The organism is Pseudomonas sp. HLT2-19-2 (assembly GCF_054898005.1).
Genome location: NZ_CM142712.1, coordinates 4,236,794 through 4,294,464, shown reverse-complemented (window position 1 = coordinate 4,294,464; position 57,671 = coordinate 4,236,794). Strand labels below are relative to the sequence as shown.

Sequence of the window (57,671 nt, the reverse complement as noted above, 5' to 3'; positions counted from 1 at the left end):
ACAGCGGCACCCACTTCAGACTCTTCTTGCCGATACACACCGTGCGGCGGGGTACCACGTTGCCGAACACAAACAGATCGTAGTTGGACTGGTGGTTGGCGATGATCACGCAGCTGTCGGGTTTATCCATCAATGGTCCGACTTCGGCCTTCACCCGCAGACGCAAAATGCACATCGCCGGCCATGCATAAAGACGCGCGCACAAACGGCTGTTGTCCGGATTGAACGGTCGGCACAGACCGAGAATCACCCCGAGCACACCGGCCAGAATAAAGTGCAGGCCCATCAATAACATACGAAACACAAAGAGCATTTACAGGCCCCACCGAGACAAAAGGTGGCGCAGTGTACGGATGTGCACTGTTTTCGGCAATTGCCACTACAGAGGTGGGAGATAGGCGATGTTTGAGCGCATGTTTCCGACTTGTGGGTCAGACGCAACCTAGAGCGGTTGTAGGCTTTTCAACAGAATGCGTAAGAAAAAGCCCAACACGACGGTCGGGCTTTTCGATTTTTCAGGTTTGGTTTAAACCAAATGCTCCTGATCCTGGATGATTGCGTTGTCCAGCGTCTCCAGCAACGCTTTGCGCACTTTCAACTTGGTGTTTTTGTGAGCAGTCATGTTGATCTTCTTCAACTGACGAGCCGCCGCCAGCGCCGCGCCCTGCAACTCCTCGGCCGACACCACCAGATCGAGGAAACCGGCATCCACGGCGCTCTGCGGATTAAACATCTCACCGTTGATGACGGAGCGGTGGAACGCCGACTTGCGCAGGCGATCGCGGGCTAGCTCGATACCGGCGTGGTGCATGGTCATGCCGATCTGCACTTCGTTCAGACCAATGCTGAACGGGCCGTCGACACCAATGCGGTAATCCACCGACAACAGCAGGAACGCGCCCTTGGCCACCGCATGCCCAGGGCACGCCACGACCACCGGGAACGGGTGCGACAACAGACGACGAGCCAGCGTCGAACCGGCAGTCACGAGCGCAACGGCCTCTTTAGGGCCTGAGGTCATCACCTTCAAGTCATAACCGCCCGACAGAATCCCGGGCGTACCGGTAATGATCACCACCGCACGATCAGTCACCGCCTGATCCAGCGCAGCGTTAAACGCAACAATCACGTCCGGGGAGATGGCATTGACCTTGCCATTGCTCAAGGTCAGGGTCGCGATACCGTCTTCGAGATGGTAGGAAATCAACTCACTCATGACGCTATTCCTTTGAATAAAGTAGGGCAGACGTTACCCACCGCCGTAGGCCAGGTAAAGCGCCGTGACCGACCACCCAGTCACCCTTTTCCCGCCCGGCGAGCATCGCCCGCCACGCCAGCCGCGCATTCCCCTCTATATAGAAGCGGGGCGTGACGCCGGAGATTGGCCGGTTTGCCATGGCCCGGAACTCACCGGAACGACTAAATCGCTAACCGCATGAAAATTCTGAAAAAAATATTTGCCATCGGAAAAGCTTTCGACTACATTAGCGCGCCTCGACAGACAGAACATGTTTGAAGAGATACGGTGAAGTGTCCGAGTGGCTTAAGGAGCACGCCTGGAAAGTGTGTATACAAGAAATTGTATCGAGAGTTCGAATCTCTCCTTCACCGCCAAATTCGATGTGACCAAAACCCCTGATTTCGAGAGAAGTCAGGGGTTTTGTGGTTTCTGGTGTCTGGATTTCGTGTATGGCAATGTTACGTTTCGGAAGGGGTATTTGGTGCGCCTTTAGGGTACAAAATGAATCAACGGGCAAGGCACATGACGCGGCCCATTATCTGGATGGACGCATGCACGTTATGCAGGAATTCACCATGAAACAGGCCGAACTGGAAAAGGTTCACGTGGAGATCGTCAAGCTGATGGCTGAGCAGCGCAAGCTGAACGCCGAAGCCGGGAAGATGACCCGTGAAACTTTTTGGTATCCGGTGGCTGTGGCGACTGGGTTGATTGGCACGGTGGCCACTGTCACAGCAGTGTTGGTCAAGCTGCTCTAATACTTTGGGCCGTCCACCTGATGGACTGCCCGACCCCCTCGAATGGAATCGACACCATGTCTCATCCTCGCGCCGCTTCCCGCCGCATAGCTATTTCCATCGCTGTCGTGTTGATGAGCACCGTCTCCTTATTCGCCACCGCATCCACGACTAAGACTTTCCCCTGCCCACGATCAACGTTTAACGGGGGCTGGGCGCACCGGTTCCATTGGTATCGGCGCTGCGCAAAGACATCGATGCGATCAGTTTCGTCATGACGGCACGTTCAACGGTCAGCAAATCGTGCCCAAAGCGGTGGTCGACGATATCCGCAGCAGCGGCGGCAAACAGGCATTCGCCCAGGCCGGTTACGATTTGTTGAAGGGTTGGAGCTACCGTTCGATGTGGTGGGTGACGAACAAAGAGTGCGGAGCCTTCATGGCGCGCGGGGTCCATGGACAACGCATTTATGTCGACCCGAAAGCCGAGATGGTGATTGCTCGCTACGCCTCGCATCCTGTTGCCAGTCATTCGGCCAACGATCCGGTCACCTTGCCGGCGTTTGATGCGTTGGGCCAACATCTGTCCAGGTTACCTTGAGTAAATATCCGCTGGCCATGAAGAAGGAAATTTAATGATCACCACCACAACCCACACCATCGAAGGCCGGCAAATCACCGCCTATCTGGACATCGTCAGTGCCGAGTCGGTGCAGGGTGTCAACGTTATGCGCGATATGTTCGCCGGGATGCGGGATTTTTTCGGTGGACGCTCTCAGACATTGGAGCGGGCGTTGAAGGACGCACGAATTCAGGCAACCGACGAGCTCAAGGAGCAGGCACGGGCGCTTCAGGCCGATGCGGTGGTGGGGCTGGATTTTGAGATCAGCATGCCTGCCGGGAAGGGCGGGATGGTGGTGGTGTTTGTGACCGGGACGGCGGTAAAACTGCGGTGAGTGAAGCAAGGCGCCATTCGTCGGGCATGCAACAATCTGAATCACAAGTCCAGTAATGACCGACTAGTCTCAGAATCCTGGGTGGTCGATATTTTTTGGCAAAATAGGCTTGCCGGTGTCGACCCTTTTGAGAGGGGAAAGGTATGACTGATCCGTATATCGAAGAGGAAGGGGCGGAGTTTCCGATCAACAATTGCGTCCAGTGTGGCCAAACGGAGTATGTGGCGAGCTTTGGCGAAGACCCGGTCCAAAACAACAAATTGAAATCAGCGGTGCGCCGAGGGCCCAAGGCGAAGTTTATGCCCAAGGTGGCGCCTACCAGGAAATAACTATCAACCGTACAGCCCCCCGCCATTGAGCGGGGTTTTCATTTTTGGACTACAGACACACAACCAGCGGATGATTTTTTTCACAAACTTTTCACACCTACCTACGTAGGCTCAACACATCCGTTAGAAAGCAGTACCTGGCCCGTTCCCCAGCGGGCTTTTTTTTGCCTGCCATAAAACCTTTTCTATAAACGCTGTCCAACCGTCGCCTACGGCGTTTTTCAAGGTAGTTGTCGCGTCAACCGTCTAACTATGCCGCTCTTTTCTCAACCTGTTGCTCTCGATCCGGGTTCAACAGCACGGTACCGACCGGCTCCCAGTTACGTGTTCGACCCGACCACCGTTCCGGCTTTTTCTCTTTGGCTCGTTCGTACAACTCATGTCGCCGCGCCAGGATCTGGTGGTCCAGCCCTCGATGCCGCTCCGTCGGTGTCACGAAGCGGATCCGGCTATGCCGGTGCTCGTTGTTGTACCAACGCATAAAATCCCTCACCCAAGCGCGTGCGGCGTCCAAGCTGGCAAAACCCTCCTGCGGCCATTGCGGGCAATATTTCAGCGTTCTAAACAGCGACTCCGAGTACGGATTGTCGTTGCTCACTCGCGGTCGGCCACGGGACGGCGTGATGCCCAGGTCGTACATCTTGCTCAACAGCGTCAGCGATTTCATCGGCGCACCATTGTCCGAGTGCAGCACCAGCGGCTCGCGTAAACACTGCTCGCCGATCACGCTGCGTTGCAGCAGCGCAGCGGCTTTTTCGCCGCTTTCTTCTTCGTAAACTTCCCAGCCCACGGCCTTGCGGCTGTAAATATCTTCGATCAAATACAGGTAGTAGTACTTGCCGCGTATCGGCGACGGCAAATACGTGATGTCCCACGACCACACCTGATTGGGCGCTTTGGCGACATGCGTCGTCGGTGCCGCATGCCGTCTGGGTCGCTGGCTACGGCCCCGATGATGTTGCTGACCGGCTGCACGCAGGATGCGATAAAACGTCGCTTCCGACGCCAGATAACGCCCCTCGTCAGCCAGCCTCGGCACGATCTGACTCGGCGGCAAATGGGCATACGCAGGGCTGTTACACAGGGTCACGATCGCTTGTCGTTCGATCTCGCTCAACGCATTACGCGGCGTGGGCCGCACGGTGGTTGTGCGGGCATCGGCTTGAACATCCTCACTCTGAGTCCATCGCTGCAAGGTTCTGAGCGACAGCCCCACCTCCTGGCACGCTCTGATTTTTCGAGCACCGGCCACGATGGCTTCGATCAACCAAGCCACCAACAACTGCCGTTCCGGCAAAGAGGTCAGGTGTCCTCGTTGTCGATCCCCCAGTAATCGTTGAGCTTTTTTCGCAGCACCAACAACGCGGCGGTCTCGGCCAGCGCCTTGTCTTTACGCAGCAGTTCGCGCTCTAGTTGCTGAATACGTTTCTTGTCCTTGCGAGATTGTTCGCGGTCGACCTTTTGTTGGTTCTGAACACTCTGCTGCCCCGTGATACAGGCTTGGCGCCAGGCGCTGACGTGTTCGGGGTACAGACCTTTTCGTCGGCAGTACTCACCCAGTTCGAGCTGCGACAGACCGGCGGTTTCAAGGACGACAGCGAACCGGGCTTCAGCAGACCAGTTCTCGGGGAGTGGCTTGTCTTCAGGCACGGCGCTTCCTTCAGAACTGACCTTCTTGCGCCAGTTGGACAAAGACATTTCGCTAACCCCTTCACGCCGGGAAACCTCGGCCATTGTCAGGTTCAGCGGGGGAAGCAGCATCTTGAGTAATGCGGCTTTGCGTTCAGGTGAATAGTACGGCACGACCAGTCTCTTTCCGCCCCCGATATGCTTTTTCAGGAAAATTCGGAGAGGCGACAACTATCCTGACACCGGGGGCCTATAGCGAGGTTGAACCCGTGCGTGCCTGGATTTTTCTCCTCTAAAGCATTCAGTCTCGCCCCTTTCTGTTACCCCTTTTTTGAGGTTCTTGTCATGCGTTTAACACTGCCTGCTATGGTTTTTGGGCTTTTGGTTGCTCAAGGTGCAATGGCTGCTGGTGACGGCACTGCCGCGATCGGTGGTGGTTTGGGTGGCGCGCTGGGCAATGTGGTCGGCCAGAGAATGGGCGGCAGCACCGGTGCAGCGATTGGTGCGGGTGTCGCGGGTGCGGCCGGCAGCGCTGTTGCCGCACGCAAAGGCAGCCGCACTAAAGCAGCCATTGGTGGTGGTGTCGGCGCGGCTGGCGGCTCGGTGATCGGCAACAGCCTGGGCGGCAAGACCGGTTCCACCATCGGCGCAGGCTTGGGCGGCGCATTGGGCGGCGGCGTTGGCAGCAACCTGGCCAAAGGTCACAAGCGTCACTGATCCTGATCGATAAGTTTAAAACGCCCGGCTTGATGCCGGGCTTTTCGTGTCTGGATGTTTCTTCCTCCTACTCTTCAGGTCTACAGCTGTCCAACGATCAGCGCTGACGTGGGGAAAAAGATAGACTCACGCCATCCGTAACGCGTTCTCTTACCCCCGATACGGAATTTAGAGGTTCATATCATGCGTTTGACATTGTCCACGTTGGTTCTGGGACTTTTGGTCGCTCAAGGTGCAATGGCAGCCGGTGACGGCACCGCTGCAGTTGGCGGTGGTATTGGCGGTGCGCTAGGTAACGTGGTCGGCCAGCAAATGGGCGGCAGCACGGGTGCAGCGATTGGCGCCGGTTTGGGCGGCGCGGCAGGTAGCGCGGTCGGCGCAAACAAAGGCAGTCGCACAGAAGCGGCGATTGGTGGTGGTTTGGGGTCGGCGGGTGGCTCGGTGATCGGCAACAGCCTCGGCGGTTCTACCGGTTCGACCATTGGCGCAGGTTTGGGCGGCGCGGCGGGTGGGGCGGTCGGCAACAACTTGGGTAGCGACAGCGGCAGTTCGCACTCCGGTAGCGGCCACAAGCATAAGCATAAAAACAAGCATAAAAACAAACATCACTGATTCGACATCAGCTACACCAGAAACCCGGCCCAGCGCCGGGTTTTTCTTTTTTGGTAGTAGGACTCTGGAACGTTTGGTCGTAGGTCGCCTCGAACTTCATACACCCCAGAACGTTGTGAGGCATGCCATGACTCCTAAAACCGAAGGCAAGGAAGAAAAAGGCCCTAGCGCGCTTCCGTTTATTAACGATCCCGGTAACGAAGACCCTGGCTCGCTGATGGACGACGCAACGGTACCGCTCAACGATTCCGATGATGCAGGCGATGTCGGAAATATCGAAGACGAGGATGAGGGCGACGATTGACATGCTTTACGACAGACTCGACCGATCGTCTCTCTGATCGAACGCATGTATGGCGCAATCCTCGAAATGTCAGGGCCTGCTTTTCAGGTCCCTCGAGAGGTGCTTTATGAACGCTGATCCGAAAGACGCCGACATCGACGAAACCCCGGAATATCCGTTGCCTTCACCGACCGATTCCCTGAGTCGCGATCAACGTCCACCTGACGACGACACTGCTGTGGAGCAATTGCCGTCTGAGGAAGTGAAGCGAGGGAACGTGGAAGCTGACCCTGAAGATCCGGACATTGCTGGTGATGATGGCTCAAACGAATCGAGCTGAACATCCGAAGCTCTGGGAGTGGGGCTGGAGGCTCCAGTAGTTTCGGGTGGTTAAGTAACCCAATATTTACAATTGAATGCCCAGTAAATTGCTGGGCATTTTTGGCTCACCCTAATCCATTGAAGTTTGAGACTTCGCTAATAGCGATCTGAGCTCAGGTTCAACCTCCTCGTGTGGGGTTGAGTTTATAATTTCAATTATGGCAGTCGCATATTTATTTTCTATTGCGACCTCGGCCCAATCTAGTTCGTAAATTGCAATTGTGCGGGCATCAATATATGAAGACTCCATGAGGACAAGCTTCATTATTTCAATTGCTTCTGGTGAGCGGTTCTCTCCTAAGGAAACGATACAACGCTGCTGCCAGTATTCAGCTTTGCTCAACACTGTTGCTGCAAGTTTCATCCAGTCTTCGCCTGCAAAATCACACAACACCACTTTGGCCACAAGCTCGCTGGAATAGGCAGTCCAGTTGGAGTTTTCTGAATCACCAATCCAGGCCTCAAGTTTCTGAAAAATGTCGTTCTTATCTTCTGGCCTCACGGTTTACCTCCCGTTGGATAGGATGAGGTGATCTGATCGTTTTCTTTGATCACTTGCCATTCAACGCCATCAATGATTTTTGTGTGTTGGGTGATTTTCGTTCCAGCCTCATCGCGAATAATTGCACCTGGTGTACGTGCTACCTCATCCGTAGCTCTTAGGATCTTTTCGTCACTCCAGTTTTCAGGCGCAAACGTATGTCGATTCGGTGATTTCGCGGCTGACCAGCCTACTGTTCCATCTTTACGCTCAAGAATCATCTTGAAGTTTTTTGCGCTGATGGTGCCATCTCTATTCGTCTGAAGTACGTCCACTTGATATTCCGGGGAGTTGAGTACTTTTGCAGAGTGCCCACCAATTGGACTGTTATGCCTAGGGCTACGAACCCCGTACAGAATTTTGTTCTGCATTGCGGCGGTAATGGTCCCTGAGTAGGGAAGGTTTGGCTCTCCCTCATTTACCTTGGCATTGTTAGTCTCATCCGCAGTTAAGCAACTTCCTATTCCCGCCTGTGGGCAACTCCCACTCAACCCCAACGGATCAACCCATCCCGTAGGGTTCTGTGTGTACTGATACCCGTTTAACCCACCCGCCAGCCTACTCGGGTCCGGTGTCAAATACCGTCCAACATCCGGATTGTAGTAGCGATGCCGGTTGTAATGCAGACCCGTTTCCGCATCGAAATACTGTCCCTGAAACCTCAACGGCTGATCATGCACTTGATGAGTGTCGCGGTTGAGGCGGGTCAGGCGGCCATACGCTGTGTATCGGGCGGCCCAGATGATGTCGCCGCTGTAGTCGGTGAGTTCTTGTGGCGTACCGAGGTGGTCGAGTTGGTAGTAAAACGGACAAGCCTGGCGTGGGCCTTTGCCGTCGAGCATGGCGAGCGGGCGGAAGGTGCCGGGTTCGTAGAGGTAGCTGCGGTGGTGTTCCTTGCTGCTTTCAGCGACGAGGTTGTCGCCCTGCCAGAAGAATTCGGTGGTGTTGCCATCGACAGTTTTGGCGATGCGGCGGCCGAAGGCGTCGTAGCGGTAGGTGGCCTGATTGCCGTTAGGGAGGGTGGCGCTGATCAACCGATGTTGGCAGTCGTAACGGTACTCGGTGACCAGTTTTTGTGCAGTGCCGCGGCGCTCGCGGATCAGGTTTCCAAAGGCGTCGTAATCGTAGTGGCGGTCGCCTTGTATCAATAGGCGATTGCCTTTGACGGTGGTCGGGCCTGGACAATCTTGCATCACCAGGTTTCCGGCCGGGTCATGGGCGAAGCTTTCGGGCTGTTGGTCGCGGGAGTGGCGGACGCGGATCAGGCGGTCGAGGGGTTCGTATTGATAACTGCGTTGGCCGTGACGGCTGTCGGCAATGTTGTCGAGATTGCCGTTGGCGCTGTAGGCATAGTCGCGGCGATACAGCGGTTGTTGCTGTTGGCTGACGGCGTGGGCTTTCAGGCGACCCTGATCGTCGTAGGCATATTCGCTGAGCAACAGGCCTTGCTCGCGTTGCTGTTCGCGACCGGAGGCGAAGTGGTGGGTGGTGAGCCGGGCGCCATTGAGGTCGATCGCCGTCAGCGCACCGCCCTTGGCGTGGTAGTCGAGTTTGCTGTTGTCCGGCAGGCGCAGGTGGTTGAGCTTGCCGCAGTCGTTGTAGGCATAACGCAACGTGCCCCAACCCTGATGCTCGGTGATCAGGCGATTCTGTTTGTCGTACTCGAACTCCAGCGGGTGATCGTTGCTGTCATCGACGCTGACCAATCGGCCGAGGCTGTCATAGCGATACTCGACGTTGACGCCATCGGGCAGGTTTTTGACCAGCAGTCGTCCAGCCGAATCCCGTTGGTAATTCGTGAACAGCTCTGAGCCGTTATCGCCGAACTCGATTTTCTCCAACAGGTGGCCATTGAGGTCGTAGGCATACGCCGTGCGTCGGCCATCGAAACCGGTTTCCTGTCGGATCAATCCGTTGGGTGTGTAGTCCAGTCGATAGTGTTCGCCGGATTCATTTTCGATTTCCGTCAGCAGTAGCTGCGCGTTGTCGTAGCGATAACGCAGGTGCGTTCCGTCAGGGTTGATCCGGCGACTGACAAGATGCAGGTCATCGTCGTACTCAAAACGGGTGACGCGCCCCAGTTCATTGCGTTCGGCGGTGATTTTGCCGTAGGCGTTGTAGCTGAAGGCGCGGCTGGCGCCTGTGGGAAGCGTCGTCTGGATCAGTCGGCCGACGGCATCCCATTGGTACTGGGTGACGGCGCCGTGTTCGTCCTGACGGGTAATCTGCCGACCCAAAGCGTCGTAGGAAAACCGCCGCTGACCACCGTCCGGCAACGTTTCTTGGAGCAGTTGCCCTAAGGCGCTCCAGACGAAGACATGCCGGCTGTTGTCCGGGTAACGGATCGACAGCAGCTGGCCTTTTTTGTCGTAGTGATAGTGGCTGACATGGCCGTCGGGATCGGTCGCTTCGGTGATAGCGCCCTGAACATTGCGCTGATAGGTCCAGACCGCTTTACCGCAATACCGCGCGTGCAGGAAACCATTGCGATATTCGTAGGACGTCGGTTCGTCTTCGGGCGGAATCAGCGCAATCAGCCGTCCGATCTCGTCATAGCGGTATTGGGTAATTGCCCCCAGCGGATCCTGTTCGCTCAGCAACCGACCGTTGTCGTCGTAAGCCTTAAGGTGTTCTGCGCCATTGGGGTCGACCCGACGCACCAGTCGCGCCTGTTCGTCGTGCTCGTAAACCTCCTCGCTGCCGTCGGCGTTTTTAACCACCACACTGCCGTTGTCATCCCAGACATACCGCGTGTCCATCTGCGAAAACGACGCCCAATGGCGGACGCATCGGGCAGCCTTGCCGGACCTTTCCCACTCCCAGTAGAAACTTGCTCCACCGGCCAATTGCCGTTGCAGAATCACGTGCTGCTCGTCGTAGTCGTATCGTTCGCTTTCGCCGGCGGCATTGGTCGCTTCGATCAAGCGCTGACACGCGTCGTAGCGGTAGGCAACCAGTGTTTGCTCGGTACGCCAGGCGTTTTCCAGGGTCTCGGCGGGATGAAAGCTTTGGTACTCGACGGCAACTATGTGTCGGCGCTCATAGCGCAACAGCAGGGAACGCCCGGCACCGTTGTCGAGGCGCTTGATCCTGTCAGAAGTGTCCCGCTGCACCGTCAGCCGATTGCCATAGGCATCGCTGATCGCCATCAGTCGCCCTGTACGAAAGTGGTAAAACCGCGCTGTCTCGCCAGCCAGAGCGAGGATCAGTTCTTCGGGCTCATCACCTAGATAAATCGCCGCGCGCGACAGGCTGTTATGAATCGCCGGGCGCTCGACACTCGGAAGAGGAAAAGTCGTACGACGGTTTTCGTGGTCGGTCCAGACAACCTGTGCTTCATCGACGTCCAGCCGATGAGCGAGGGAATGACTCCAGCCGAATCCGAGCCCGCAATCGATCTCCACAGCACTGGTGCGATAGAGCCGGGTGAAGTCGAACGGTAAAATCCCATCCAGCGAACCGTCGGTGAGGGTCAGCAATTCTTCGCCCGTAACCATCGATACCGGACAGCCGTTGGTACAGGTCAACGGTGCGCAATCGGCGCTGTCGCCGTTGGGGTTTTTCGCCTGATCGGGAGCATCGTCGCGGTGTTCCTGACGAACCAGGCGGGTCTTGGCCTCGGACTTGTCGCGAGCGATGGCGACCGGATTCTTTACCAGCACAGCCGGTGCAGCCCCCGCGCTGATCTGCAGTGACACCGCGGGTGCGGGTTTAAGCGGAACATTCCGGGCGCTGACTGCGAGGGGTTTGAGTACGCCAGCGTGGGCGGTCAGGTCGGACTTGGTGGTCAGTTCGGCTAGCCGCAAACTCGCGGCCGCCAGCCAGTTCCGTGCTCGCTCCGACTTGACCTTGTTCAGCACCATGGCGCTTATGCCAAGTTTCAGTCCTGTAGAACCTGTGAAGCGTGCCAACAGCAATCCGATCAATATTCCTGTACGAATTTCCGCCACGACCTCAGCGATATGCTGCGGCGGCAACCTCCTCAGCCAACTGGTGATCGCCGCGAGATGAATGAACATCAACGGTTCGTCGCTCAGCATCAGCAACACATTGGCAATGGTCTCGGCCGAAGCGTCCAGCAGCGCTTTAAGTTCGACCTCGGTCAGGTACTCAAGGAGCTTTTCGCTATTGGCTTGCAGGTCCGCGATCAAGGCGTAAACCTGCTTTACGTCATCCCACAACCCGTTCAGCGAGTTCTCGAAACCGCGCCAGTCAGCCTGTTGCAGCATGCCGTAGCGTTCGGTAAAACCGGCCTCGGAAAACGCTGCCCACAGCGGTTGGAACTCGGTGTTCCATTCGTTGCGCAGCCAGCCTTCCAGTTCGCCGATCACGCCCTTATACGAGTCGAACAGCGCTTTGACATGCGCCGTGGAAACATTCGGAAAGAAGGTGATGCGATAACGCAGGCTGCGTTCGCAATCGGGGATTTCCAGAATGCCGCTGGGACCGATCTCGCGGTAGATCGGTTCGCCAAACATGCCTTCAGAGAGGTAAGGTTCAAGCATCACCGGCGTATTGCCGATCGGCACAAACCGCGCGGCATCGAACATGTGCACCAGGGTCAAAGAACCACTGGCCGAGCACGAAGTGACTGTTGAACTGACTGGCGTGGTGGAATTCTTCGGCACGCTAAGACGGACTTCATTGCCGACCTTGAACACCTGCTCGACATCCAATGCCCTGCCGGTCCAGAAACTTTCAGCCCAGGCGTCGTAGTCATTGATACACAGCCGAAAATCACCGAGCAGCGCTTCGACATTCGGCTGCTCAGGGTCCATGGCGGCGACCACCAGCAGCCCGATGGTGTTATTCAAGGCCAGGACCTTGTCAGGTACGAACATTCACAGTCTCTCGCGCGGATCAATTCAGAACGCGGGACTTTGCGGGGGATCGGCGTGGAAAGAAGTCGGGAAAGTAGGTGTTTGGTGTAGGGGGAATCGCTAAATGACGAAGAGCACTTCGGCGCTGGTTTTGTACCGTTCAGGCATTGGCCGTTGCCCTATGCCAGTCGCGCTCGCTATGCTGCTGAATCCTTTAATCGATCGCGGACCCGGCCGTACCTGAGCCGCCTCTGGGATGTCATTAGAAAACGGATCAGACGCGATGAATGCACCGCTGAATGAATTCGGCCCGATCAAGGCCGTGATTTTTGATATGGACGGCCTGTTGCTGGACACCGAGGGCATTTACACCGAGGTCACGTCCATGATTGCCGCGCGTTACGGTCGGGTCTTCGACTGGAGCGTCAAACAGAACATCATCGGCCGTGGTGCAGGAGATCTGGCGCGCTATGTGGTCGAGGCGCTGGACCTGCCGATCACCGCCGAAGAGTTTCTGGTGATCCGCGAACCGCTGATGCGCGAACGTTTTCCTGCGGCGTTGGCGATGCCTGGCGCACAGGAGTTGGTTCGGCACTTGAAGGCCAACAACATTCCGATCGCGGTGGGCACCAGTTCTTCGCGTCAGTCGTTCGGCCAGAAAACCACCTTGCACCGCGACTGGTTCGCGCTGTTCGATTTCATTGTGACGGCCGATGATCCGGAAGTCGGCGCGGCCAAACCGGCACCGGACATCTTCCTCACGGCGGCGCGGCGCCTGGGTGTCGCGCCCGAGGATTGCCTGGTGTTCGAGGATTCGCCGTTCGGTGTCACAGCGGCGAAAGCGGCGGGGATGACGGCGATTGCGATCCCGGATGCGGCGATGGCTGACGAAAAATACGCACACGCCGATGGCATTCTTCGTACGCTGACAGCGTTCAAACCGAGCGCCTTTGGCCTGCCGGCGCTTGAATGGGCTTAAAGCTGCGTACATAAAAACGTGATTCAGAACATCAGGCGCCGAAACCACCGTCGATGGTCAAGCTGGCACCAGTGATGTAGCCGGCTTCGGGGCTGACAAGGTAGGCGACAAAACTGGCGATTTCTTCCGTTTTTCCGTAGCGACCCACGGCCATCAACGGGATCAGGCTTTCGGCGAAGTCACCACTGGCCGGGTTCATATCTGTGTCGACGGGGCCCGGTTGCACGTTGTTGATGGTGATCCCGCGCGGGCCGAGGTCGCGAGCCAGGCCTTTGGTCAGGCCGACCAGCGCCGATTTGCTCATGGCGTAGGGGCCGCCACCGGCGAAGGGCATGCGGTCGGCGTTGGTGCTGCCGATGTTGATGATGCGACCGCCTTCGGTCATGTGTTTGGCAGCGGCCTGGGTGGCGATGAATACGCTGCGCACGTTGATCGCGAGGGTGTGGTCGAAGTCTTCAAGTTTGAAGTCTTCCAAGGGTGCAACGGCCAGCACGCCTGCGTTGTTGACCAGAATGTCCAGGCGACCAAAGGCTTTAACGGTGGCGGTCACGGCGTTGCGGATGGCCTCGGCGTCGGCGCTGTCAGCCTTGATGGCGAGGGCTTTGCCGCCGTTACCGGTGATGCTGTTTTGCAATTCTTCGGCTTTGGCGGTGGAGCTGACGTAGGTGAAGGCGACTGTCGCGCCTTCAGCAGCCAGGCGTTTGACAATGGCGGCGCCGATACCGCGGGATCCGCCTTGAATCAAAGCCACTTTGCCGCTGAGGTTCTGAGTAGTCATATCGATCTCCAAAGTCCCGAGGCGAAATGTCTCGGTTGATGGAGCCTAGTATCGATGCGGGATTAGAGGCTGTGTAGACGGTAATTGCGATAGTCTGTGTAAACCAAAAGTTTATAGTGGCGCTTATGGAAACCTTCAGCAGTATCGAATGCTTCGTACGCAGTGCCGAGGTCGGCAGCTTCGCCGAAGCCGCGCGCCGCCTGAGTTTGACCCCGGCGGCGGTGGGCAAGAGCGTCGCCAAACTTGAGGCACGACTCGGTGTGCGGCTGTTTCAGCGCAGCACTCGCAGTCTGACGCTCACTGAAGCGGGTCATCTGTTTCTCGGCGAGGTGAGTTCCAGTCTTCACACGATCCAGAATGCCGTGGCCAATCTGGCCAGTGCCGAGGGTCGACCGGCGGGGACACTGAAAGTCAGCATGGGCACGGTGTTCGGGCGTTTGTACATCGTGCCGTTGCTCGGTGAGTTTCTGCGGCGCTTTCCGGCGATCAACCCGGACTGGCATTTCGATAACCGTCAGGTCGACCTGATCGCTCAGGGTTTCGATGCGGCGATTGGCGGGGGATTCGAGCTGCCGCAGGGTGTGGTGGCGCGCAAGCTGACGCCGGCGCATCGGGTGCTGGTGGCATCAGCCGAGTATCTGGCGGGGCGTGAGGCGATCGTCGAGCCGGATGATCTCAAACATCACGATGGCATCCTGATTCGGTCGCCGCAGACCGGTCGTGTGCGCTCCTGGCAATTGACCAGTCGTATTCAGCAACATAGCCCGCTGACGCTCAAGGCACGGATGACCATGAGTGATTCGGAAGCGGCCTGCGCTACGGCTGCCCAAGGGTTGGGCATTGCGCTGGTGAGCCTGCCGTTCGCCGTGGGCTATCTGGAGGCCGGGACCTTGCAGCGAGTATTGCCCGATTGGTACGTCGACGATGGCAACATTTCTATCTATTACGCGGAGCACAAACTGTTGCCGGGCAAGACCCGGGCGTTTGTGGATTTCATCATTGAGCAGTTTGTGGCGCAGGGGTTGGGGCTGCGGTTTAGTGCGCTCTGAGTCAGGCTCAAGAGCGAGGCTCAAGAGCGAGGCGCGGTCTACTTGCCAAACCGCCCCGGCCAACCAATGATGTTTTTCGGCCGCGGCGTCGCATAAGTCCGCACCTTGGAAGTTGACAAGCCCAACCGCACCAACGACTCGGCAATGGTCACCGCCGCCGTCACACCATCCACCACCGGCACGCCAGTGCGCTGACGAATCTGTTCATCCAGCCCGGCCATGCCGCCGCAGCCCAGGCAAATCACCTCGGCCTTGTCTTCAAGCACTGCCAATTCCGCCTGACGAACAATCGCCTCCAGCGTACGCTCGGGATCGAATTCCAGTTCCATTACCGCCAGGCCACTGGCCCGTACCGATGCGCAGCGGTCCCAGAGCCCGGACAGTTTGAGGCGATCCTCGATCAGCGGCACGGTGCGGTCCAGCGTGGTGACCACCGAGTAGGCATGGCCGAGGAACATGGCGGTGCTGGCCGCCGCATCGGTGATGTCCACCACCGGCACGTTGAGCAGCTCCTGCAAACCCTCGCGGCCGTGCTCGCCGTAACCGGCTTGGATCACGGCATCGAAGGGTTGGTCGTAGGACATTACTCGGTCCATCACCGCGATGGCGGCCAGATAACTTTCGAAATTGCCTTCAATGGAGTCAGCACCGAAGTAGGGCGTCAGGCCGATGATTTCCGTGCCCGGCGCGGCCACGGACTGAGCCGCGTGTGCGATGGCCTGGGTGATGGATTCGGTAGTGTTGACGTTGACCACGAGAATTCGCATGTGAGGTCCTTATAGCGGGTGGTTGTGCGGCCCGACGATGCCGGGCCGCCAAGGGGGATAGGGCGCTTCAGGTTTGCGGATCAGAAGTGTGTGTATGTGTTGGTATGATTGTATACAAAACATGTATGCACCTAAGCCAGATCCATGCCAGATCCCGATCTATGAATTTCATCGCTAATTTTCGTTTTGTTATCAGTCGGCGATAAGTGGCTGAAAAAAAGGCGATATAAATTGACCGGTTGAACAGGCATCTATTTTTCGGTGAGGTTTGTACGAAAGATCGACTGAGGAAGTCAGGGTGGGAGTGTGAAACTTTTGGGGCGTAGAAATGAAAAATGCACACACAAATGGCACCGATGGTGACAGTCGTGTGTACACATCTTTGTAGAGGGTTAGGCCTTGGATTTGCTGATGATGTTGCCGGCATGCAAGCCGCATTCTTTCTGTGTCGCTTCCTCCCACCACCAACGACCTTCGCGCTCATGCTGGTTCGGCAACACCGGACGGGTGCACGGTTCGCAGCCGATGCTGATGAAGCCGCGTTCGTGCAGGCTGTTGTACGGCAGCTCCAGCATGCGGATGTAACCCCAGATCTCTTCGCTGGTCATTTGTGCCAGCGGGTTGAATTTGTACAGGGTGCGTTCCGGGGTAGAGAACGCGGTGTCGATTTCCAGCACTGCGACGGCGCTGCGAGTTCCAGGGCTCTGATCCCGGCGCTGTCCGGTGGCCCAGGCCGTCACCCCCGAGAGCTTGCGACGAAGCGGCTCGATCTTGCGGATGCCGCAGCATTCGCCATGGCCGTCCTTGTAGAAACTGAACAGGCCCTTTTCCTTCACAAAAGGTTCGAGCTTGGTGTAGTCCGGCGACACCAGTTCGATGTCGATCTTGTAGTGCTCGCGCACCTGATCGATGAAGCGGTAGGTCTCGGGGTGCAAGCGGCCGGTGTCGAGGCTGAACACGTTGACGTTCTTGTTCAGCTTCCAGGCCATGTCCACCAGCACCACGTCTTCGGCGCCGCTGAAAGATATCCACAAGTCATCGCCGAACTCGGCGAATGCGAGTTTCAGGATGTCCTGAGCGGATTTATTGGCATAAGTCGTGGCGAGTTCCACGACATCGAACGATGGGCTCATCAGGGCGGCTTCCTACAGGTCGGTGGCGCTGGGCGCTCTATATGGCCCTGATGGTAACAAAATCCTGCAGCCGCTGGCGCGCACTCTGCGTTGCGCAGGCCTGCCTGAGTCGCTAGAGTTCGGCAGTCCTTTTGCTCGCTCGACTCAATAATCAATACAAATGGGAGTGTCTTGTGGAAATTGCCTGTCTGGATCTTGAAGGTGTACTGGTCCCGGAAATCTGGATCGCCTTCGCCGAAAAAACCGGGATTGAATCTTTGAGGGCTACCACCCGGGACATCCCCGACTACGACGTGCTGATGAAGCAGCGCCTGCGGATTCTCGACGAGCACGGTCTGAAACTCGCTGATATCCAGGAAGTGATTGCCACGCTCCAGCCGCTGGACGGTGCCATCGAGTTCGTCAACTGGCTGCGAGAACGCTTTCAGGTGGTGATTCTGTCGGACACGTTCTACGAGTTCTCCCAGCCGCTGATGCGTCAACTGGGCTTCCCGACCTTGCTTTGCCATCGTCTGATTACTGATGATTCAGGGCGGGTGACGAGCTATCAATTGCGTCAGAAAGATCCGAAGCGCCAGTCGGTATTAGCCTTCAAGAGCCTTTACTACCGGGTGATCGCGGCGGGGGATTCCTACAACGACACTACGATGCTGGGTGAGGCGGATGCGGGGATTCTGTTCCATGCGCCGGACAATGTGATTCGCGAGTTTCCGCAATTTCCAGCGGTGCACAGCTTTGAAGCGCTGAAGCAGGAATTCATCAAGGCTTCGAATCGTGCGTTGAGCTTGTAGTCGTTTTCGAGGACGCCTTCGCGGGCAAGCCTCGCTCCTACAGAGGATCGTCGAACCCTGTAGGAGCGAGGCTTGCCCGCGAAGCTTTTAAAGGTTTTGCAGGGTATCGAGCAACACCTTCACCTTGGTTATCGATTCCTGATACTCGGCCTGCCATTCCGAATCCGCGACGATTCCGCCACCGCCCCAGCAACACACTTGCCCATCCTTGACCAGCAAACTGCGAATCGCGATGGAGCTGTCCATCTCGCCGCGAACGTCCAGATAGAGCAAAGACCCGCAGTACAACCCACGACGCGTCGGCTCCAGCTCGTCGATGATCTGCATCGCGCGAATTTTCGGCGCACCGGTAATCGAACCGCCGGGGAAGCTGCCGGCGATCAGGTCCAGCGCATCCCGGTCATCCGCCAGTTCCCCGGTCACGCTGCTCACCAAGTGATGCACGTTCGGGTAGCTTTCCAGGCTGAACAACTCCGGCACCCGAACCGAACCGATACGGCAGGTGCGGCCGAGGTCATTGCGCAGCAGGTCGACGATCATCAGGTTTTCTGCGCGGTCCTTGGGGCTGGCCAGCAGTTCGGCCGCGTTTGCCGCATCTTCGGCAGCGGTCAGTCCGCGAGGACGGGTGCCTTTGATCGGGCGGGTTTCCACATAGCGTTCACTGACTTTGACGAAACGCTCCGGCGACAGACTCAGCACCGCGCCGCCGTCGGGCAGGCTCTGAAAACCGGAGAACGGCGTCGGGCATGCGGCCCGCAGCGCGCAATACGCAGCCCATGGATCGCCCTGGCACTGCGCGCGGAAACGCTGGGCAAAGTTGACCTGGTAGCAGTCGCCGGCCTGGATGTAGTACTGAATGCGTTCTAGCGCGTGGCGATACTCATCAGCGCTCAGGTCGGCCTTCATCGGGGCTTTCAACTTGAAAGGCTCGACCGCTTCAGCCAAAGGCTCACTGAATAGCGTAATCAGACGCTGACGTTCGCTGTCGATCAGCGAGGGGTGGAAGACCAACTGACTGGTACTCAGTTGGTGATCGCTGATCAGTGCCCAGTCATACAAGCCGAAACGTGCGTCGGGCAATTGCAGATCGTCCTGCGCCTGACTCGGCAGATTCTCCAGATGCCGACCGAAGTCGTAGCTCAGGTAACCGATCAAGCCACCCGCGAAGGGCAGGTCAGCAGGCACCGTCGCTTCACCGAGTCGTGTCAGATGGTCGCGAAGACGTTGCAGGAAATCGCTGCCACTTTCATCAGGCAACACCGCCAGTTGTTCCAGCGGCCAAGCGCTGAGCAGGTCATAACGCCCACGCTCGGCAGTCGGCCGGCCACTGTCGAGCAGCACGGCACCGGGGCCATGACGAATCGCCGCGAAGTACTCGGCGGGGTTGGCGCGATAGGGGAGCGGGTGTACGGAACAGGTCAACATGGGCGGGGCAGATCAGCCATCGAGGCGGGGGTGGCGATTGTAGTCCCCTCGGGGAATTGCTCCTAGAGGGGATGTCGGGAAGAGATTGATCAGGATCAGCCTTCGACGGCCGGAATATGCCCAAACATTTCCTGAACAAACTCAACCCGCTCCTCAACCGTCTCAACAATCCCGCGAGCCTTCAACGCTTCCAGCCGCGCTTCAACCGCATGGGTGCGCAACGTCAATCCACAATCGTTGGCAATCTGAATGTTCAGCCCAGGCCGGGCATTGAGCTCAAGAATCAGCGGCCCTTTCTCCTGGTCCAGCACCATGTCGACACCGATGTAACCCAGCCCGCACAGCTCATAGCAGCCGGCGGCGAGTTTCATGAAACCGTCCCAGTAGGGCAGTTGCACGCCATCCACCGCGTTGGTGGTGTCCGGGTGTTTGGTGATGATGTTGTTCAGCCAGGTGCCGCGCAAGGTCAGACCGGTGGCGAGGTCGACACCGACGCCGATGGCGCCCTGGTGCAGGTTGGCCTTGCCGCCGGACTGGCGGGTGGGCAGCCGCAGCATGGCCATCACCGGGTAGCCCATCAGCACGATGATCCGAATGTCTGGCACGCCTTCATAGCTGATGCTCTTGAAGATCTGGTCCGGGGTCACGCGGTACTCGATCAGCGCCCGATCCCGGTGACCGCCCAAGGAGTAGAGGCCGGTGAGGATGCTGGAGATATGGTGCTCGATTTCCTCATGACTGATGATCTTGCCGGACACCGTGCGATAGCGGCCCTCAAAACGGTCGGAAATCACAATGATGCCGTCGCCGCCGGCGCCCTGGGCCGGTTTTATCACGAAGTCGTTGCGCCCGCCGATGATCTCGTTGAGGTTGTCGATTTCTTTCTCGGTGGAGATCACGCCATACAGTTCTGGAACATGAATGCCGGCGGCGATGGCGCGCTCCTTGGTGATGATCTTGTCATCGACGATCGGGTACAGGCTGCGCTTGTTGTACTTGAGCACGTAATCCGCGTTACGCCGATTGATCCCCATGATGCCCCGGGCTTCCAGGGCCTTCCAGGTCTTCCAGAAGCCGAACATCAGGCGTCAGCCTTCTTCAGGAAAGCCTTGAAACGCACCAGTTCGGTCAGGCGGTAGCCGCGATAGCGACCCATCGCCAGCATGAAGCCGACCAGGATCAGCAGGATCGCCGGGAAGGTGAACACGAAGTAAACCAGCTCCGGAACGCTCATGATCAGGTGCGCCAGCGACGCGGCGAACAGCGTACCGATCGCCACTTTCATGGCATGGCCGGAACCGCGTTCTTCCCAGGTAATCGACAGGCGTTCGATGGTCATGGTCAGAATTACCATCGGGAACAACGCCACCGACAACCCGCGTTCCAGGCCGAGTTTATGGCTGAGCAGGCTGATCGCCGCGATCAGCACCACCACGAAGGTCAGCACCACCGACAGCCTCGGCAGCATTTGCAGCTTCAAGTGTTCAAGGTAGGAACGCAGCGACAGCCCCAGCGCAGTGATGATGGTAAACAGCACGATGCCGAAGCCGAGCTGGGTTTCCCGGAACGCCAGGGCGATCAGCACGGGAGTAAAGGTGCCGAGGGTTTGAATGCCGATCAGGTTGCGCAGGATCAAAATCACCAGCACACCGATCGGGATCATCACCATGATCATGAACGTCTGCTGGGTTTGCAGCGGCAAACCGTACAGCGAGTATTCGAGAAAGTTGGCGTCGGTGTTTTCGTCGGTCAGCTTGGCCAGGCGGATCGCATTCATCTCGCTGTTGTTCAGGCTGAAGGTCACGTTGGCTTTCTTGCCGCCATCGACAGTGATCAGGTTTTCGTCACCGGTCCACCACAGCAGGCGGTCGGTCGGCAGGCCCTGTTCACCGGTTTCCGGATTGAAATACAGCCAGTCGGTACCGTTGAAACTGCGCAGCCAGAGTTCCGGCATTTGCGGTTGGTCGGCCATCAGACGAATGGTGTGGACCTTTTCCACCGGCACGTGGGCGATGGACAGCACCAGCTCGACGATTTTCGCCTTGTGGCCCGCGGACGCATCGCCGCCCAGCAGCAGTTTAACGTTGTCGTCGTTGAGGTTATTAACCCGCTTGATGGCTTCGCCGATGAAGGTTTCGACGTCGGCCGAGTGTTGGCGAATCGGCGCGAGCAAGGCTTCGGCGGCGACTTTTTCCGCGCCTTCAACCGCAATGCTGTCGCGGAAGGTCGGGCCTTTAATCTTGGATTTTTCGCCGGTGTAACGCTTGGTCAGCACCAAGCGGTAATAAAGCGTCTGATTGCCCTTGGCTCGGCGCGCCGACCAGGTGACCTTGCGGTTGCCGTCGACGCGGTTCACGGCCACGCCGTAGTTATTGGAAATGAAACTCTCATTGAGGCTGACGTAATCGCGGCTCAGCGGCGGCACGAACATCTGGATCTTGACCGGGTCCTTGGCGTTGGCGACGAACTCGACTTTGGCGTCGATGTTCCATAAGTCGTCGGTGGCGTCTTCGGTCACGGGGATGCCGAGTACGAAGATCTGATAGGCCGTGACTGAAATACCCAGCACCACCAGGATGGCGATCAGGAATTTCAGATGGAGGGTAAGAGAGCGCATTGGAATTACTCTGCGGTATGAGCGTCGGTGGCGCAGGCGGGTTTGCCAGCAGCGTATTTAAGACTGGGGTCGACCAGCGCATCGAAGCGTTTCAGTGCTTCGGAGCCGATCAGGAGCGGGTATTGGAAAGCGCTGCGGTCGGTCAGGTTCACTTCGATACTGCGCAAAGCCGAACCCATGCAGATATCCAGCTCGATGACCGGACGGGCGGTGTACTTCTTGCCTTCTTCCGGGTCGAAGTCGCCGGCCCGGCGCTTGATCTTGCTGACCCGGGCCAGTGGCCGTTCGATGGGATGCGAGTGCGCCGCGTCGATCGCCAGATAGAAACGCACCCAGGACTCGCCATTGCGTTTGAAGCGTTTGATGTCGCGGGCACTCAGCGACGCGGTTTTCGCCCCGGTGTCGAGTTTGGCGGCGACTTCCAGGTCGATGCCCCCCAGGGAGGCGTACTCGTTAAGGCCGTACACGGTCTTTTCCCCCGCCGCGGCAACACCTGGCAGGCAAAGAAGGTAAAGGAAGGTGGGGAAGGGCTTGAGTCTCATAAATCCTGGTGCGCAGCGGTCTGTACTTCTATTCAAGGCCCTGGCATCGCTGCGCAAGCTCCTTCGTATGCCTATCAACTGTTTATGACAAGCAGTGCAGATGTCACAAACAAATGCGGCCGGCATTCTAGCACGGTGGTTTCATGGCGCCAGCGCCAGGAGGCGGTCTTAAACAGAGGGGCTGCGTCGTTATGGTGCTGTCGGTTATTAGACGATTGTCGACAATACCTATTTATCCTTTGACTAGAAGGTTTGTATTCGCTAGTTTTTGCGGCATCAGCTTTCAAGGTGTCGACAATATGCTGGATCAACTCGATCCCCCGGTGATTGCCCAGGACGAATCGGAAACACTTTCCGAGAACGTCTTCCGACGCATTCAGGCGGCCATCGTCAAGGGCGAGATCGCCCCGGGCAGCAAGATCTCCGAGCCGGAGCTGGCGCGCACCTATGGCATCAGCCGCGGGCCGCTGCGCGAGGCGATCCACCGTCTGGAAGGCCAGCGCCTGCTGGTTCGCGTGCCGCACGTCGGGGCGCGGGTGGTGTCGCTGAGCCACGCCGAGCTGCTGGAACTCTACGAGATCCGCGAATCCCTCGAAGGCATGGCCTGCCGTCTGGCGGCCGAGCGCATGACCCTCGAAGAAATCGACGAACTGCGCCGAGTCCTCGAAACCCATGAGCGTGATGCGGCGTTTCAGGCCGGTGTCGGCTACTACCAGCAGGAAGGCGATTTCGACTTCCACTATCGAATTATCCAGGGCAGCGGCAACCGCACCTTGACGCAGATGCTCTGCGGCGAGCTTTATCAACTGGTGCGCATGTACCGCATCCAGTTTTCCACCACGCCCAATCGCCCGCGTCAGGCCTTTGCCGAGCACCACCGAATTCTCGATGCCATCGCCGACCGTGACGGTGAACTGGCCGAGTTGTTGATGCGCCGTCACATCGGCGCCTCCAAGCGCAATATTGCCCGTCACTACCAGGACGGCGCTAACCCGACAGCCACTGAACGAGGTGAGTCATGAGTTTGAACAAGAGCACTCCAGGCCAGCGTTTCCGCGATGCGGTCGCCAGTGAACATCCTTTGCAGGTGGTCGGCGCGATTAACGCCAACCACGCACTGCTGGCCAAGCGCGCCGGATTCAAGGCTATTTATCTGTCGGGTGGCGGGGTGGCTGCCGGCTCCCTCGGCGTGCCGGACCTGGGCATCACCGGCCTGGACGACGTGCTGACCGACGTGCGCCGCATCACTGACGTCTGCGACCTGCCGCTGTTGGTGGACGTGGACACTGGCTTCGGTTCCTCGGCGTTCAACGTCGCGCGCACCGTCAAGTCGATGATCAAGTTCGGCGCGGCGGCGATTCACATCGAAGACCAAGTCGGCGCCAAGCGCTGCGGTCACCGTCCTAATAAAGAGATCGTGTCCCTGCAGGAAATGGTTGACCGCATCAAGGCTGCCGTCGATGCGCGCACCGATGACAGCTTCGTGATCATGGCCCGCACCGACGCCCTCGCGGTGGAAGGTCTGGAATCTGCACTGGATCGCGCCGCGGCGTGCATCGAGGCTGGCGCCGACATGATCTTCCCGGAAGCCATCACCGAACTGGACATGTACAAGCTGTTCGCCAGCCGCGTGAAAGCGCCGATCCTGGCCAACATCACCGAATTCGGCGCGACGCCGCTGTACACCACCGAGCAACTCGCCGCTGCCGACGTGTCGCTGGTGCTGTACCCATTGTCCGCGTTCCGCGCGATGAACAAGGCGGCGGAAAACGTCTACACCGCGATCCGCCGCGACGGCACGCAACAGAACGTCATCGACACCATGCAAACGCGCATGGAGCTTTACGATCGCATCGACTACCACACCTTCGAGCAGAAGCTCGATGCGTTGTTTGCCGCGAAGAAGTAACGCGCTGCTCCTGAAAATAGCCTGTCCCTAATAAATTCAAGAAAGGAGAAGACAATGGCCGAAGCAAAAGTACTCAGTGGCGCCGGGCTCCGTGGCCAGGTTGCCGGGCAAACCGCACTGTCCACCGTGGGCCAGTCGGGCGCAGGCCTGACCTATCGCGGCTACGACGTTCGCGAATTGGCGGCTGACGCACAATTCGAAGAAGTGGCGTACCTGCTGCTTTACGGTGAACTGCCGACCAAAACACAACTCGCTGCTTACGTGAGCAAACTGGGCAAGCTGCGTGACCTGCCGCAAGCGTTGAAGGAAGTGCTGGAACGCATTCCCGCCGACGCCCATCCGATGGACGTGATGCGCACCGGTTGCTCGTTCCTGGGCAACATCGAGCCGGAGAAAGACTTCTCTGAACAACACGACATTACCGACCGCCTGCTGGCCGCGTTCCCGGCGATCATGTGCTACTGGTATCGCTTCAGCCACGACGGCAAACGCATCAGCTGCGTGAGCGACGAGCAATCCATCGGCGGTCACTTCCTGCACCTGCTGCACGACAAGAAGCCGAGCGAGTTGCACGTCAAAGTGATGAACGTTTCGCTGATCCTCTACGCGGAACACGAGTTCAACGCATCGACGTTTACCGCACGGGTGTGCGCCTCGACCCTGTCGGATATGTATTCGTGCGTCACGGCAGCCATTGGCTCGCTGCGTGGCCCGCTGCACGGCGGCGCCAACGAAGCGGCGATGGAAATGATCGAGCGCTTTAGCTCGCCGGAAGAGGCGATCAAAGGCACCCTCGGAATGCTTGAGCGCAAGGACAAGATCATGGGCTTCGGCCACGCGATCTATAAGGACAATGATCCGCGCAACGAGGTGATCAAGGGCTGGTCGAAAAAACTCGCTGACGAAGTGGGCGACACGGTGTTGTTCCCGGTCTCCGAAGCCATCGACAAGACCATGTGGGAGCAGAAAAAACTGTTCCCGAACGCCGACTTCTACCATGCGTCGACGTACCACTTCATGGGCATTCCGACCAAGTTGTTCACACCGATTTTCGTCTGCTCGCGCCTGACCGGCTGGGCGGCGCACGTATTCGAACAACGTGCCAACAACCGCATCATCCGCCCGAGCGCCGAGTACGTCGGCGTCGAACAGCGCAAGTTCGTGCCAATCGAACAACGCTGAATGGTGGGGGCGCTGGTGCTGAATGGGCCAAGCCCCCTGTAGGAGCGAAGCTTGCTCGCGAAGACGCACTGACATTCAACATTTATGTCAGCTGACAGACCGCTTTCGCGAGCAAGCTTCGCTCCTACGGGATCGGGTTCATTTCAGCAGTAATGCCAGGCCCCACCTCTTGTAACCCCCGTGACCGAGTCCTGACGATGAACACTGAATTCCGCAAACCGCTGCCCGGCAGCCATCTGGATTACTTCGACGTCCGCGCGGCGGTCGAAGCCATCCAGCCCGGCGCCTACGACACCCTGCCGTACACCTCCCGCGTGCTGGCGGAAAACCTGGTGCGTCGCTGCGACCCGGCCACGCTCACCGAATCCCTGAAGCAATTCATCGAGCGCAAACGCGACCTCGATTTCCCGTGGTTCCCGGCCCGCGTGGTGTGCCACGACATTCTCGGCCAGACCGCGCTGGTGGACCTCGCCGGTCTGCGTGACGCCATCGCTCTGCAAGGTGGCGATCCGGCGCAAGTGAACCCGGTGGTGCCGACGCAATTGATCGTCGATCACTCCCTGGCCGTCGAGCGCGGTGGCTTTGATCCGGAGGCGTTCGAGAAGAACCGCGCTATCGAAGACCGTCGCAACGAAGACCGTTTCCACTTCATCAACTGGACCAAAAAGGCCTTCAAAAACGTCGACGTGATCCCGCCGGGCAACGGAATCATGCACCAGATCAACCTGGAGAAAATGTCTCCGGTGATTCAGGTGCGCGACGGCGTGGCGTTCCCCGACACCTGCGTCGGCACCGACAGCCACACCCCGCACGTCGATGCACTGGGCGTGATCGCCATCGGTGTCGGCGGTCTGGAAGCGGAAAGCGTGATGCTCGGCCGCGCGTCGTGGATGCGTCTGCCGGAAAGCGTCGGCGTCGAGCTGACTGGCAAGCTGCAACCGGGCATCACCGCCACTGACATGGTGCTGGCGCTGACCGAGTTCCTGCGTCAGCAAAAAGTGGTCGGCGCATGGCTGGAGTTCTTCGGCGAAGGCGCCTTGGCGCTGACCCTCGGCGATCGCGCGACCATCTCCAACATGGCCCCGGAATACGGCGCCACGGCGGCAATGTTCTACATCGACCAGCAAACCATCGACTACCTGAAACTCACCGGCCGCGAAGACGAACAGGTGCAGCTTGTGGAGCAATATGCCAAGACCACAGGTCTGTGGGCTGACAGCTTGAAGAATGCGCAATACGAGCGTGGGTTGACCTTCAACCTGTCCTCGGTGGTGCGCAACATGGCCGGCCCGAGTAACCCGCACGCCCGTGTCGCCACCGCGGACCTCGCCGCCCAAGGCATCTCCGGCCAGTGGACCGAAGTGCCCGGCCAGATGCCGGACGGTGCGGTGATCATCGCCGCCATCACCAGTTGCACCAACACCAGCAACCCGCGCAACGTCATCGCCGCCGGCCTGCTGGCGCGCAATGCCAACAAGCTTGGGCTGACCCGTAAACCGTGGGTCAAATCGTCCCTGGCGCCGGGTTCGAAAACCGTCGCGCTGTACCTTGACGAGGCCGGCCTGACCCGCGAGCTGGAGCAACTTGGTTTCGGCATCGTCGCCTTTGCTTGCACCACCTGCAACGGCATGTCCGGCGCCCTGGACCCGGTGATCCAGCAAGAGATCATCGACCGCGACCTGTACGCCACGGCGGTATTGTCCGGCAACCGCAACTTTGACGGCCGGATTCACCCGTACGCCAAGAACGCGTTCCTGGCTTCGCCGCCGTTGGTAGTGGCTTACGCCATCGCCGGGACCATCCGTTTCGACATCGAAAAAGACGTGTTGGGCCTGGATGCAGAAGGAAAGGAAATCCGCCTGAAAGACATCTGGCCGAGCGACGAAGAAATCGACGCAGTGGTCAAGGCTTCGGTCAAACCGGAGCAGTTCCGTCAGGTCTACATCCCGATGTTCGCCATCCATGAAGACACCGGTCCGAAAGTGACGCCGCTGTACGACTGGCGCGAGATGAGCACCTACATTCGTCGCCCGCCGTACTGGGAAGGCGCGTTGGCTGGCGCTCGTCCGCTCAAGGGCATGCGCCCGCTGGCAGTGCTGCCGGACAACATCACCACCGATCACCTGTCGCCATCGAACGCGATCATGCTCGACAGCGCCGCCGGCGAATACCTGGCGAAAATGGGCTTGCCGGAAGAGGACTTCAACTCTTACGCAACTCATAGGGGCGACCATTTGACTGCGCAGCGCGCAACCTTCGCCAACCCGAAACTGTTCAACGAAATGGTTCAGGAAAACGGCAAGGTCAAACAGGGTTCGCTGGCTCGCGTCGAGCCGGAAGGCCAGGTCATGCGCATGTGGGAAGCCATCGAAACCTACATGGAGCGCAAGCAGCCGCTGATCATCATTGCCGGCGCCGACTACGGTCAGGGTTCGTCCCGCGACTGGGCGGCCAAAGGTGTGCGTCTGGCGGGTGTGGAAGCGATTGCGGCCGAAGGCTTCGAGCGCATTCACCGCACCAACCTGGTGGGCATGGGCGTGTTGCCACTGGAGTTCAAACCAGGCACCGACCGCAAGACCTTGGGCATCGATGGCAGCGAAACCTACGACGTGATTGGTTTACGCACCCCGCGTGCCGAGCTGACGCTGGTGATCAACCGCAAGAATGGCGAACGCGTCGAAGTGCCGGTGACCTGCCGCCTCGACACCGCCGAAGAAGTGTCGATCTACGAGGCGGGCGGCGTGCTGCAACGCTTCGCTCAGGACTTCCTCGAATCGGCGGTTGCCGTTTAAATCACGACGTGCGGGCAGGGGATTTTATGTCCCTTGCTCGCCTGCTTTTAAGGTAAGGAGTAGGAGCACCATGGCTCGCGCACCTCAGATCAAAATCCCCGCCACCTACATGCGTGGCGGCACCAGCAAAGGCGTGTTCTTCAGCCTGCAAGACTTGCCCGAAGCGGCACAGATTCCCGGCCCGGCTCGCGATGCTCTATTGCTGCGGGTGATCGGCAGCCCCGACCCGTACGACAAGCAAATCGATGGCATGGGCGGTGCGACCTCCAGCACCAGCAAAACCGTGATCCTGTCGAAAAGCATCAAGGCCGATCACGACGTCGATTACCTGTTCGGTCAGGTCTCCATCGACAAGCCCTTCGTCGACTGGAGCGGTAACTGCGGCAACCTGTCGGCAGCGGTGGGTTCGTTTGCCATCAGCAACGGCCTAGTGGATGCCAGCCGCATCCCGCAGAACGGCGTTGCGGTGGTTCGCGTGTGGCAGGTCAACATCGGCAAGACCATCATCGCCCACGTACCGATCACCAATAGTGAAGTACAGGAAACCGGCGATTTCGAACTCGATGGCGTGACCTTCCCGGCTGCGGAAGTGCAGGTCGAATTCATGGACCCGGCAGCGGAAGAAGAGGGCGGCGGTGGTTCGATGTTCCCTACCGGCAACTTGGTGGATGACCTGGAGGTGCCGGGTGTCGGGACCTTCAAGGCGACCATGATCAATGCCGGTATTCCGACCATCTTCGTCAACGCCGAAGACATCGGCTACACCGGCACTGAACTGCAAGGCGCGATCAATAGCGATCCGAAAGCGTTGGCGATGTTCGAAACTATTCGGGCTTACGGCGCGTTGCGCATGGGCCTGATCAAGGATCTGGACGAAGCGGCCAAGCGTCAGCACACGCCGAAGGTTGCGTTTGTTGCCAAGCCAGCGGACTACGTTGCCTCCAGTGGCAAGGCGATTGCGGCGGGTGATGTCGACCTGCTGGTGCGCGCGTTGTCGATGGGCAAGTTGCATCACGCGATGATGGGCACGGCGGCGGTGGCGATCGGTACGGCGGCGGCGATTTCCGGCACATTGGTGAATCTTGCGGCGGGCGGCATCGAACGCAATGCTGTGCGCTTTGGGCATCCGTCCGGCACCTTGCGCGTGGGTGCTGAAGCCAGTCAGGTGAACGGCGAATGGACCGTGAACAAAGCCATCATGAGCCGCAGTGCGCGGGTGTTGATGGAAGGGTTTATTCGTGTGCCGGGTGATTCTTTCTGACTGACACCTATCCCCTGTAGGAGCACGGCTTGCCGGCGAAGGCGTCCTCAAGATCGCCTTCGCCGGCAAGTCGGATCGCCGCACCGCTGGCTCCTACAGGACCGCATTTCAACAATAAGAATCTTGTAACCGACTGAGATTGTCCCCTGAACCGAGGTCCCATCAACGAACCACTTCAAGAGTGAATCGAACATGAGCGCCAACGTCGACCTGAACAACCGCCCCGACTACGACACGGTCCTGCAGGACATCGCCGATTACGTCCTGACCTTCAAAATTGAATCCCAAGAAGCATTGGACACCGCCCGCAACTGCCTGATGGACACCCTCGGCTGCGGTCTCCTGGCCTTGCGTTTCCCCGAATGCACCAAACACCTTGGCCCGATCGTCGAAGGCACCGTCGTTCCGTTCGGCGCGCGCGTCCCCGGCACCCCTTACCGTCTCGATCCAGTCAAAGCTGCGTGGGACATCGGTTGCATCGTCCGCTGGCTCGACTACAACGACACTTGGCTTGCGGCCGAGTGGGGGCATCCGTCCGATAACCTCGGCGGGATTCTTGCGGTGGCCGATCACCTGTCGCAAAAACGCCTGGCCAATGGCGAGGCGCCGCTGACCGTTCGCGCGGTACTCGATGCCATGATCATGGCCCACGAGATCCAGGGCGTGATAGCGCTGGAAAACTCCTTCAATCGCGTGGGCCTCGATCACGTCATCCTGGTGAAAGTCGCCTCGACCGCCGTCACCGCCAAGCTGATGGGCGCCAATCGCGAGCAATTGTTGTCAGCGTTATCCCACGCTTTTGCCGACGGTCAGGCGCTGCGCACTTACCGTCATGCGCCGAATGCCGGATCGCGTAAATCCTGGGCGGCAGGCGATGCGTCCAGTCGCGGCGTGCGGCTGGCGGACATTGCGATGCGTGGTGAGATGGGCATTCCCGGCGTGCTGACTGCCAGGCAATGGGGTTTCTACGACGTGCTGTTCAGCCACACCAACAACGACTTGGCGCTCAAGCCTGAAGACAAACGCGTGTTCAGCTTCTCCCGGCCCTACGGCAGTTACGTGATGGAAAACGTGCTGTTCAAGATCAGCTTTCCGGCCGAATTCCACGCGCAAACGGCGTGCGAAGCGGCGGTGACCCTGCACCCGCAGGTCAGAAATCGCCTGCACGAAATCGACAAAATCGTCATCACCACCCACGAATCGGCGATCCGCATCATCTCCAAGGTCGGCCCGCTGGCCAACGCCGCGGACCGTGACCATTGTCTTCAGTACATGACTGCCGTGCCGCTGGCGTTCGGTAATCTGGTGGCCGAGCAGTACGAGGACGACTTCCACGCGGCGCATCCGATCATCGACGTGCTGCGCGAAAAAATGGTCATCGTCGAAGACCCGCGCTACACCCGCGAATACCTGGAGGCCGATAAGCGCTCCATCGCCAATGCGATACAGGTGTTCTTCAAGGACGGCTCCAGCACCGAGAACGTGTTGGTGGAGTACCCGATCGGCCATCGCCGTCGCCGCAGCGACGGCATTCCGTTGCTGGAAGACAAGTTCAGGGCCAACCTGGCGACCCGCTTCAACGCTCAGCGCAGCGCTGAGATCTTTGCGTTGTGTAAGGACCAGGCGGCGCTTGAGGCGACACCGGTGAATCGGTTTGTGGATTTGTTTGTGATCTGAGCCTACGGCGCTGGCGTACGTCCGAGGGCGGGCGCCAGCCACTTCTCAACCGGCAGCTTGGTAATGGCAAACCCTGTCAGCAGCACCGCCGAGTAAACCATCAGCTGCGGCGAAAGACTCTGCCCCTCTTACCAGGCACCGATGATCACCGCGAACACCGGAAAAATGATGAACACAAACGACAGAATGATCGGGCTCAGTCGCTTGAGCAGCAGGCGCTAAACAATTACTTGAACCGCCGCTCCACGCCTTTCTCCACCAGGATCTTCGCCGAAATCTCTTCCACCGAAAAATGCGTGGAATTGATGTGCGGAATGTTCTCGCGGCGGAACAGATTTTCCACCTCGCGCACTTCGAACTCGCACTGGGCGTAGCTCGAATAACGGCTGTTGGGCTTGCGCTCGTTGCGGATCGCGGTGAGGCGGTCCGGGTCGATGGTCAGGCCGAACAGTTTGTGCTGGTGAGCACGCAGGGTGCCTGGCAATTGCAGGCGCTCCATGTCGTCTTCGGTCAGCGGATAGTTGGCCGCACGGATGCCAAATTGCATGGCCATGTACAAACACGTCGGCGTCTTACCACAACGCGACACGCCCACTAGGATCAGGTCCGCCTTGTCGTAATAATGCGTGCGCGCACCGTCGTCGTTGTCGAGGGCGAAGTTCACCGCCTCGATCCGCTCCATGTAATTGGAGTTGCTGCCAATCGAGTGGGACTTGCCGACGGTGTAGGAAGAATGCTCGGTCAGTTCCTGTTCAAGAGGCGCCAGAAAGGTCGAGAAAATGTCGATCATGAAACCATTGGACGTTGCGAGGATCTCACGGATGTCCTGATTGACAATGGTGTCGAAGATGATCGGCCGAAAGCCGTCGTTTTCGGCGGCTTTGTTGATTTGTTGTACCATGGCTCGCGCTTTATCCACGTTGTCGATGTAGGGCCGCGTGAATTTGCTGAAGGTAATGTTTTCGAACTGCGCCAGGAGGCTTTGGCCGAGGGTCTCGGCTGTGATGCCAGTGCCGTCGGAAATAAAGAAAGCAGATCGTTTCATTTGCACCTTGGGCCTTAAGCTAGTGACGAATCTTGGATATAGTAGGCTCGGTTTGCCGGCCGCCAGTGGCCCGCATTCTCACTTATTTTCCAGGTCCAGGCCATACAGCCGGCAAACGCTCCCTGTAGCAGCCGGCTTCTGAGCTTTTCCAACACAGTTAGTGGAGAGATCACCTTGGTAGAGTACGTAGTTTCCCTCGATAAGCTCGGCGTCCATGATGTAGAGCACGTGGGGGGCAAGAACGCATCCCTCGGCGAGATGATCAGTAACCTTGCAGGTGCCGGTGTATCGGTGCCTGGTGGCTTCGCCACGACAGCTCAGGCTTATCGTGATTTTCTGGAACTGAGCGGCCTGAACGATCAGATACATGCCGCTCTCGACGCCCTGGACGTCGATGATGTCAATGCCCTGGCCAAGACCGGCGCCCAGATCCGTCAATGGATCATGGAAGCTGAATTCCCCGAGAAGCTCAACGCCGAAATCCGCACCGCGTTCGCCACGCTGTCGGCCGGCAACCCTGACATGGCCGTGGCCGTGCGCTCTTCCGCCACCGCCGAAGACCTGCCGGACGCTTCCTTCGCCGGTCAGCAGGAAACCTTCCTGAACATCCGTGGTGTCGAAAACGTTATTCGCGCCGCCAAAGAGGTGTTCGCTTCCCTGTTTAACGACCGCGCCATTTCCTATCGCGTGCACCAGGGCTTCGACCACAAGCTGGTGGCCCTGTCGGCCGGCGTGCAGCGCATGGTCCGCTCCGAAACCGGCACCGCCGGCGTGATGTTCACCCTCGATACCGAGTCGGGCTTCCGTGACGTGGTGTTCATCACCGGCGCCTACGGCCTGGGTGAAACCGTCGTACAAGGCGCGGTGAACCCCGATGAGTTCTACGTCCACAAAGGCACGCTGGCAGCCGGTCGTCCGGCCATCCTGCGTCGCAACCTGGGCAGCAAAGCCATCAAGATGATCTACGGCGAAATCGCCACGGCCGGTAAATCGGTCAAGACCATCGACGTAGACAAGGCTGATCGCGCACGTTTCTGCCTGAGCGATGCCGAAGTCAGCGAACTGGCCAAGCAAGCGATGATCATCGAGAAGCACTACAAGTGCCCGATGGACATCGAGTGGGCCAAAGACGGCGACGACGGCAAGCTCTACATCGTTCAGGCACGTCCTGAAACCGTGAAGAGCCGTACCTCGGCCAACGTCATGGAACGCTATCTGTTGAAAGAAACCGGCACCGTGCTGGTTGAAGGTCGCGCCATCGGCCAGCGCATTGGCGCGGGCAAGGTGCGGATCATCAAGGACGTGTCCGAGATGGATAAAGTCCAGCCAGGCGACGTTCTGGTCTCCGACATGACCGACCCGGACTGGGAACCGGTCATGAAACGCGCCAGCGCCATCGTCACCAACCGTGGCGGTCGCACCTGCCACGCGGCGATCATCGCTCGCGAGCTGGGCATCCCGGCCGTGGTCGGTTGCGGCAACGCCACCCAGCTGTTGAAAGACGGCCAGGGCGTGACCGTTTCCTGCGCTGAAGGCGACACCGGATACATCTTCGAAGGTGAACTGGGCTTCGACATCAAGAAAAACTCCGTGGACGCCATGCCTGATCTGCCATTCAAGATCATGATGAACGTCGGCAACCCGGACCGCGCCTTCGACTTCGCACAGCTGCCGAACGCCGGTGTGGGCCTGGCCCGTCTGGAGTTCATCATCAATCGCATGATCGGTGTTCACCCCAAAGCGCTGCTGAACTACGCCGGGCTGCCGCAGGAAATCAAAGACAGCGTCGACAAGCGCATTGCCGGCTACGACGATCCGGTCGGTTTCTATGTTGAGAAGCTGGTTGAAGGCATCAGCACCCTGGCCGCTGCGTTCACGCCGAAAAAGGTCATCGTGCGTCTGTCGGACTTCAAGTCCAACGAATACGCGAACCTGATCGGCGGCAAGCTCTACGAGCCGGAAGAAGAAAACCCGATGCTGGGCTTCCGCGGCGCCTCGCGTTACATCAGCGAAGCGTTCCGTGACTGCTTCGAACTCGAATGCCGTGCCCTCAAGCGCGTGCGCAACGAGATGGGCCTGACCAACGTCGAAATCATGGTGCCATTCGTCCGCACCTTGGGCGAAGCCAGCCAGGTCATCGACCTGCTAGCGGAGAACGGTCTGAAGCGCGGCGAAAACGGCCTGCGCATCATCATGATGTGCGAACTGCCGTCCAACGCGATCCTTGCGGAAGAATTCCTCGAGTTCTTCGACGGTTTCTCCATCGGCTCCAACGACCTGACTCAACTGACACTGGGCCTGGACCGTGACTCCGGGATCATCGCTCACCTGTTCGACGAGCGTAATCCAGCGGTTAAGAAACTGTTGGCCAACGCGATTCAGGCGTGCAACAAGGCTGGCAAGTACATCGGCATTTGCGGTCAGGGCCCTTCGGACCACCCTGATCTGGCCAAATGGCTGATGGAACAGGGCATTGAAAGCGTTTCGTTGAACCCCGATTCCGTACTGGAAACCTGGTTCTTCCTGGCTGAAGGTCAAGCTCCGGCCTGATGTGAATGAAGCCTCGGTCAAGTGGCCGAGGCTTTAAGAATCAAGTAGGGCGGGCTCCGCTGGAAGCCGCCCTTTTTTGTGCAAGAGCATTATGCAAAGCAGCAGCAACCTATTTCCTGTCGCCCTGATCAGCGCCGAGCGGCGCGGCGATCTGAGCGAAGACGTCTATCGTCTGAAACCCGGCAACAGCCCTGATGGCACCGTCGAACTGGCTGTGACACGTCTCGGCATGGCCGACGAGCCAGCGGTGCGTGGCGTGCCGGTGATCCTGTTGCACGGCAGCTTTTCCAATCGCCGGTTCTGGTTTTCGCCAAAAGGCCTGGGTCTGGGCGCCTACCTGACGCGCCTAGGATTCGATGTATGGATTGCGGAAATGCGCGGTCATGGCCTGTCCCAGCGCAACCAGAACTACCGCAAGAACCGCGTCGCCGACTACGCTCGTTACGATCTGCCGGCCATTGGCGCGTTCGTGCGTGAGCAGAGCGGCCAGGTCCCGCACTGGATCGGTCATTCGCTGGGCGGGATTACGCTGGCGGCGGCGCTGGGTGGCAAGTACATCGGCGAGCCGGTCGTAGCTTCCGCGGCGTTTTTTGGTACGCAAGTCAGTCGCACCTACTGGCCGTTGAAGATTCCGCCAGTGGAGTGGAGCGGGCGTTTCATTCTTAAACGCTTTGCCCAGTTGTCCGGTTCACGGCTCAAGCGCGGCCCGGAGGACGAGCCGATTGGCCTGGCCCTGGAAAGCATGCGCTGGTATGGCCTGTTCGGGCGCTTTGGTGATGCCGACAAGGATTGGTGGGACGGGTTGGCCGAGGTTCAGTTGCCGGTATTGGCTGTGAGCGCAGTGGGCGATCATCAGGACCCGACCTGGGCCTGTCGCAAACTGTTCGATCAGCTCGGTTCCGAGCAGAAGCAATTTATCAACCTGGGTCGCGACCAAGGCTTTGGCGAAAATTTCGGTCATGTGGAAATGCTCGTCAGCAAAGCCGCCCAGACTGAAGTCTGGCCGTTGGTGGCGCGCTGGTTGGTAGATCAGCAGACGCCATTGCTGGGTGGAAAACCGGATCTGGCCGCGGCGATTTGAGCCTGATGCTCTAACAAGGGCATTTCGCTCCGTTCGGCTTGCGGCTAAGATATGACGCATTAAGCTTTTCTGGTCACTTTGCGACATCCTCGATTGTCTTCCTCTTTACAGGAGTTTCTCGATGAACCATTACCTCACGCCTGACCTGTGCGACGCCTATCCGGAACTGGTGCAGGTGCTGGAACCGATGTTCAGCAATTTCGGCGGTCGAGATTCCTTCGGCGGCGAAATCGTGACCATCAAGTGCTTCGAAGACAACTCGCGGGTCAAGGAGCAGGTCGAGCTCAAGGGGAATGGCAAGGTGCTGGTGGTCGATGGCGGCGGTTCCCTGCGTCATGCGTTGCTGGGTGACATGCTGGCCGAGAAAGCCGCAAAAAACGGTTGGGAAGGGCTAGTGATCTACGGTTGTATCCGCGACGTCGATATCATCGCGCAGACCGATCTGGGCGTTCAGGCCCTCGCCAGCCACCCGAGGAAATCAGACAGGCGCGGGCTCGGCGATATCAACGTTGCGGTGACCTTTGCTGGCGTGACCTTCCATCCAGGTCACTACATCTATGCGGACAACAACGGCGTGATCATTTCGCCAAGCCCGCTTGCGATGCCTGAATAAAGCACTGCTGGCTTTTTGTTTCAAAAATAGGGGTGAGGATGTTCGAGGAAGAAAACGCGCAGTGGGGCCTGGTGCATGCCCTGGTACTGGACGGTAAAGGCGGTGCGCGTTCGATAGCCCGGACTGAACTCGATGACTTGCAGCTGCAGGCCCATGAAAGCCTGTGGCTGCACTGGGATCGAAGTCACCCGCAAACCCAGACCTGGCTGCGCAAATCCAGCGGTCTGAGTGAATTCAGCTGTGACCTGTTGCTTGAAGAAAACACCCGGCCGCGTCTCGTACAGCTTTCGGTTAGCGAACTGCTGCTATTTTTGCGTGGGATCAATCTAAACCCGGGCGCCGAGCCGGAAGACATGGTCTCGGTACGGATTTTTGCGTCGGCCCAGCGGGTTATTTCTCTGCGTTTGCGTCCGTTGCGCGCCACCGATGAGTTGCTGGTGCAACTCGCCGAAGGTAAAGGACCGAAAACTGCGTCAGAACTCATCCTTTGTATGGCGCAATACCTCACCAACAAGGTGCAGGATCTGGTCAGTTGCCTCTCGGAAGTGGTCGATGAGGAAGAAGAAAAGCTGGATGCCGACGAACGGTATACACCCGAGCACGGAGCCGTTTTGCAGATCCGTCGCAGGGCTGCCGCGTTGAAACGATTTCTTGCGCCGCAGCGGGATATTTTCGGTCAGCTGACACGGATAAAACTGCCTTGGTTCGTCGAAGACGATGGCGATTACTGGAACGAATTGAACAACAGCCTGACCCGGTATCTCGAGGAGCTTGAATTGGCCCGGGAGCGGGTGGGGTTGGTCCTAGAGGCCGAAGATAGACGTTTGAGCGTGCGCATGAGCCGCACGATGTACCGCTTCGGGATCATCACCGGGATCTTTTTGCCGATGAGTTTTCTGGCAGGTCTCTTGGGTATCAACGTCGGCGGGATTCCGTTCTCCGCAAGCCCTTATGGCTTCCCGATTGCCTGCCTGATGATGGTCTCGGTGGCACTGGGGCAGTGGTGGTTATTCCGACGTTTGCGCTGGGTCTGAGGGTGAGTCATGTGACCCGACCAAATTTGATCGCGTCTTTCACAGACATCACGAGAGGTGCGTATGCACGATCCGTTTGAACAGTCTTTGCGTGACATGCTCAAGGCATCACCGTCCACCCGGGACGACGATGCGTGCCTGGGGCGTGTACTGAAAACCGCCAACCGTCAGGTCGGCGCCGGTGATCTGTTCAGTCTGCTGGGCCGTTGGCTGCCCGCGCTGATGATTGCCCTCAACAACGGCTCGGCCCACGTTTCGCCGGTATCCCGCCACCGTAAACCTACCGTTCGCACTGCTGATAAGGCTGATTGAATATGGAACTTGATCTCTGGACTCAGAGCCTCGTCACTGCAATGACTGCGTTATGGACCAAGGTTGCAAATTTCATCCCGAACCTGTTCGGCGCACTGGTTGTGCTGCTGTTGGGTTTCGTCGTGGCGAAACTTTTGGATACTTTGTTGTCCAAGTTGCTCGCCAAGCTGGGACTTGATCGCCTGATGGGCGGCACCGGTCTGACTAAATTGCTGTCCCGGGCCGGCCTTCAAGTGCCGATCTCGACGTTGATCGGCAAGATCGTCTATTGGTTCGTTTTGCTGATTTTTCTGGTTTCTGCCGCAGAATCCCTTGGACTTGAGCGAGTTTCGGCTACGCTTGACATGCTTGCGCTGTATTTGCCGAAAGTGTTCGGCGCCGCGCTGGTGCTGCTGGTGGGTGTATTGCTCGCGCAACTGGCCAATGGGCTGGTGCGTGGGGCGGCAGAGGGCGTAGGGCTGGATTACGCTGCGGGTCTGGGGCGAATTGCCCAGGGCCTGGTGATTATCATCAGTATTTCGGTCGCAATCAGCCAGTTGGAGGTCAAGACTGACCTGCTCAACCATGTGATTGTGATCGTATTGATTACCGTTGGTCTGGCAGTTGCGCTGGCCATGGGGTTGGGAAGCCGGGAAATTGCCGGTCAGATTCTTGCGGGAATCTATGTGCGTGAGTTGTATCAGGTTGGGCAACAAGTGCGTGTTGGCGAGGTCGAAGGTCAGATCGAAGAGATCGGCACGGTTAAAACCACATTGCTGACCGATGAGGGTGAGCTAGTCTCTCTCTCCAATCGGATCCTACTGGAGCAGCATGTGAGTAGCCGCTAATCCGGCAAATCCTGCTAGTGTATGCCGCCGCAAAGTGCCCTGAAAGGGCGCGGCGGACATTGACCTGACTGTCGGCCTGACTTGTTTTGAATAAAGCTCAATCGCTGTCCACGCGCTACGACCCCCGCGAGCTCTCTGATGAGGAGTTGGTCGCGCGCTCGCATACCGAGCTGTTTCACGTAACGCGCGCCTATGAAGAACTGATGCGGCGTTACCAGCGAACATTATTTAACGTCTGTGCGCGATATCTTGGGAACGATCGTGATGCAGACGATGTCTGTCAGGAAGTGATGTTGAAGGTGCTGTATGGCCTGAAGAACTTCGAAGGTAAATCGAAGTTCAAGACGTGGCTATATAGCATCACGTACAACGAATGCATCACGCAGTATCGGAAAGAACGGCGAAAGCGTCGCTTGATGGATGCTTTGAGTCTGGACCCCCTCGAGGAAGCGTCTGAAGAAAAGGCGCCGAAACCTGAGGAAACGGCTGGACTTGATCGCTGGTTGGTGTATGTGAACCCGATTGACCGTGAAATTCTGGTGCTACGATTTGTCGCAGAGCTGGAGTTTCAGGAGATCGCAGATATCATGCACATGGGTTTGAGTGCGACAAAAATGCGATACAAACGTGCTCTAGATAAATTGCGTGAGAAATTTGCAGGCATTGCTGAAACTTAGTTCGGCGCAAATATCTCTTACGTGTAGGCAAGTTCTGATAGACTTGCCGCCGAGTTGTCCCCCGGTTTGCGGGACTGCTTCACAATCACCAGATGGGGATTTAACGGATGAAACTGAAAAACACCTTGGGCTTGGCCATTGGTTCTTTGATTGCCGCCACTTCGTTCGGCGCTCTGGCACAAGGCCAAGGCGCAGTTGAAATCGAAGGCTTCGCAAAGAAAGAACAATTCGACAGCGCTCGTAACTTCAAGAACAACGGCAACCTGTTCGGTGGTTCGGTTGGTTACTTCCTGACCGACGACGTTGAACTGCGTCTGGCTTACGACGAAGTGCACAACGTGCGTTCCGACGACGGTCGTAACATCAAGGGCGCTAACACCGCTCTGGACGCTCTGTACCACTTCAACAACCCGGGCGACATGCTGCGTCCGTACGTATCGGCTGGCTTCTCCGATCAGAGCATCGGTCAGAACGGCTCCAACGGTCGTAACCGTTCCACCTTCGCTAACGTTGGCGGCGGTGCCAAGCTGTACTTCACCGACAACTTCTACGCCCGTGCTGGCGTTGAAGCTCAATACAACATCGACCAGGGCGACACCGAGTGGGCTCCAAGCGTCGGTATCGGTGTGAACTTCGGTGGCGGCTCCAAGCCTGCTGCTGCTCCAGTTCCAGCACCAGCCGAAGTCTGCTCCGACAGCGACAACGATGGCGTGTGCGACAACGTTGACAAGTGCCCGGACACCCCAGCCAACGTAACTGTTGACGCTGATGGCTGCCCAGCAGTTGCTGAAGTTGTTCGTGTTGAGCTCGACGTGAAATTCGACTTCGACAAGTCGGTAGTTAAGACTAACAGCTACGGCGACATCAAAAACCTCGCTGACTTCATGAAGCAGTACCCATCCACCAGCACTACTGTTGAAGGTCACACTGACTCCGTCGGTCCTGACGCTTACAACCAGAAACTGTCCGAGCGTCGTGCAAACGCCGTTAAGCAAGTTCTGACCAACCAGTACGGTGTTGAATCGACCCGCGTTCAGTCTGTTGGCTACGGCGAATCCCGCCCAGTTGCTGACAACAAAACTGATGCTGGTCGCGCTGTAAACCGTCGCGTAGAAGCGCAGGTTGAAGCTAACGCTAAGTAATTAGTCGCAGCTCTGAAAAGCCCGGCTTAGGCCGGGCTTTTCTTTGTCTGCGATTTGGTGAGGGCAGGGTTGAAGCAGGGAGAGTCAGACTGACTGATTGACTGCATTCGCGGGGAAATCAGCTACCGACAGGGATACTTCTGTACAGGCCGCGACCGCGCCGATGACCAGGATTGCCGGACTCTTCAACTCAAAGGCGTAGGCATCTTCTTCCATCGCTGTCAGATCGCTCCTACATTCCCGTTGGTGTGGCAGGGAAGCATTTTCAATCATCGCCACCGGTGTATCCGCCGCCATTCCGCCGGCCAGCAGGCGCTCACGGATCTCGCTCAGTTTTGCGACACCCATATACACCACCAGCGTCGTGCCACCTTGCGCCAGGGCTTGCCAGTTCAAGCTGCTGCCATCCTGAGTGTGGGCGGTGACCAGCGTCACGCCACGCGCGACGCCTCGCAGGGTCAAGGGAATATCGCATTGCGTTGCGCCGGCAAGCCCGGCTGTGATGCCGTTGACCAGCTCAACCTCGACGCCGCGTTCACGCAGCCACTGTGCCTCTTCACCGCCACGGCCGAAAATGCACGGATCACCGCCCTTGAGCCGCACCACGCATTGACCGTGGCGGATATAACGCAGCATCAGGCGATGAATGAACGCCTGAGGCGTAGAGCGACAGCCGCCGCGCTTGCCCACGGGAATGATCCGCGCCTGGGGGCAATGCTCCAGCACTGCGTCGTTGACCAGGTCATCAATCAGCACCACATCCGCCTCTCTCAACGCTCGCACTGCCTTGAGGGTCAACAATTCCGGATCTCCAGGGCCTGCACCCACCAGCCAGACTTTTGCGCTCATAGTATTTTCCTCACGAGATGACGGCGATCGGCTGGGCAGTGGCGGCCAGCAAACGCTTGATTTCCGGGACGCAGGAGCCGCATTGCGTGCCGCAACCCAATTCTTGTTTCAAACCCTGCAGATCCAGGCCGCGACTAATGCCTGCGCAGACCGCGCTCTGGCTGACGTTTTTGCAGTTGCACAGGATGTTGTTACCGACGGCCGGTGTATTGGCGTTGCCCGGTGGTGCGCTCAGCGGTGCCAGCAGCCAGCGCCGCAGTTGTTCATCGGCGCGACCTTCGAGCCACAGACTTTGCAGCCAGTGTTGGGCGAGGGTTTCGCCGGCCAGACGAATCGCGGTGATCCGACCGTTCTCAATCCGCACGCGTTTGCCGATGGAGCGTCGTGGGTCGTCGTAAGCCAAAACCGTGCCGTCGTTGAGCCCCATGCATTGATCGATATCACGCAGCAATTGTGGATCTGGCGCGCTGGCGCTGGCAGCGCGTATCAGCAGTGCGGGGCGTTCACGGCCGGCCAAGCTGAGGCTAACGTAGGAAAACGCCTCACAGAACGGTCGTAGCGTCTCAAAATGCTGTTGAACATTGCCCTCTATCAGGGCGAAAAGGTTCCACGGCAGTTGCACAGGTTCGAGGCGCACGCCGCTGTGCTTGAGTTCGGGTTGTTTCGACATCGGGTCGAAAGCCGGTTGGGTGAGCGCATTTACGCCACCCTTGAGGAAGCGGTCACCCCAATGCATCGGCAGAAAGGCCTGGCCCGGGCGCACGCTGTCGTCGCTGCCGACGGCGACAATCACCGCGCCACGGCGACTTTTCAGGCTAACCAGGTCGCCCGATTGCAGCCGATGCCGACGCAGTTCATCCGGGTGCAAACTCAACACTGCTTCGCTGACGTGTCCGAATAACTGCGCGGCGGTGCCAGTGCGGCTCATGCCGTGCCATTGATCCCGCAGGCGGCCGGTGATCAGGGTCAGCGGGAAGCGCGCGTCGCGTTGTTCCTTGGCGGCGCGATACGGGTCGGCCACGAATTGCGCACGTCCACTGGCAGTCGGAAAAATCCCGTCCAGGTACAGCCGAGCCGTGCCTTCACTGGCGCCCGTGGGGAAGGGCCATTGCTGAGGGCCGAGGCGGTCGATCAGCTCGTGACTGATGCCGGACAAGTCCAGATCACGCCCGCGGGTCAGTTGTTTGTACTCATCGAAGACTTGCGCTGGCGTTTCAAAGGTAAACAGGCTGGTTTGCCCCGGACGCAGATGTTGTTCCAGGCGTTGTGCGAAATCTACGGTGATCGCCCAGTCGGAGCGGGCTTCGCCCGGTGCGACGATGGCTCGACGAACGTGGGAAATGCGCCGCTCGGAGTTCGTCACCGTGCCGTCCTTTTCGCCCCAACTGGCGGCCGGCAACAGTAGATCAGCGAACGCTGCGGTTTCGGTGGTGCGGAAAGCTTCCTGCAACACCACGAACGGGCAGGCTTGCAGTGCCGCGCGCACGGCGGTTTGATCCGGCATTGACTGCGCGGGGTTGGTGCAAGCGATCCACAGCGCCTTGATTTTCCCGCTACGCACCTGCTCGAACAGTTCAATGGCGGTTAATCCGGTGTTCTCGGGAAGTTGTTCAACGCCCCAATAGGCGGCCACTTCCGCGCGATGTTCAGCATTGGCGGCTTCGCGATGGCCAGGCAGCAGGTTCGACAAACTGCCGGTTTCCCGACCCCCCATGGCATTCGGCTGACCGGTCAGCGAGAAAGGCCCTGCACCGGGGCGGCCGATTTGCCCGGTGGCCAGGTGCAGGTTGATCAGTGCACTGTTCTTTGCGCTGCCGGCGGTGGACTGGTTCAGCCCCATGCACCATAGCGATAGAAAACGCTTCGAGGTGCCGACCCATTTGGCGCATTGCTGCAGTTGCTCGACGCTGATCCCACAGAGCTGCGAAACCATCTGCGCCGTGTAATCGCGCACCAGGTTTTTCAGTTCGGCCAAGCCTTCGGTGTGGGCCTTGATGAAGTCGCGGTCGACCCAGTCTTCCCACAACAGCAGGTGCAAAATCCCATGGAACAACGCGACATCGGTACCCGGCAGAATGGCCAGGTGCAGGTCAGCCAAATCGCAGGTGTCGGTACGACGCGGGTCGATGACGATGACTTTCATCTGCGGCCGACGGGATTTCGCTTCCTCCAGCCGACGGAAAAGTATCGGGTGGGCGTAGGCCATGTTACTGCCGACGATCATCACGCAGTCGCTCAGCTCCAGGTCTTCGTAGTTGCACGGCGGTGCGTCGGCACCCAGGCTGCGCTTGTAACCGACCACTGCTGAAGACATGCACAGGCGCGAATTGCTGTCGATGTTGTTGGTGCCCACCAGCGCTCGTGCCAGTTTGTTGAACGCGTAGTAATCCTCGGTCAGCAATTGCCCGGAGATGTAGAACGCCACGCTGTCCGGGCCGTGTTCGGCGATGGTCTCGGCAAAAACGCTGGCGGCGTGATCGAGGGCAGTGTCCCAATCGGTGCGGCTGCGGGCCAAGCCTTTGCCGAGGCGCAGTTCGGGGTATAGCGCCCGGGCCGCGAGATCGCCGGTCAGGTGCAGGGTCGATCCTTTGCTGCACAGTTTGCCGAAGTTGGCCGGGTGGGCCGGATCGCCGCTGACGCCGAGAATGCGCTCGCCGTCATGCTCGATCAGCACGCCGCAGCCGACCCCGCAGTAGCAGCAGGTAGAAGCGGTGATCTGGCGATTCATCAGCTTGCTTCCCGCAGAGCCAGCAGCACCCGGCCATTCTCGACCCGTGCGCAATGGTGGTGAGCGCAACCGATGTCCGGGGCCTGTGCTTCGCCGATCAGGTAATAGTTGAGCGCCGGGCGGCACGTGGCGCAGCCGTTCGGGGTGCGCCAGTTCAGGTAGCTCAGTGTGCCAGCGATGGTCAGCAAGTGCTGCTCGCGGATGGCCTGGCGGATTTGCCCGTGGTTCAGGTCGCTGCAACCGCAGATGGCTTTTTCGCTTTTCGGTTTGACGTCCGCCGCGCCGCCCACGGTGTTGATCAGGATATGTTCTACCAGCCCTGCGCAGGAACCGCAGGAGCTAACCGCCTTAGTGTGTTTCTTGACGTCGTCGACGCTGAACAATCCGTGCTCCTGAATCGCCTTGACGATGGTGCCTTTGCACACGCCGTTGCAGCCGCAGACTTCGGCGGTGTCGGCCATGCTCATGGCGTTGTCCTGGCCTTGATGCCCTACGTCGCCCAGGGCCAGCTCCATGGATGAAGAGCCGCCGAACATCAGGTGATCGCGGATCTGCGCGATGTCGTGATTCTCACGGATCTGCCGGAAATACCAGCCACCGTCTGCCGTATCGCCGTACAGACAGGCCCCGACCAGCACGTCATCCTTGATCACCAGTTTTTTGTAGATCCCGCCGATGGGGTCGGAGAGGGTGATGGTTTCGGTGCCTTCGCCGCCCATGAAGTCGCCGGCGGAGAACAGGTCGATGCCGGTGACTTTTAATTTGGTCGACGTCACCGAGCCCTTGTAGGTGGCGAAGCCCAGTTGGGCGAGGTGGTTGGCGCAGACCTTGGCCTGTTCGAACAGCGGCGCCACCAGGCCGTAGGCGATGCCGCGGTGGCTGGCGCATTCGCCGATGGCATAGATGCGTGGGTCGTAGGTTTGCAGGGTGTCGTTGACCAGAATCCCGCGGTTGCAAGGGATGCCGGATTTTTCCGCGAGTTCGGTGTTGGGGCGAATGCCGGCGGCCATCACCACCAGGTCGGCGGGGATGATGTCGCCATTCTTGAACTCAACCGAACCGACCCGGCCATTGCCGGCATCGTGCAGGGCTTGGGTTTGCTCGAAAAGACGAAAGTGCAGGCCGCGGGCTTCCAGGGCGGTTTGCAGTAACTGGCCGCTGGTTTTGTCCAGTTGCCGTTCCAGCAACCATTCGCCGATGTGCACCACGGTGACGTGCATGCCGCGCAGCATCAGGCCGTTGGCGGCTTCCAGGCCGAGCAGGCCGCCACCGATCACAACGGCGTGCTTGTGGGTTTTCGCGGTGTCGATCATCGCCTGGGTATCGGCGATGTCGCGGTAGCCGATCACGCCGTGCAAGGTGTTGCCGGGGATCGGCAGGATGAACGGGGTCGAGCCGGTGGCGATCAGCAGGCGATCGTATTCGGCCTCGCTGCCGTCTTCAGCGATGACCCGGCGTTTGACCCGATCGATCTCCACCACTTTGCGGTTCAACATCAGCTTGATGTTGTTGTCCAGGTACCAGTCCATATCGTTCAGCACGATGTCTTCAAAGGTCTGTTCACCGGCCAGCACGGGCGACAGCAGGATGCGGTTGTAGTTGGTATGGGGTTCGGCGCCGAAGACCGTGATGTCGTACAGCTCATTGCTCAGCTTGAGCAGCTCTTCCAGGGTACGAACCCCGGCCATGCCGTTGCCGATCATCACCAGTTTTAATTTTTTCATCAGGTTCTCCGGGGAGCTCAGACCCGCCTCATCAGGGCTTTCAGGTCTTGCTCGACACATTTTGCGCAAACAAAAAAAGGCGTCCCGCTAGTTGCCTAGCGAGGACGCCTTTGTCCTGGTCCCGTTCTCTCGGGAAGCGCATCCTTCGTCGTTGAAGGCTGGGCTTTATAGTTGATGAGAGAGGTAATGCAGTGGTTGTGCCAAGTTCCTCAGAGTCCCGGATTTGTTGAGTTTGGTCGCATTGTCAAAGCGAGGGGTGTGATTTATTGCACCGAATCAAAGCGCCTTGCCCGTTAATGGAGCGCCACAACCAGCAGCACCAGATTCACCAGCAATGACGCCAGCGCCAAAGTCCGCCAGACCTTCAATGGCTCGCGCTCAAGCAACGGTCTCGGTCGCACGCTCAAACTGTGTCGCTCACCCTGTTCCAGCAGCAACAACCATTCTTCCGCCGTTTCAAATCGTTGACCCGGATCCACCGTCACGGCGCGCTCCAGACTTTGCGCGATCCATTCCGGCAGGTCGGGTCGATAGCGATTGGCGCTGACAGGAACCCCAAACCGGGGGCGTTGGAAGGCTTCGATTTCGCCGTAGGGATAATGCCCGGTGAGCAGGAAGTACAAGGTCACGCCGACGGCATACAGGTCCTGTTGCGGTGTCGGCGCTTCCCCGCGAAAGGCTTCCGGCGCGATATAGCTGGGCGTTCCGGGCAGGACAGAAGGCTGATCTTCGGACAGGCCGGGGCAGTAGGCGAGGCCGAAGTCCAGTAGGCGTAATTCGCCGTCGTCCCCCCGCAGCAGGTTCTCCGGTTTGATATCGCGATGGAGAATTTGCCGTCGATGCAGCATGCCAACGGCTCGCAACAGGCGTTCGGCCAGATCCTGCCATTGCGGCAGAGGCAGCGGTCCGACATCTGCGTGCAACGCTGCCAACGTAGATCCGGAATATTCCCGCATCACGTAGTACAAATGCTGACGCTGACTGGCGGCATGGACTTCAGGGAAATGCCGGCCGGCCACGCGCTTGAGAAACCATTCTTCCGACAGCAACGCTTGCCCGGCCAAGTGATCGTCGCGCAGCGCACCGGGCAAGGTTTTCAACAGCCAGGGTTGTTGTTGCCCGTCGCGTACCCGATAGAGCAACGACTGCTGGCTCTGAGCGAGTATGCCTTCGACTTGCCAGCCCTCGAATGTTTGACCCGGTTTCAGTGTTGGCGGCAGCGGCCATTGCTGCAAATGAATCAACGCATCGCCGATACTCGTTTCACCGAGGGCATCGACCCGCACCAGCAAGGCGCTGGCGTTATCCTGGCTGCCGGCCAGATGCGCAGCGTTGACCAAGGTCTGCGCAGCGCTGTTCAGATCCGGTTGATCGCGCAGAATCGCGGCAATGGCCGTGTCTCCCAGCACGGCCCAGACGCCGTCGCTGAGCAGCACGAAGCTCTCATTAAGGCGCAGTTCGCCATCGAGAAAATCCAGCACCAAATGCTGATCGAGCCCCAGCGCGCGCTTGAGCACATGCTGCATGCCCGGTTGGTCCCAGACGTGATCCTCGCTGACCCGCTGCAACTGATCGGCGTGCCAGCGATAAACCCGGCAATCGCCGACATGGGCCAGGGTAAAACGCCTACCGCGCATGACCAAAGCACTGACAGTGGTCAGCAGCGGTTGCCCACCGCCATTGGCCTGTAGCCAGCGATTTTGCGCCAGTAGCAGGCGATCCAGCGCTTGAGCGACGCCCCAGGTTTCCGGTGTGGCGTAGTAATCCAGCGCCAGGGCCTGCAACGTCGAGCGGGCGGCGAGGCCACCGTCGGCGCACTGGCTGACGCCATCGGCGATGGCGAACAAATAACCCTTGCTCGCTGCCAGCGCCGGGGCCGGGGTCACCAGGCGCAGGGCGTCCTGATTCTCCTCGCGAGGGCCGATGGCGCTGGCTTCGGCAAAACTCAGTTGCAGGCTCATTGAGGCTTCAGACCCGTGCAGCTGTCACTGCGGCCGAACCCCACGTGGTTCTCCAGCGACGTTTCACACCGTGCAGGCCGAACCAGGCGAGTACGCCGAGGCTGGCGAACAACCACAAGGCCAGTTGATAACTGCCGGTGCTTTGCTTGATCGCGCCCATGCCCGCTGCCAGTGCAAACCCACCGATCCCGCCGGCCATGCCGATCAAACCGGTCATCACTCCGATCTCCCGGCGAAAACGCTGTGGCACCAACTGGAAAACAGCGCCGTTACCTGCACCCAAACCGAGCATTGTGCAGACGAAAAGTGCCAGTGCAGCGTAGGAACTCGGCAGATTAAAACCCACCGCCGCGATGCAGACCGCCGCCACCGTGTACATCCCCAAGAGGGTGCGAATGCCACCGAAACGGTCGGCCAGAGCACCTCCCAACGGACGCATCAAACTGCCACCGAACACGCAAGCGGCGGTGTAATAGCCGGCGGTCACCGGGCTGAGGCCATATTGGTCGTTGAAATAGCCGGGCAGAGCGCTCGCCAGACCTATGAAGCCGCCGAAGGTCACGCTGTAGAAAAACATGAACCACCAGCTGTCGCGGTCGCCCAAGGCCTTGAAGTAGTCGGACATGGACTTGGCTTTTGGCCGCTCAGGCGCGTTTTTGGCCAGCCAGGCAAAGATGATGATGGTCAGAATCAGCGGGATCAGGGCGAAGCCGAACACGTTACTCCACCCAAATGCGGCGGCCAGGACCGGGGCGAGCAGGGCGGCGAACACCGTGCCCGAGTTGCCGGCACCGGCGATGCCCATGGCTTTGCCTTGGTGTTGTGGCGGATACCATTGCGACGCCAGCGGCAGGGCGACGGCGAAGGACGCGCCGGCCATGCCGAGGAACAGGCCCAGCACCAGCGCCTGCTCGTAGCTGTGGATACCGTGTTTCCAGGCGACGAACAGGGCGCAGATGACGATCACCTGGCCAATCAGTCCGGCAGTTTTTGGCGACAGGCGATCAGCCAGCAAGCCCATCACAAAGCGCAGCACGGCCCCGGCCAGAATCGGCGTGGCCACCACCAGCCCGCGCTGTTGGGTGGTCAGGTGCAAGTCGGCGGCGATTTGCACCGCCAGTGGGCCGAGCACGTACCAGACCATGAAGCTCAGGTCGAAATAGAGGAAGGCCGCGAACAATGTCGGGGTATGGCCAGATTTCCAGAAGCTTGAATTCATCGCGCACCTCAGCTGTTAATAGTCTCGAGAAGGAGTCATGAGCTTGCAGGTGGGGCGCCGCATCGGCCGCACCACCGGCCCCGGTCTCTGGGGCCAAAACAAAAAAACGCCGCCACCGGATTCGCCAAAGGGCAAATGAGGTGAGCGACGTCTTTGTCGTAGGTGGGGCAACCGCCGTTGGTTACCTGTGGTGATTACCTAGCGAGATCTGTGCCAGGTTCAGGATCGTTTACCCGAGCAACTCGCTCATGGCGATGATCTGTTCCGCCACCTGAATCAGCTTCTGCTGCCGGCTCATCGCCTGGCGGCGCATCAGGGTGTAGGCCTCTTCCTCGTTGCAGTCCTTCATTTTCATCAACAGCCCTTTGGCCAGCTCGATGCGCTTGCGCTCGGCCAGTTGCTGGTCGCGGGCGTTAAGTTGGGCGCGCAGGGCCTGGTCGCTTTCAAAGCGTGCCATGGCCACATCGAGAATCGGCTGCAAGCGCTGTGCGTGGATGCCTTCGACGATGTAGGCACTGACCCCGGACTTGATCGCCTGACGCATCACATCGGGGTCATGTTCATCGGTAAACATCACAATCGGCCGCGGTTGGTCGCGGCTCACGAGCACCACTTGCTCCATCACATCGCGGCTCGGTGACTCGGTATCGATCAAAATCACATCCGGACGCACCGTTTCGACGCGCGCAGGCAGGTCGATGGTCAGGCCCGACTCGTCGATTACCTCGAACCCGGCTTCGGTCAGCGCCGCCTTCAGGCGACCGACTTTCTTCGCGGTGTCGTTGATCAGCAGGATACGCAACATATTCGCAATCTCCTGTCAGCGGCTGGCGAGAAGGGGCGAGCTGTCGCTCATGGCGTGCAGCTTGAAGCTGCGGGCATAGCCGGCGGGGTCCGAGCCGTCCCAGACCTTGCCGTCGATCAACTGGCTGCTGCGCATTTCCTGACCCGGGGCGGCTACACCCACCGTCGTGGCGGCCTCTCGATACAAGTCTAGTTGCTGGACCTGGCGGGCCACGCCCAGATAGTCCGGGTCATCGCGCAACAAACCCCAGCGGCGGAACTGGGTCATGAACCACATGCCGTCGGACAAGTAAGGCAGGTTGACCTCGCCGTCCGCATGGAACCGCAGGGAATGCGGATCCTGCCAACGATTACCGAGGCCATCGGCGTAGTCACCGAGCAGCCTCGGCGCGATGCAGTCGAGTGGCGCGTCGAGGTATTCGGGCGCACTCAACAGCTTTGCGGTGCTGCAGCGATTTTCCGTGCTTTGTTCGATGAAGCGGCTGGCTTCGAGGATCGCCATCACCAGCGCCCGGGCGGTGTTGGGGTATTGCTCGACAAAAGCGCGGGTGCAACCGAGGACTTTTTCCGGATGATCGGGCCAGATGGTCTGGGTGGTGGCCAGGGTGAACCCCAGGTTCTGCTGCACCGCGCTGGCGGACCATGGCTCACCGACGCAGAAACCATCGATGCGTCCGGCTTGCAGGTGCGCGACCATTTGCGGCGGCGGCACCACCACGCTGTTGACGTCCTGCAGCGGATGGATGCCCTGACTCGCGAGCCAGTAATACAGCCACATGGCGTGAGTGCCCGTAGGAAATGTCTGGGCGAAAGTGAGTTTTGGGCGACTTTGGTGCACGTGCCGGTCGAGTGCTTCAGGACTGGTCACGCCCAAGGCCTGTAAGCCATGGGAGAGATTGATGCTCTGGCCATTCTGATTCAGGCCCATGAGCACCGCCATGTCGGTCGACGCGACACCGCCGATGCCCAAATGCACGGCGTAGATCAAACCGTACAGGCTGTGGGCGGCGTCAAGTTCGCCACTGACCAGTTTGTCCCGCAGGTTGGCCCAGGACGGCTGGCGCTTGAGGTTCAGGGTCAGGCCATAAGGTTGCGCGAAGCCCTGCGTGGCGGCGACCACCACGGAGGCGCAGTCGCTGAGGGCCATGAAGCCGAGGTTGATTTCGGTCTTTTCCGGGGCATCGCTGCCGTTGACCCAGGCCAGAGGGGTGGCTGGAACTTCAATCATCAGTAAACACCTTCCATAAAAAAGCGCCGTACCGGGCTGCTTGCCAGAGCAAGGCCAAGTGACGACACCTTTGTCTTTCGACTCATCCCGCCGTTGGCATGAGTGCTGATGTCAGTGACGGTGCAAGGCATATGCCATCGCTCACTGATTTTGTCGCGCGCCTCGCCTGCAACCTCGATGCCCGGCTATAATCGCCGCCACTTTTCGTAGCCCAGAGTCAAAGCCGCCCATGTACACCCTGGCCCGTCAGCTGTTGTTCAAACTTTCCCCGGAAACCTCCCACGATCTGTCCCTGGACCTGATCGGCGCGGGCGGGCGTTTGGGCCTCAACGGCTTGCTGTGCAAGGCACCGGCGAAAATGCCGGTGACCGTCATGGGCCTGGACTTCCCGAACCCGGTAGGTCTGGCGGCCGGTCTGGACAAGAACGGCGCGGCCATCGACGGGTTTGCCCAACTGGGTTTTGGTTTTGTCGAAATCGGCACCATTACGCCACGTCCGCAACCGGGCAACCCTAAACCACGGATTTTCCGTCTGCCGGAAGCCGAGGCGATCATCAACCGCATGGGGTTCAACAACCTCGGCGTCGATCACCTGCTGGCCCGAGTGGCGGCGGCCAAGTACAAGGGCGTGCTGGGGATCAATATCGGCAAAAACTTCGATACCCCGGTTGAGCGGGCGGTCGACGACTACCTGATCTGTCTGGACAAGGTCTACGCCCACGCCAGCTACGTGACGGTCAACGTCAGCTCGCCGAATACCCCGGGCCTGCGTAGCCTGCAGTTCGGCGATTCGCTGAAGCAATTGTTGGCTGACTTGGCTACGCGCCGTGCAGAACTGGCGCTGCGCCACGGCAAACATGTCCCACTGGCGATCAAGATTGCGCCGGACATGACCGACGAAGAAACCGCTCAGGTCGCGCAAGCGCTGATCGAAACCGGGATGGATGCGGTGATCGCCACCAACACCACCCTGAGCCGCGTCGGCGTTGAAGGCATGGAGCACGGCGACGAGGCGGGCGGTCTGTCCGGCGCACCGGTTCGCGACAAGAGCACCCACACGGTGAAAGTGCTGGCGGCAGAGTTGGCCGGTCGCTTGCCGATCATCGCCGTGGGCGGCATCACCGAAGGCAAGCACGCGGCTGAAAAAATCGCTGCGGGGGCGAGCCTGGTGCAGCTCTATTCCGGTTTCATCTATAAAGGCCCGGCGTTGATTCGTGAATCGGTGGATGCGATCACGGCTATGCGTTAAACGACAGGCATAAAAAAGGGCTCCTCGAAGGAGCCCCTGGGCCGGAGCCCGCCGCCCGGATGGGGCGTGCGTGGTAAGTCGTTACGTAATCAGATTGTCGTGTCGGAGTGTGTGCCCTGTGTTAGCCGACGGCGTGAAGTTCGTTGAGTCTATGGATTCCCGCAGTGCCGGTCATACCGTCCCAATTGTCGCCGCGTCCTTCTCGCCAGCCGTTAATCCAGGCTTGGCGTACCGACGGTAGAGTAAATGGGCAAAGCTCGCGGGATTTGCCACCAACGCCATATTGATATCCGCGCAAAAATGCTTTTTCCAACGGATCACGCTTAAGTCTTCTCATAGGGTGTTGCCCTCACTTGTTGACTGTATTTATCGCGTCGACCTCAATCGAGGTCTGGCAGAAAAACTCCTGCCGTTGGGGCTCGCTGCCGGCGTCACGAGCCAAGGTGTTGACGTCATTGCGGTGTCAACCTGTGTGGAGTTCTAACCAATGCGTCACATCGAGGGAATGATCGTTTTGTCATAAGGACGTAACTATTAAGGTGGTATGGCCATAAGTAACACGATGTTGTCCCGTGTTTATTGGCAAAACCCCGGTATGATCGGCCCTGCGCTGCATGATGAATTGAACCCCTAAGTGAGAATGCCTCCTGTTGTGCGGGGGGACTATTCGACGAAGGGTCGACTTATGACATTTTGTTGCATCACCTTTTTTATCTGCCTTTGCATCTAAGCTCTTTTAACCCGAGCAGCAAGGGTGGAACGGCACACCTTCGTGCCACGCGGGCGCTCTTTTAGAAAAGCGCCTGATTGAAAACCGGGCCGGCAATGCGTTGTCGGTTCACTTAGCCAAAGGCTCTGAAATTCCAATGTCCGATCAATTCGAAATCTTCCTCACTTGCCCAAAAGGCCTTGAAGGCCTGCTCATCGAGGAAGCCGTCGGGCTTGGCCTTGAAGAAGCGCGTGAGCACACCTCTGCCGTGCGCGGCATGGCAACCATGGAAATCGCTTACCGCCTGTGCCTGTGGTCGCGTCTGGCGAACCGGGTGCTGCTGGTGCTCAAGCGTTTCCCGATGAAAGACGCTGAAGACCTCTATCACGGCGTGCTGGATATCGAGTGGCAAGACCACATGCTCAACGACGGCACCCTGGCCGTCGAGTTCAGCGGTCACGGCTCGGGCATCGACAACACCCACTTCGGCGCCTTGAAGGTCAAGGACGCCATCGTCGACAAATTGCGCACCCCGCAGGGCGACCGTCCATCCATCGACAAGCTCAATCCGGACCTGCGCATTCACCTGCGCCTGGATCGCGGCGAAGCGATTCTGTCCCTCGACCTCTCCGGCCACAGCCTGCATCAGCGTGGCTATCGCTTGCAGCAGGGCGCGGCGCCGCTGAAGGAAAACCTCGCGGCCGCGATCCTGATCCGTTCCGGTTGGCCTCGCATTGCGGCCGATGGCGGCGCGCTGGCTGACCCGATGTGCGGTGTCGGTACGTTCCTGGTGGAAGCGGCGATGATCGCCGCCGACATGGCGCCGAACCTGCGCCGCGAGCAGTGGGGCTTCACCGCCTGGCTCGGTCACGTCCCGGCGCTGTGGAAAAAGCTTCACGAAGAAGCCTCCGACCGTGCCGCTGCCGGCCTGGCCAGGCCACCGCTGTGGATTCGCGGTTACGAAGCCGATCCGCGCCTGATTCAACCGGGCCGCAACAACGTCGAACGTGCCGGCCTGAGCGAGTGGATCAAGATCTACCAGGGCGAAGTAGGGACGTTCGAGCCGCGTCCGGACCAGAACCAGAAAGGTCTGGTGATCTGCAACCCGCCGTACGGCGAGCGTCTGGGTGACGAAGCGAGCTTGCTCTATCTCTACCAGAACCTCGGCGAACGTCTGCGTCAGGCCTGCTTGAACTGGGAAGCGGCGGTATTCACCGGCGCCCCGGACCTAGGCAAGCGCATGGGCATCCGCAGCCATAAACAGTATTCGTTCTGGAACGGCGCCTTGCCGTGCAAATTGCTGCTGATCAAAGTCACGCCGGACCAGTTCGTCACCGGCGAACGTCGCACCCCGGAACAGCGTCAGGTCGAGCGTGAACAGGCCGAAGTCGACGTCGCAGACAACGACGTAGCACCTGGCAAGTACGAGAAATACAACAAGAACGGCAACCCGATCAAACCGGCACCGGTAGTGATTGAGCAGCCGCGCTTGAGTGAAGGCGGGCAGATGTTCGCCAACCGCCTGCAAAAGAACCTCAAGGCCCTCGGCAAGTGGGTCAAGCGTGAAGGCATCGACTGCTACCGGGTCTACGATGCCGACATGCCGGAATACTCCATGGCCATCGACCTGTATCAGGATTGGGTGCATGTCCAGGAGTACGCCGCGCCGAAATCCATCGATCCGGAAAAAGCCTCGGCGCGTATGTTCGATGCCCTGGCCGCCATTCCGCAGGCCCTGAACATCGACAAGAGCCGCGTGGTGGTCAAGCGTCGCGAGCGTCAGAGCGGCACCAAGCAGTACGAACGCCAAGCGGCACAGGGCAAGTTTGTCGAGGTCAACGAAGGCGGCGTGAAGCTGCTGGTGAACCTCACGGATTACCTCGACACCGGGCTGTTCCTCGACCACCGGCCGATGCGCATGCGCATCCAGAAAGAGGCCGAAGGTAAGCGCTTCCTCAACCTGTATAGCTACACCGCGACCGCCAGTGTTCACGCAGCCAAGGGCGGCGCACGCAGTACCACCAGCGTCGATTTGTCGAAAACCTATCTGGACTGGGCGCGTCGTAACCTGTCGCTGAACGGTTTCTCTGACAAGAACCGTCTGGAGCAGGGCGATGTGATGGCCTGGCTCGACGCCTGCCGTGACGAGTACGACCTGATCTTCATCGACCCGCCGACGTTTTCCAACTCCAAGCGCATGGAAGGGATCTTCGATGTGCAGCGCGACCAGGTGCAATTGATCGATCTGGCCATGGCGCGATTGGCACCGGGCGGCGTGTTGTACTTCTCCAATAACTTCCGCAAATTCCAGCTCGAGGAAAACCTCACCGAGCGTTACTCAGTCGAGGAAATCACCGCCCAGACCATCGATCCGGATTTCGCCCGTAATGGCAAGATCCACCGTGCTTGGAAAATCACGGCCCGTTGACACTTTCCCGCATTGGATCCACAGAGCCTTGATTTTTAAAGGCTCTTGGCTTCTTTTCGGGGCTGGTCAAATTGATGGCTAATAGCTATAACTCAACGCATGGCCAATGGGCTTTCCCGCACCTGGCGTTTTGAGTTGCGTCTATGTCGTTGCACGCCGTGCGCCCGAAGATCCTGGGTTTTATCAGTGAAGATGTCTCGGCCTGGTTGGTCGCGCTGCTGGTATTAGTCGTCGGCGCAATTCTCACGGGATTGCTGGCGTGGTCGACGCTGAATCTGTTTCACCATCAATTGCGGCAACGTTTCCAACTGCTGGCCAGTGAACGTTACAGCCGTATCGAAGAACGTTTCGAAGATCAGGAGCAGCGTCTCGATGGCCTGCGCCGATTCTTTGCCAATTCCGATTCGGTCTCCCGCGAGGAGTTCGACGGTTACACCCAACCACTGCTGCACCGGACTCAGGCCTATACCTTCGCCAAGCGGGTGACCGGTGCCGATCGAGCGGAATTTGAACGCCAGGTGCGTGCAGAGGGTTTACTCGACTTCACCCTGCGTGAACTCAATGCCGACGGCCAACTGCAACTGGCGGCCGAACGAGATGAGTACGTGGCGGTGCTTTACAGCCAGACCCAAAGCAAGCTTGGCTCGCCGCTGGGCTACGACTTGTTGGCTCAACCCTTGCGCCGTTCAACCCTTGAACGGGCCGATCAGCACGGCGGCATGGCGGTTTCGCAGCCGATGCATCTGGTCAATATCGAGCCGGCCTATGCGCGCGGCGTGCTGCTGGTCGCGCCGGTGCTGCGGCGCAATAAACCGGCAACGACGGGGTTTAAACCGTTCGGTTATGTCATGGCCGTGATCAGCATGCGCCAGTTGCTCGCGGACGGGCTGCCGGAGGCGGGCCGTGACTACCTTTCGGTGCGCATCCTCGACTTGTCCACAGACGATCAGCACGAAGTGCTTTATGAGTCTCCCAACGCACCGGCCCCCAGTGAATTGGCCGCGACCCGGCTGCTGCGGCTTGCCGACCATGACTATCAAGTCGACATCAAGCCCAGCGATGCCTTCCTTAAAGCCAACCACTCTTCGGTGACCAGCCTGGTGGTGCTGGGTGGTTTGCTCAGTCTGTTGCTCAGTGCCTTGCTCTATGTGCTGGTCAGTCAGCGTCAACGGGCGCTGAAAATGGTCGAGCAACGGACCCAGGAACTGCGCGCCCGCGAGCAGGAGTTGCGCGGCACCCATGGCCAGTTGCGCGGCGTGCTGAATGCCGCGACCCAGGTGGCGATCATCGCCACTGACTTGCGCGGGGTCATTAGCACCTTTAATGCCGGTGCAGAGCAAATGCTCGGCTACACCAACGCTGAGGTGGTGGGCCACATGACCCTGGAAAACCTGCACCTGCCCCGGGAGCTCCTCGCCCGCTCAGCGGAGTTGAGTGCGCGCTATGGCAAGCCGATTCCGACCTGCCAGGCGATGTTGGTCGAGGGCGGCGAGGAGGGCGGTCACGAAGCGCGGGAATGGACGCTGCTACGTAGCGACGGCAGCCATTTGACGGTGAACATGCTCGCGACCCCGGTACTCGACGAGCAAGGCCTGTGGGTCGGGCACTTGGCGATCTGTATCGACATCACCGAGCGCAAGCGCGTCCACGAGGCTCTGGCGGCACGGGACTTGTTGCTGAAGAAACTCAGCGCTCATGTGCCCGGCGGGATCTACCAGTTCAAGATGGAGTTCGATGGGCGCTTCAGCGTGATCTATGCCAGCGACGGCATTCGCGAGATCTACGAACTTGAACCGGATGTGCTGTTGCTCAACGCCGAAGCAATTTTCACGCGAATTCATCCGCAGGACACCACCCGAGTCCGCGCCTCGATCCGGGCGTCGGCGGACACCCTCAGCCCTTGGCGCGAGGAGTACCGCGTGCAGTTGCCCCTGCGCGGCCTGCGCTGGCTTCGTGGCGAGGCGACGCCGGAGGAACTGCCCGGTGGTGGCGTGCTCTGGCATGGCTACATTTCGGACATCTCCGACCTCAAGCGGGTGCAAGAAGAATTGCGCGCGCTGTCGATCACTGACTCGCTGACCGGGATCCACAACCGCCGCTATTTCCAGGAACGCCTGATCACCGAAATGGCGCGGGTCGAGCGCGGTGGCGGCGAACTGTCAGTGATCATGCTCGATATCGACCACTTCAAACGTATCAATGACCAGCATGGCCACGCTGTCGGCGATCGGGTGTTGCAGATCGTGTGCGAACGCATCGGCCATCGGCTGCGCCGCACCGACGTGTTCTGTCGCCTGGGTGGCGAGGAGTTCATGGTGCTTTGCCCGGACATCGACGGCGGCCAT

47 protein-coding genes, 1 tRNA gene and 4 pseudogenes (2 of these 52 running past the window's edge) are annotated in these 57,671 nt (G+C 59.0%); 29 read left to right on the top strand and 23 right to left on the bottom strand.

Annotated elements, in window-relative coordinates:
* Positions 1-313, bottom strand: partial view of a 1-acylglycerol-3-phosphate O-acyltransferase gene (locus ACYZTU_RS19945; protein WP_461964906.1) — the 5' portion only. It extends 410 nt beyond the left edge of the window; the window shows 313 of its 723 coding nt (coding positions 1-313); the start codon lies at positions 311-313; its stop codon lies beyond the left edge, outside the window.
* Positions 314-526: 213 nt separating this feature from the next.
* On the bottom strand, positions 527-1,216 hold the full coding sequence (locus ACYZTU_RS19940) for a crotonase/enoyl-CoA hydratase family protein (protein ID WP_461964904.1): 690 nt from the start codon (positions 1,214-1,216) through the stop codon (positions 527-529).
* A gap of 308 nt (positions 1,217-1,524) precedes the next feature.
* Here ACYZTU_RS19940 and ACYZTU_RS19935 point away from each other — a divergent pair.
* The 5 genes and pseudogenes from ACYZTU_RS19935 (at position 1,525) to ACYZTU_RS19915 (ending at position 3,261) form a co-directional block, all read left to right on the top strand.
* Positions 1,525-1,614, top strand: a tRNA-Ser gene (locus ACYZTU_RS19935).
* Positions 1,615-1,815: 201 nt separating this feature from the next.
* Positions 1,816-1,998, top strand: coding sequence for a hypothetical protein (locus ACYZTU_RS19930; protein WP_274073285.1), 183 nt, complete (start codon positions 1,816-1,818; stop codon positions 1,996-1,998).
* A gap of 240 nt (positions 1,999-2,238) precedes the next feature.
* Positions 2,239-2,577 (top strand): annotated as a pseudogene (locus tag ACYZTU_RS19925) (6-aminohexanoate hydrolase); the annotation flags it as partial.
* 34 nt (positions 2,578-2,611) lie between these two features.
* Positions 2,612-2,932 (top strand): YbjQ family protein, encoded by a 321-nt coding sequence (locus ACYZTU_RS19920; RefSeq protein WP_449644356.1) that lies wholly within the window; start codon positions 2,612-2,614, stop codon positions 2,930-2,932.
* Positions 2,933-3,075: 143 nt separating this feature from the next.
* The gene (locus tag ACYZTU_RS19915) at positions 3,076-3,261 is read left to right on the top strand and encodes a hypothetical protein (protein ID WP_461964902.1); all 186 of its coding nucleotides are present in this window, start codon (positions 3,076-3,078) and stop codon (positions 3,259-3,261) included.
* Between the two features lie 250 nt (positions 3,262-3,511).
* Here the strand turns inward: ACYZTU_RS19915 and ACYZTU_RS19910 are convergent.
* Positions 3,512-5,064 (bottom strand): IS3 family transposase gene (locus tag ACYZTU_RS19910; RefSeq protein ID WP_461964900.1). Its coding sequence is split into 2 segments (ribosomal slippage): positions 3,512-4,602 and positions 4,602-5,064, totalling 1,554 coding nucleotides; the frame shifts between segments, so codons are not numbered across the junction.
* Positions 5,065-5,235: 171 nt separating this feature from the next.
* On the opposite strand from ACYZTU_RS19910, the gene ACYZTU_RS19905 reads away from it, so the two are divergent.
* The 4 genes from ACYZTU_RS19905 to ACYZTU_RS19890 all read left to right on the top strand — a co-directional run bounded on the left by ACYZTU_RS19905 (position 5,236) and on the right by ACYZTU_RS19890 (position 6,842).
* On the top strand, positions 5,236-5,607 hold the full coding sequence (locus tag ACYZTU_RS19905) for a bacteriocin (protein WP_449644354.1): 372 nt from the start codon (positions 5,236-5,238) through the stop codon (positions 5,605-5,607).
* 183 nt (positions 5,608-5,790) lie between these two features.
* Positions 5,791-6,219, top strand: coding sequence for a glycine zipper domain-containing protein (locus ACYZTU_RS19900; protein ID WP_449644353.1), 429 nt, complete (start codon positions 5,791-5,793; stop codon positions 6,217-6,219).
* A 127-nt stretch (positions 6,220-6,346) separates the two neighbouring features.
* Positions 6,347-6,523 carry a hypothetical protein gene (locus tag ACYZTU_RS19895; RefSeq protein ID WP_461964898.1) on the top strand — a complete coding sequence of 59 codons (177 nt, stop codon included), beginning with the start codon at positions 6,347-6,349 and terminating at the stop codon, positions 6,521-6,523.
* Between the two features lie 106 nt (positions 6,524-6,629).
* Positions 6,630-6,842 carry a hypothetical protein gene (locus tag ACYZTU_RS19890; RefSeq protein WP_461964896.1) on the top strand — a complete coding sequence of 71 codons (213 nt, stop codon included), beginning with the start codon at positions 6,630-6,632 and terminating at the stop codon, positions 6,840-6,842.
* A gap of 111 nt (positions 6,843-6,953) precedes the next feature.
* Here the strand turns inward: ACYZTU_RS19890 and ACYZTU_RS19885 are convergent, their stop codons facing one another.
* Positions 6,954-7,385, bottom strand: a complete 432-nt coding sequence (locus tag ACYZTU_RS19885) for a HEAT repeat domain-containing protein (RefSeq protein WP_461964894.1) — start codon at positions 7,383-7,385, stop codon at positions 6,954-6,956.
* A complete protein-coding gene (locus ACYZTU_RS19880; protein WP_461964892.1) occupies positions 7,382-12,265 on the bottom strand; it encodes an RHS repeat-associated core domain-containing protein in 4,884 nt (1,627 codons plus the stop codon). Before ACYZTU_RS19880 ends, ACYZTU_RS19885 begins: the two co-directional genes overlap by 4 nt.
* Positions 12,266-12,527: 262 nt before the next feature.
* Between ACYZTU_RS19880 and ACYZTU_RS19875 the strand changes: the two genes are divergently transcribed.
* Positions 12,528-13,223 carry an HAD-IA family hydrolase gene (locus tag ACYZTU_RS19875; protein WP_461964890.1) on the top strand — a complete coding sequence of 232 codons (696 nt, stop codon included), beginning with the start codon at positions 12,528-12,530 and terminating at the stop codon, positions 13,221-13,223.
* A gap of 31 nt (positions 13,224-13,254) precedes the next feature.
* Here the strand turns inward: ACYZTU_RS19875 and ACYZTU_RS19870 are convergent, their stop codons facing one another.
* Positions 13,255-14,001, bottom strand: a complete 747-nt coding sequence (locus ACYZTU_RS19870) for a 3-oxoacyl-ACP reductase family protein (RefSeq protein ID WP_461964889.1) — start codon at positions 13,999-14,001, stop codon at positions 13,255-13,257.
* A gap of 125 nt (positions 14,002-14,126) precedes the next feature.
* Between ACYZTU_RS19870 and ACYZTU_RS19865 the strand changes: the two genes are divergently transcribed.
* The gene (locus ACYZTU_RS19865) at positions 14,127-15,050 is read left to right on the top strand and encodes a LysR family transcriptional regulator (protein ID WP_461964887.1); all 924 of its coding nucleotides are present in this window, start codon (positions 14,127-14,129) and stop codon (positions 15,048-15,050) included.
* 38 nt (positions 15,051-15,088) lie between these two features.
* On the opposite strand, the gene ACYZTU_RS19860 is transcribed toward ACYZTU_RS19865, so the two are convergent.
* The gene (locus ACYZTU_RS19860; RefSeq protein ID WP_461964885.1) at positions 15,089-15,817 is read right to left on the bottom strand and encodes an aspartate/glutamate racemase family protein; all 729 of its coding nucleotides are present in this window, start codon (positions 15,815-15,817) and stop codon (positions 15,089-15,091) included.
* Between the two features lie 392 nt (positions 15,818-16,209).
* Entirely contained in the window at positions 16,210-16,950 is a 741-nt protein-coding gene (locus ACYZTU_RS19855) for a phosphoadenylyl-sulfate reductase (RefSeq protein ID WP_461964883.1), read from the bottom strand.
* 173 nt (positions 16,951-17,123) lie between these two features.
* Between ACYZTU_RS19855 and thrH the strand changes: the two genes are divergently transcribed.
* Entirely contained in the window at positions 17,124-17,741 is a 618-nt protein-coding gene (gene thrH / locus ACYZTU_RS19850) for a bifunctional phosphoserine phosphatase/homoserine phosphotransferase ThrH (protein ID WP_461964881.1), read from the top strand.
* A gap of 87 nt (positions 17,742-17,828) precedes the next feature.
* On the opposite strand, the gene pabB is transcribed toward thrH, so the two are convergent.
* The 4 genes from pabB to rloA form a co-directional block, all read right to left on the bottom strand.
* Positions 17,829-19,166, bottom strand: coding sequence for an aminodeoxychorismate synthase component I (pabB, locus tag ACYZTU_RS19845; protein WP_461964879.1), 1,338 nt, complete (start codon positions 19,164-19,166; stop codon positions 17,829-17,831).
* 95 nt (positions 19,167-19,261) lie between these two features.
* On the bottom strand, positions 19,262-20,248 hold the full coding sequence (locus ACYZTU_RS19840; RefSeq protein ID WP_461964877.1) for an alpha-L-glutamate ligase-like protein: 987 nt from the start codon (positions 20,246-20,248) through the stop codon (positions 19,262-19,264).
* Positions 20,248-21,783, bottom strand: a complete 1,536-nt coding sequence (rloB, locus tag ACYZTU_RS19835; protein WP_461964875.1) for an osmotic stress tolerance membrane protein RloB — start codon at positions 21,781-21,783, stop codon at positions 20,248-20,250. Before rloB ends, ACYZTU_RS19840 begins: the two co-directional genes overlap by 1 nt.
* Before the next feature lie 5 nt (positions 21,784-21,788).
* Positions 21,789-22,325, bottom strand: a complete 537-nt coding sequence (rloA, locus tag ACYZTU_RS19830; RefSeq protein WP_461964873.1) for a retropepsin-like aspartic peptidase RloA — start codon at positions 22,323-22,325, stop codon at positions 21,789-21,791.
* A 302-nt stretch (positions 22,326-22,627) separates the two neighbouring features.
* On the opposite strand from rloA, the gene ACYZTU_RS19825 reads away from it, so the two are divergent.
* From ACYZTU_RS19825 to prpD, 6 genes are all read left to right on the top strand, one after another.
* A complete protein-coding gene (locus tag ACYZTU_RS19825; protein WP_461971110.1) occupies positions 22,628-23,347 on the top strand; it encodes a GntR family transcriptional regulator in 720 nt (239 codons plus the stop codon).
* A complete protein-coding gene (gene prpB, locus ACYZTU_RS19820) occupies positions 23,344-24,234 on the top strand; it encodes a methylisocitrate lyase (RefSeq protein WP_149420202.1) in 891 nt (296 codons plus the stop codon). The genes ACYZTU_RS19825 and prpB overlap by 4 nt, the downstream gene beginning before the upstream one ends.
* Positions 24,235-24,288: 54 nt before the next feature.
* Positions 24,289-25,416: a bifunctional 2-methylcitrate synthase/citrate synthase gene (gene prpC, locus ACYZTU_RS19815; RefSeq protein ID WP_282378687.1), complete on the top strand. Its 1,128-nt coding sequence runs from the start codon at positions 24,289-24,291 to the stop codon at positions 25,414-25,416.
* Between the two features lie 197 nt (positions 25,417-25,613).
* Complete coding sequence (gene acnD, locus ACYZTU_RS19810; RefSeq protein ID WP_461964871.1) at positions 25,614-28,208, top strand: Fe/S-dependent 2-methylisocitrate dehydratase AcnD; 2,595 nt, start codon at positions 25,614-25,616, stop codon at positions 28,206-28,208.
* A 70-nt stretch (positions 28,209-28,278) separates the two neighbouring features.
* On the top strand, positions 28,279-29,469 hold the full coding sequence (gene prpF, locus ACYZTU_RS19805; protein WP_461964869.1) for a 2-methylaconitate cis-trans isomerase PrpF: 1,191 nt from the start codon (positions 28,279-28,281) through the stop codon (positions 29,467-29,469).
* A gap of 192 nt (positions 29,470-29,661) precedes the next feature.
* Complete coding sequence (prpD, locus tag ACYZTU_RS19800; protein ID WP_461964867.1) at positions 29,662-31,146, top strand: 2-methylcitrate dehydratase; 1,485 nt, start codon at positions 29,662-29,664, stop codon at positions 31,144-31,146.
* Between the two features lie 2 nt (positions 31,147-31,148).
* Here prpD and ACYZTU_RS19795 read toward each other — a convergent pair.
* Together ACYZTU_RS19795 and ppsR are read right to left on the bottom strand one after the other, a co-directional pair.
* Positions 31,149-31,361 (bottom strand): annotated as a pseudogene (locus ACYZTU_RS19795) (EamA family transporter); the annotation flags it as partial.
* An 11-nt stretch (positions 31,362-31,372) separates the two neighbouring features.
* Positions 31,373-32,191: a posphoenolpyruvate synthetase regulatory kinase/phosphorylase PpsR gene (gene ppsR, locus ACYZTU_RS19790; protein WP_131062994.1), complete on the bottom strand. Its 819-nt coding sequence runs from the start codon at positions 32,189-32,191 to the stop codon at positions 31,373-31,375.
* Positions 32,192-32,365: 174 nt separating this feature from the next.
* Here ppsR and ppsA point away from each other — a divergent pair, with 174 nt between their 5' ends.
* The 8 genes from ppsA (at position 32,366) to ACYZTU_RS19750 (ending at position 40,427) form a co-directional block, all read left to right on the top strand.
* Positions 32,366-34,741, top strand: a complete 2,376-nt coding sequence (ppsA, locus tag ACYZTU_RS19785) for a phosphoenolpyruvate synthase (protein WP_282378702.1) — start codon at positions 32,366-32,368, stop codon at positions 34,739-34,741.
* Between the two features lie 91 nt (positions 34,742-34,832).
* Entirely contained in the window at positions 34,833-35,822 is a 990-nt protein-coding gene (locus tag ACYZTU_RS19780) for an alpha/beta fold hydrolase (RefSeq protein WP_461964865.1), read from the top strand.
* Between the two features lie 121 nt (positions 35,823-35,943).
* Complete coding sequence (gene rraA, locus ACYZTU_RS19775) at positions 35,944-36,435, top strand: ribonuclease E activity regulator RraA (RefSeq protein WP_461964863.1); 492 nt, start codon at positions 35,944-35,946, stop codon at positions 36,433-36,435.
* 38 nt (positions 36,436-36,473) lie between these two features.
* A complete protein-coding gene (locus tag ACYZTU_RS19770; RefSeq protein ID WP_461964861.1) occupies positions 36,474-37,469 on the top strand; it encodes a zinc transporter ZntB in 996 nt (331 codons plus the stop codon).
* Positions 37,470-37,532: 63 nt separating this feature from the next.
* A complete protein-coding gene (locus ACYZTU_RS19765; RefSeq protein WP_045060997.1) occupies positions 37,533-37,781 on the top strand; it encodes a hypothetical protein in 249 nt (82 codons plus the stop codon).
* Positions 37,782-37,783: 2 nt separating this feature from the next.
* On the top strand, positions 37,784-38,608 hold the full coding sequence (locus tag ACYZTU_RS19760; protein ID WP_008027407.1) for a mechanosensitive ion channel family protein: 825 nt from the start codon (positions 37,784-37,786) through the stop codon (positions 38,606-38,608).
* 86 nt (positions 38,609-38,694) lie between these two features.
* Positions 38,695-39,285: an RNA polymerase sigma factor SigX gene (gene sigX / locus ACYZTU_RS19755; protein WP_461964859.1), complete on the top strand. Its 591-nt coding sequence runs from the start codon at positions 38,695-38,697 to the stop codon at positions 39,283-39,285.
* A 107-nt stretch (positions 39,286-39,392) separates the two neighbouring features.
* Entirely contained in the window at positions 39,393-40,427 is a 1,035-nt protein-coding gene (locus ACYZTU_RS19750) for an OmpA family protein (RefSeq protein WP_461964857.1), read from the top strand.
* Positions 40,428-40,511: 84 nt separating this feature from the next.
* Here ACYZTU_RS19750 and cobA read toward each other — a convergent pair whose 3' ends face one another.
* The 8 genes and pseudogenes from cobA to ACYZTU_RS19710 all read right to left on the bottom strand — a co-directional run bounded on the left by cobA (position 40,512) and on the right by ACYZTU_RS19710 (position 50,940).
* Positions 40,512-41,276: a uroporphyrinogen-III C-methyltransferase gene (gene cobA / locus ACYZTU_RS19745; RefSeq protein ID WP_461964855.1), complete on the bottom strand. Its 765-nt coding sequence runs from the start codon at positions 41,274-41,276 to the stop codon at positions 40,512-40,514.
* A 10-nt stretch (positions 41,277-41,286) separates the two neighbouring features.
* Entirely contained in the window at positions 41,287-44,004 is a 2,718-nt protein-coding gene (locus tag ACYZTU_RS19740; RefSeq protein ID WP_461964853.1) for a nitrate reductase, read from the bottom strand.
* Positions 44,004-44,099 (bottom strand): annotated as a pseudogene (locus ACYZTU_RS19735) (nitrite reductase small subunit NirD); the annotation flags it as partial. The gene ACYZTU_RS19740 and the pseudogene ACYZTU_RS19735, both read right to left, overlap by 1 nt.
* Positions 44,088-45,728, bottom strand: a pseudogene (locus tag ACYZTU_RS19730) (FAD-dependent oxidoreductase); the annotation flags it as partial. The pseudogenes ACYZTU_RS19730 and ACYZTU_RS19735, both read right to left, overlap by 12 nt.
* Before the next feature lie 293 nt (positions 45,729-46,021).
* Positions 46,022-47,689, bottom strand: a complete 1,668-nt coding sequence (locus ACYZTU_RS19725; RefSeq protein ID WP_461964851.1) for a protein kinase domain-containing protein — start codon at positions 47,687-47,689, stop codon at positions 46,022-46,024.
* A 7-nt stretch (positions 47,690-47,696) separates the two neighbouring features.
* Complete coding sequence (locus ACYZTU_RS19720) at positions 47,697-48,908, bottom strand: nitrate/nitrite transporter (protein WP_461964849.1); 1,212 nt, start codon at positions 48,906-48,908, stop codon at positions 47,697-47,699.
* Positions 48,909-49,137: 229 nt separating this feature from the next.
* The gene (locus ACYZTU_RS19715; RefSeq protein WP_008146285.1) at positions 49,138-49,713 is read right to left on the bottom strand and encodes an ANTAR domain-containing response regulator; all 576 of its coding nucleotides are present in this window, start codon (positions 49,711-49,713) and stop codon (positions 49,138-49,140) included.
* A 15-nt stretch (positions 49,714-49,728) separates the two neighbouring features.
* Positions 49,729-50,940: a CmpA/NrtA family ABC transporter substrate-binding protein gene (locus ACYZTU_RS19710; RefSeq protein WP_461964847.1), complete on the bottom strand. Its 1,212-nt coding sequence runs from the start codon at positions 50,938-50,940 to the stop codon at positions 49,729-49,731.
* Between the two features lie 229 nt (positions 50,941-51,169).
* Here ACYZTU_RS19710 and ACYZTU_RS19705 point away from each other — a divergent pair, with 229 nt between their 5' ends.
* Positions 51,170-52,189, top strand: coding sequence for a quinone-dependent dihydroorotate dehydrogenase (locus ACYZTU_RS19705; RefSeq protein WP_461964845.1), 1,020 nt, complete (start codon positions 51,170-51,172; stop codon positions 52,187-52,189).
* A gap of 121 nt (positions 52,190-52,310) precedes the next feature.
* Here ACYZTU_RS19705 and rmf read toward each other — a convergent pair whose 3' ends face one another.
* Positions 52,311-52,526 (bottom strand): ribosome modulation factor, encoded by a 216-nt coding sequence (gene rmf, locus ACYZTU_RS19700; protein WP_128607102.1) that lies wholly within the window; start codon positions 52,524-52,526, stop codon positions 52,311-52,313.
* Positions 52,527-53,055: 529 nt separating this feature from the next.
* On the opposite strand from rmf, the gene rlmKL reads away from it, so the two are divergent.
* Entirely contained in the window at positions 53,056-55,326 is a 2,271-nt protein-coding gene (rlmKL, locus tag ACYZTU_RS19695) for a bifunctional 23S rRNA (guanine(2069)-N(7))-methyltransferase RlmK/23S rRNA (guanine(2445)-N(2))-methyltransferase RlmL (protein ID WP_461964843.1), read from the top strand.
* 143 nt (positions 55,327-55,469) lie between these two features.
* A protein-coding gene (locus ACYZTU_RS19690; RefSeq protein ID WP_461964842.1) for a sensor domain-containing diguanylate cyclase crosses the window boundary here: on the top strand, positions 55,470-57,671 show its 5' portion. 198 nt of this gene lie beyond the right edge of the window; the window shows 2,202 of its 2,400 coding nt (coding positions 1-2,202); the start codon lies at positions 55,470-55,472; the stop codon falls past the right edge of the window.

Coding starts and splice junctions, on each gene's coding strand:
- ppsR (WP_131062994.1), bottom strand. CDS start 32,191: ATGAAACGATCTGCTTTCTTTATTTCCGACGGCACTGGCATCACAGCC.
- ACYZTU_RS19895 (WP_461964898.1), top strand. CDS start 6,347: ATGACTCCTAAAACCGAAGGCAAGGAAGAAAAAGGCCCTAGCGCGCTT.
- prpC (WP_282378687.1), top strand. CDS start 24,289: ATGGCCGAAGCAAAAGTACTCAGTGGCGCCGGGCTCCGTGGCCAGGTT.
- ACYZTU_RS19725 (WP_461964851.1), bottom strand. CDS start 47,689: ATGAGCCTGCAACTGAGTTTTGCCGAAGCCAGCGCCATCGGCCCTCGC.
- rloA (WP_461964873.1), bottom strand. CDS start 22,325: ATGAGACTCAAGCCCTTCCCCACCTTCCTTTACCTTCTTTGCCTGCCA.
- ACYZTU_RS19920 (WP_449644356.1), top strand. CDS start 2,612: ATGATCACCACCACAACCCACACCATCGAAGGCCGGCAAATCACCGCC.
- ACYZTU_RS19710 (WP_461964847.1), bottom strand. CDS start 50,940: ATGATTGAAGTTCCAGCCACCCCTCTGGCCTGGGTCAACGGCAGCGAT.
- pabB (WP_461964879.1), bottom strand. CDS start 19,166: ATGTTGACCTGTTCCGTACACCCGCTCCCCTATCGCGCCAACCCCGCC.
- rloB (WP_461964875.1), bottom strand. CDS start 21,783: ATGCGCTCTCTTACCCTCCATCTGAAATTCCTGATCGCCATCCTGGTG.
- rlmKL (WP_461964843.1), top strand. CDS start 53,056: ATGTCCGATCAATTCGAAATCTTCCTCACTTGCCCAAAAGGCCTTGAA.
- ACYZTU_RS19715 (WP_008146285.1), bottom strand. CDS start 49,713: ATGTTGCGTATCCTGCTGATCAACGACACCGCGAAGAAAGTCGGTCGC.
- ACYZTU_RS19855 (WP_461964883.1), bottom strand. CDS start 16,950: ATGAGCCCATCGTTCGATGTCGTGGAACTCGCCACGACTTATGCCAAT.
- ACYZTU_RS19770 (WP_461964861.1), top strand. CDS start 36,474: ATGTTCGAGGAAGAAAACGCGCAGTGGGGCCTGGTGCATGCCCTGGTA.
- ACYZTU_RS19890 (WP_461964896.1), top strand. CDS start 6,630: ATGAACGCTGATCCGAAAGACGCCGACATCGACGAAACCCCGGAATAT.
- ACYZTU_RS19705 (WP_461964845.1), top strand. CDS start 51,170: ATGTACACCCTGGCCCGTCAGCTGTTGTTCAAACTTTCCCCGGAAACC.
- prpF (WP_461964869.1), top strand. CDS start 28,279: ATGGCTCGCGCACCTCAGATCAAAATCCCCGCCACCTACATGCGTGGC.
- ACYZTU_RS19865 (WP_461964887.1), top strand. CDS start 14,127: ATGGAAACCTTCAGCAGTATCGAATGCTTCGTACGCAGTGCCGAGGTC.
- ACYZTU_RS19875 (WP_461964890.1), top strand. CDS start 12,528: ATGAATGCACCGCTGAATGAATTCGGCCCGATCAAGGCCGTGATTTTT.
- cobA (WP_461964855.1), bottom strand. CDS start 41,276: ATGAGCGCAAAAGTCTGGCTGGTGGGTGCAGGCCCTGGAGATCCGGAA.
- ACYZTU_RS19905 (WP_449644354.1), top strand. CDS start 5,236: ATGCGTTTAACACTGCCTGCTATGGTTTTTGGGCTTTTGGTTGCTCAA.
- prpB (WP_149420202.1), top strand. CDS start 23,344: ATGAGTTTGAACAAGAGCACTCCAGGCCAGCGTTTCCGCGATGCGGTC.
- ACYZTU_RS19860 (WP_461964885.1), bottom strand. CDS start 15,817: ATGCGAATTCTCGTGGTCAACGTCAACACTACCGAATCCATCACCCAG.
- ACYZTU_RS19765 (WP_045060997.1), top strand. CDS start 37,533: ATGCACGATCCGTTTGAACAGTCTTTGCGTGACATGCTCAAGGCATCA.
- rraA (WP_461964863.1), top strand. CDS start 35,944: ATGAACCATTACCTCACGCCTGACCTGTGCGACGCCTATCCGGAACTG.
- ACYZTU_RS19760 (WP_008027407.1), top strand. CDS start 37,784: ATGGAACTTGATCTCTGGACTCAGAGCCTCGTCACTGCAATGACTGCG.
- ACYZTU_RS19870 (WP_461964889.1), bottom strand. CDS start 14,001: ATGACTACTCAGAACCTCAGCGGCAAAGTGGCTTTGATTCAAGGCGGA.
- ACYZTU_RS19880 (WP_461964892.1), bottom strand. CDS start 12,265: ATGTTCGTACCTGACAAGGTCCTGGCCTTGAATAACACCATCGGGCTG.
- ACYZTU_RS19900 (WP_449644353.1), top strand. CDS start 5,791: ATGCGTTTGACATTGTCCACGTTGGTTCTGGGACTTTTGGTCGCTCAA.
- ACYZTU_RS19780 (WP_461964865.1), top strand. CDS start 34,833: ATGCAAAGCAGCAGCAACCTATTTCCTGTCGCCCTGATCAGCGCCGAG.
- acnD (WP_461964871.1), top strand. CDS start 25,614: ATGAACACTGAATTCCGCAAACCGCTGCCCGGCAGCCATCTGGATTAC.
- ACYZTU_RS19915 (WP_461964902.1), top strand. CDS start 3,076: ATGACTGATCCGTATATCGAAGAGGAAGGGGCGGAGTTTCCGATCAAC.
- ACYZTU_RS19740 (WP_461964853.1), bottom strand. CDS start 44,004: ATGAATCGCCAGATCACCGCTTCTACCTGCTGCTACTGCGGGGTCGGC.
- ACYZTU_RS19840 (WP_461964877.1), bottom strand. CDS start 20,248: ATGTTCGGCTTCTGGAAGACCTGGAAGGCCCTGGAAGCCCGGGGCATC.
- ACYZTU_RS19940 (WP_461964904.1), bottom strand. CDS start 1,216: ATGAGTGAGTTGATTTCCTACCATCTCGAAGACGGTATCGCGACCCTG.
- prpD (WP_461964867.1), top strand. CDS start 29,662: ATGAGCGCCAACGTCGACCTGAACAACCGCCCCGACTACGACACGGTC.
- ACYZTU_RS19750 (WP_461964857.1), top strand. CDS start 39,393: ATGAAACTGAAAAACACCTTGGGCTTGGCCATTGGTTCTTTGATTGCC.
- rmf (WP_128607102.1), bottom strand. CDS start 52,526: ATGAGAAGACTTAAGCGTGATCCGTTGGAAAAAGCATTTTTGCGCGGA.
- ACYZTU_RS19720 (WP_461964849.1), bottom strand. CDS start 48,908: ATGAATTCAAGCTTCTGGAAATCTGGCCATACCCCGACATTGTTCGCG.
- ACYZTU_RS19930 (WP_274073285.1), top strand. CDS start 1,816: ATGAAACAGGCCGAACTGGAAAAGGTTCACGTGGAGATCGTCAAGCTG.